This is a genomic window from Nocardia tenerifensis NBRC 101015, from assembly GCF_000308715.1.
GTDB classification, from domain to species: Bacteria; Actinomycetota; Actinomycetes; order Mycobacteriales; family Mycobacteriaceae; genus Nocardia; species Nocardia tenerifensis.
This window is the reverse complement of record NZ_BAGH01000036.1, coordinates 1-54,838: the sequence shown is the minus strand read 5'-3', so window position 1 is coordinate 54,838 and position 54,838 is coordinate 1. Positions and strand designations below refer to the sequence as shown.

Genomic DNA, 54,838 nt, shown 5'->3' with positions numbered 1-54,838 from the left:
GTTCCAGGTGAAGGCGAGTTCGCGCTAGGCGGCCGAGACCAGAGGAGCCGGTGGACTGCACAGGGCGGTGGGGCAACGCGACGGGCCAGCGAAAGGTGTTCGTCACGGCCTCGATGCATGGTGCCGACAACTAGCAGATCCCCTGTCGAGGTTGAACAGACGACCTTCGCTTACTAGGTCAAACCGTCCGAACACTGTGCTGATCACGAAATCGGCAGCAGCGTGCCGCCGAGCACAGACCGGAGACTTTTAGGGGTGCTCATCCTGCCTTGTCAGAGCCACGTGCCACACGTGCGCTCCGACGTCACTACCCGGACCAGTCCGGTGTCACCACTTTTAACGAGGGCAACGAATTTTCGCAGTTTCGCACCCGACTACACCTACCAGGCCGCACCTCCACCCGACCTCCACCCGGAAACTTCCTACAGCGATAAACACACCCGTTTCGCCCTACGGATAGCCAACAACGTTTCGCGCACGAGGTTTTCGTTGCGTTAAGTATGTTTCAGTCCGCTGCCGGACCTGCTTATAAATACCGTTGTCAGGGTCCAGGGCCTCAAGTTCGAAAGATACCTTATGATTATAATTATGATGCACAACAAGTGAATCCGGTTTCACCCGGTACAACGCGCGGATCTCCCCCTGTGCCGAAGCGACCAGATATCGCACAGTCTGCGCTCGATGTAGATCCAGCTTCCAGTACATCCGAGCGGAGTCGCTCAGACATTTCGGATCAATTTGCGGGTACCAGCCGTGACCGGTGCGCTCGCTTCCGATCTCAGGTATCCATTCGCCGAGGTACACCCACAGGATTTCACCATGCTCGACCCGTCGGCTACCGCCACGCGTGACACGTCGAACCATCTTTTTGGCAGGCGGTTTGGACGCCTTGGTAAGGATCTGTACAGCGGGCGCCTCCGGGAGAGGACGACCCGCGTCGACGGGTTGATAATCCGGGTTGTCGTCGCGAATGAAGCGCAAGAGACGATCAAAAGCGTTCAACGAAGCGGCGGTCTTGGCACACCCATCGATGCACATAAGTGTTCGCCCCTGTTCGAACAGCTCTGTAGCCGACACCGCAGTGGCCTTGTCCACGTCGAAGACATGAGTCAGCACCTGTGCGGGCACGAGGATCATCGACGTGTCCGGAGGGCTCCTGTGTACACGACATCGCGTATTCTGTCCGTCATGTGCTGATTGGGATTCGGCATAGAACAGGTAGTAGGGGGCGCCGCCGTAATGCCCGGCCGCCTCGAGCAAGTCGACTCGTTGACGTGCAGGAACTGCGCCGCTTTTGATTGGTTGACCGCAGCGTGCACGCTTAGCCTGTATAAGCATCCGAATCTCACACTCCGCAGCCTCGTCTTGCAAGCTATAGACGAAGTCAGCGCCGACACCCCGGCGCCCGAGAGCTTGATTACCACCCTCCTGAGGCCTGGTCAGAAGCCTGATGCCGCCTGTGGAATCCGACATCGTGGCGCTGTCCCAGATGCGGCACCGATGAGAGCCCTCGTGCTCGCACTCCGGGCAACGCGCATCTATCCGGTAGTTCACGCCCGTTAGATGGCCAAGCAGAATCTCGGTGAGAGTCTCTTCCTGCCATGGAAACTTGCGGGCACCAAGGTTCTGTAGCCGATACACGCTCTGGCAGGTCAGTCGATGCGCGGCGATCGGGTCGACGAAGATGGAGGTCGGGAATTCTGCCATACAATGACCGCCTAGGTGTAAGCATCGCAACGATGCGCTGCATATATCGCGAGATCGGAACGAGAAGTATTCGCTGCCAGTCGACTACGCCACTGCGATGTTCGCTAGGCCGCCGTCAGAACCACGTAGCAGCTGCGTCAAACATCCAATGAGATGTTGACCGCCGGAGTCAACGCCTCGAGTTGCGTTGCGTAGGCGCCGAGAATCTGCTCGTAAAGGTCGCTGACCTTCGTGTGAGTAACTGTAATCACCATGGAGTACCGGATGGGCAGTGCCGTCCCGGTTGCATGACCAGACTGCCTAGCGTTGTAGTGGATATCGAAAACCGGGTTTTGCAGGCTTGTTACACGTTTGCTGACTTTATTGTGCATGACTGTATCCCACTTGTGGGCGTCACGGCGCAGCACAGCCTCGGTCTCGTAGCCGCCACCTCGGAAAAATTGTGCAGGATCGGCGTGAATTTGGTTGGCGTTCTTATATCTTCCCGAGTGGGGGCGAAACGTCACGTCGAGGCCGCTCCGAGTGTAGTTACCAGGATCTGCAGGATCGACCGCAGTCGCATAGACCAAGGTGGCTTTGATCTGAACACTGCCAGCAGGCAGATTGGAGGGCAATGGAATCTGGGCACGAAGATACTTCGCGGGAGTGAGCACGCCTTGATAGAGCACTCGCGCTTCACCATTTCCGCAGATCACCATGTCTGCGAGTCGCGAAGCGATTCTGCCGTGGCCGATGTCCGTTGCAGGAGAACTGCCATGCCCTTCAGCCGTGTGGACGAGCAACGCTTTCAGATCCAATGGCCCCAATTTGTCTCCGAAGAGCGTCCGCGCGCCTAACGCAGCTCGAAGCGCGGCTGGTGCGGCAAAGCTTGTACCTTTAAGCGGTTCGGCGATCCCGGCGGAATCGACCACGATGAATGGCTCCGTTTCAGAACCGCCGAAAGCCAGTACGTCCGGCTTGACTACGCCTGGTGAGCGGCCTGGGCCGATCGCAGAATAGTTTGCTCGGTTCCATTTCGTCCCGGTGCGGTCGCAGGCACCGACTCCGACAGCATTAACGCTATCTGCGGGCACCTGGATACGAGCATTTCCTGACGGCCGATCAAGGTGTCCGTTGTTACCGGTGGCGATGGTGGCCAATGTGTTTCCGTCGCTCAAATGGTCGTCCCAGAACGCCGTCCACGCATGTATCTCATCGTCTTCTATCGGCAGATCGGGTCCAATGCTGACGTTCACGAACTCGTACTTGCGTTGCCCAAGGATGGATCGAATTCGTTCGATTACTGTATAGAGTTCAAGTGGATCGGATTCGCTGTCTTGGTCGAGAACCTGATAGTGGTCGACGTAGCTATAGGGCACTGGTGCCGCCTGAGCACTGTCGATAGAACCGAACAGCAGGGCGGACGTCACCTGATGGCCATGGTCGACATCCTCGGAATCCGGTGGCCCACTATCAGGGAATGTGTGGTTGACGACCCAGCGCGCGAGTGGCGAACCTATCGGAATACCACCGTCGAACACTGCTACGTGCAGGTCACTGTTTACCGGCTCGGTGTCAGGTAGGACTGGAGAGAAGGCTTGGGCGGACACCCCCCGGAGCGGCTCGCTGTCCAGCTGCGCCCGCATTCTCGGCATCCACCGGATCGCGCGGGTGAACGAGAACCCTCCCAAAGCCCCAATCGCTTCCTTTGTGCCTTTAACTGGCACAAACGCCATACCACCGCTTTGAATGCGCCGCTCCAGCTCAACGACGAGATCGAGGCTGCGAGCATAGGCGATCAACCCGTTGAAGATGAGGTCCGAGTCCTGGTGAAGAACAAGCTCTGCGACGGTCTCACCCTCCTCGGCAGCTGAGAGCCGACGCCGGTCGGCGGGCGTATTGAGGCGGAACTCTTCCAACTTGACGATATCGTATTCATTCGAAGTGAGTCGATCAGTCGAAGTCAGATGTTCGGCGAACTCACGCAGATTTCGCCGCGAAGTGGATAGAAACAACTGAGTGGTGGCACGAGGGTCTGTAGGAGTGAAACGCTCAATGTACTCGGCGCCCGCCTCATCTGTGCGCCGCCGGGCCTGCTGAGATGGAACAACCACCGACGGCCTACTTCCGACAGCTGTCATCTGCATTGTCGCGAGCAGCTGCGTCGGATGGCCGCTCTTAGAGAGATAGGCAGGGTGCAGCGTGGCGACAGCGACAGTCAGATCACCGGGGCATGCGAGGTCGGGTAGGTCGTCAGCGGCGTCACTCGTCCGGGCCATCATGCTGCCAATCCGCTGACGCGCCTGCTCGACGGTATATGGGGCGGGAGTGGAGCTCCCACTGGAGGCAGGAACGACGGGCTCTGTTAGACGCTCACCGAATCCGATCAGGAACCGCGGTCCAGGCATCCACTCCCCCTAACGACTTGTGGTTGATTTTTCCTGAGCAAAACCACGGATAGTGTCGCGCGACACTCCAGTCATCGAGCTTATTTGACGCTGCGACAAAGTACCGGCTTCTGCCAAGGTCGTCGCCACTTGTAACCGTTCGGCACGTGGCAGACCCTGTACAACTTGTCCCCAGTGCTTGAGCATCAAGTCTTCGAGCGGCACATTATCGAGCACCGAACGCCGTCGCAGTTGCATCGTTACTCGCTCGATATCATTGTAGGACTGCCCTTTTGACGCTGTCAGGGCTAGTTCGATGACCGAGACCGGTAAAGGCTCTGCAGCGAAGCGAAGTATAGCGTCGCGACGCTGGTCTGGGCCGGGCAGAGGGAAGCCGACACTGACATCGAACCGCCGCCACACCGCAGGATCGAGTAGTTCAGCATGATTTGTGGCACCGATCACTAGCCCTGCTCCGGCCGGCCAATCGTCGATCTGCTGAAGCAGTACAGTGACCAAGCGTTTCAGCTCACCAACATCTCGATCGTCGTCACGTCGCTTAGCGATTGCATCAAGTTCGTCGAGCAGTAGCACACAGGGTCGCTGTTTCGCATAGTCGATGGCGTGCCGCAAGTTCGTCCCAGTCTTACCGAGCAGGCTGCTCATCACGGTGGCGAGATCCAAAATAACCAGCGGCAACGACAATCTGGCCGCAATCCAAGTGGCTGCCATAGTTTTGCCGACACCAGGTGGACCGACAAACAGCACTGTGCGTGCTGGCGACAAATCTGCTGCGGCGAGGCGTTCCGAGGCACCGCGCTCGTCAACGATCTGCTGCAGTGATCTCATCACCTCCTCGGCAAGGATCGGCTGCTCAGCGTCGGCTCCTTGATGAACGATAGTAAGTAGCGGCAGACGACTGTCTCCATCGACCGGCACCGGCGAGCTGCTCTCGCCACGCAACGGCGACGCGCGTGTAGGACTCTGCCGAAGCACACCGATGAGCGCCTCGGACATGTCTGGCATAGCCTGACGGTTCCGCCTGGCGACCCGGCGGACGAACATTGCAACATCCTGCTCGCGACCAGCCATTGCCAGTCGTGTCAGGTGGACGAAATCATCGGAAAGCCGACCGCTCTCGTCCGCCGATGCGGTTTCTATAGGGTTTGACATGCACCTATTCCGATCGATGAACTGGACAACTTACCGTCTAGTACTATGCTACGTCGCCCACAACCCAGCCACTAGATCAGCGGCAGAATTGGCCCCACCTGGTCATGGACACAATCTGCACAGTCCTACCGACAGCCCAACCGCGCTGATCGTAGAGGGCTGAACCTTTCCGGCCCAGGAGTCTCACCAACGGCTTGAGCACACCGAGTGAACCTGAAAGCATTGGGGACTGTTAACTATTCGACTCGGGGCCGATTGCGGATGGGTGCGCACAGCAACGAGCGACCAGAACAAGGTTCCACACTGCGTCTAACGATCAGTCCAAACCCGCTATGAGATAAGCGACCCGACCGCTGGGGTGCCGACTCCGACGGTTGATGGCAGAACACCCATGGCCCATAACTTGAGCCGGAGCCGAACAGCAGCCATCGTGCCGCGCAACCCCTCGGTACCGGCGGGAATGTAACACCTGTATGTTGTCCATACCGGTTTGACGGACCAACCGGGGGTACGGTTCCTTCGGCGATCTGGTTGTCCTACTGATCGCCTCTACTGCGCGCGAGCGCAGCTCCTGGTGCACAACGAGCAACTCATGACCGGTACGCCGCTGAGCCGAACTCGGCACGGATCGCTTCTAGCTCGCCGACGACGTTGAGTCGAGCGTCTCGCGACCTCCTGGTCAAGCCTGTTGAGCAGTGTGCCACCTGATCCAAAATGTGTGAGCACGTCTGTCGGACGTGCTCACACGTTTGAGCCCCCTGTCAGGATTGAACTGACGACCTTTCGCTTACAAGGTCAATCGGCGCAAGCGCTGTGCTGATCAGGAAGCTAGCAGCGTGCCGCGGAGCGTCAAAACGAAAGTTTAGTGCTGTTCATCATGCCTGGTCAGAGCACTTCTAGGTCGATCGGAACGTTGATCGAGCCGTATACCGCAGGATCGTCGGTCAGCACCGGATATCCGGTTACCTGAGCTTCCCAGACGACGTGCGCGACATCCGGCGCGATCGGTGCGCCCGCAGTCAGAGCGACCGCCGCAACGCCGGGCACGATTGCCTGACTGAATGGAATGACCGTGTAGCCGGACGCGTCGAAGTCCGCCGCGTTAGCCCCAGCCAGTACCGCGACGTAAAGGCTGGTCGCCGGAATGACCAATGGGCGCTGCTCCCGCACGCTGAACTGGACCACGGTCTGGGCGAAGATGCTGCGGCGCAAGGCGGTCAGGGCGGACGCGTCGAGGATGGTTCCGGCCGAGGTGGGCCTCACGCGGCGCCGTGGGCGCGGTGCGCGCGATCGGCACGATCGAACAGCGCCCGGGTGCGTGCCTCAGCGTCGGCCAGTTCCGCTGCGGTTGGTTCACCGTGCTCGCCGCGCCACCGAGCGATAATCTCATCCACCGTCGCGCGCGCCTCACCAGAGCCTGCCACCGCAGCGATGTACGCGCTGACCGAGCGGGCTTGGCCTGCTTTCACCGCGTTTTCCGCCCGGACCACCAGCTCTTCCGGCAGGGTCAAACTGACCTTCCGCGTGCTCATACCGCGATCCTACCTTTATCCCACCGTCGATGCGCTGCTCTATTGCGTACTGCATCAATCCGCGTTGGCGGGTCGCGCGAGCGGGTACCCGCAAATCACTGTCCTATCGGGGGTGCGGACTAGACTCTGAGCCAGTCGGTCAGTGTTTGGTCGGAGTGATCCGATTGGCCGATCTCCTTGTGTCGTACCCACGATGTGAGCGCGATGGATGAGGCTCCTCCGCAGTGTGCGGGGTGGCCTCACCCCGTCGCACTCCCGCGGCGGGTTCCTACGAGGAGAGGAAGGCCGAGTGCCAGAGATGGCTCAGCCGGAATCGAACACACCACCACCACCGCCATGCCGCCGAAGACACCTGCGGCGGATATCGGACTCACTTCTGTGGGTTCGGACTGTGGTGAACGTCTGTGTGGTGCTGAGCGGAAACGATACCGCCAGCTCTGCGATCAGGACGATCACCGAGCTGGCGGCGCGCCTGCTAGCTGCGATCACGGGCCGGCAAACCTGACGGATCGCTGCTGCTAGTGGTGAACGGCCCCCGGACGGCTTATTGAGCCTCCGGGGGTTCCGTTCTCTTGACGAGTATCCTTTTCGGAATGAAACATTCCGGCCGGAATGTAGTATACAAACTACACTATAGTATACAAACTACACTACACGTCACTTGACATGGTACAGCGCGGGATTGAGATCACCTGGACCGACCGGGGAGACGACCCGAACAGCCGACAGTGCGCCGTGCACGGCACCCTTCACACACTGGCGACAGGTCCAACGTTTCAAGGCGGCCCTGCCTTCGCGAATGGGGGCCTATGTCCGTTCCTACCACTCCGAGACAGGCACACCGTCCCATGCTGTGGACTTCCTCAACCGCTGCTCCAACCACGATCACCACATGCTGAGACCGAGCACAAGCCACCTCACGGAGGAACAGGAGCGACGCTTACGCCAACCCTCGCGGAGGTAATGAGTCGATGTAACGACGAAGGCTGTCCCCGTCGATAATGAGCTTTTTCCCTTCCTGGCGGACGGCGAGCCGGTCATCGCGGATCAGCTCCATCAGTTTCCATTTCGCCAGACCTGTTGCGGCCATAGCGGTTTTGGTGTTGTAGCTGTACGGCCGGGTGTCGACGCTCATCTCGGCGAGTGTCTCACGGATCAGTTGCTTCAAAACCTGTGTGTCCGCCCCACCCGGCATGGCAACGTCCCGAATGAGTTGTTTCAAAGCAGCGATGTCGATCAATTGCTCGCTCACGATCGTCCTCTCTGCAATCGACGCCGGCTGAGTGGGGAGAGCCCCAAAGGGTCAGGCATCGGCGTGAAAGCAGGCACCACCATCGAGTCGATGGCGGCCTGGATGTCCTCCCGCGCTAGCCGCCACGATCGGCCGGCTTTACGGCCAGGTAGCTTCCTCCCCCGCAGCTGCTTCAGATACCAGTCCGCAGTCACTTGGAGCAGCTGCGCCGCCTCCGCGACTGTGTACAACCGGGGTTCGACTGCGTCCACTTCGAACGTCTTCTCGCAAGGCGCTTCGGTAGCGACGACAGCTTCCTGCTGAGGCACTGACGAATCCAGGTGCGCCCGCCGTTCTTCTTCTGTGTGAAGTGACGCAAACACCGACCGAATGAGTCTCTTCTGCCTCGGACCCAACGGCGGTGCCGTTTCAAGCCGACCGGCGATCCACTCCTTCTTATTTGCCGTGTAGCGCTCCTCCGCGTTCATTCCGCTCCCGTCCCGACGACGTCTTCCGAACCCAACAGTTCATCGAAGGCTGACATACCTCGACCGGATGCGTAGGCGGATTGCTGGTCTACCCTCCGCTGGTTCTACGGTGTGGACCCGTCTGTGGTCAAAGGTGCCTCCCGACATCACTCACCCGCCCGGCCTGCGATGTCGAAGTCCACTGCGCCTGCATCTGCAACGCCACCCGACCAAACGCATGCGTAAGCCAAACGCACGATGAGCCTGGAACCTTGATGTCGACAGTTTCGCGACCGCTGGCAGACTTCGCGTCGCACGTCGCGACCTCAACCCCGGACGATGCCACCGCTCCCGGCGGTTCCGTTGGCACGGCACTCAACTCCCGAGCCCGGTCCTGAACTGATGTAAACCGCTACCGCCGTCTGCGAACGGTTTTACGGTGAGCGCATGGCAACAGTCGGTGACTGGCTTGAGTTGATTGGCACACTCACTACGGTCTATGGGCTTTGGTTCGCGTGGAACAGGAACTCCAACAGGCGCTTACGCCGGTGGATCTCCCGCCGGGCGGACTGGCTCGCCAACAAGGTTCGCCATTACAGCGCGAGGCTGTTCCCATGTCTCCGACGCGATGCTGCGGTCACCGTACGGGCCGCAGAAGCTATCGCCACCGCCCATGCCGCGACAGTAGATGTACGGTCCGGAATCGATCCGAGTCGGCCACTGCAAATTCAGATCCAAATGATGTCGACCCAGCTCGTGGCCCTCAGTAGAGACCTCCAAGCGTTTCGCCAACGAGTCGACGACTCGCAGCGCAACGTCCGGGAACTGGCGCAGTCGGCCGACGCTGCCGCGCGTGAGGCCGCTCACTCGGCGGTCTCTTCCCTACGCGACCGCAGTCGTGTAGAGGCGTTCACTGATCTGAGCATCGCGCTCGTCGGCATTCTGGTTACCGCGGCTGGCATCACGGTCGGCATGATTGCCGACGGCCGATTCTCTTGGCTCCCCTTGTAGTTCGCTTCACGACCCGCTGTACTCACCGACAACGGCGCCTGCTACCGGTCCCGCCGCTGCGCTAATGCCTTGGAGGAGACCGGGACCACGCACAAGCGCCCCCGGCCCTACACGCTCCGGACCAACGGGAAGGCGGAGCGTTTCAATGGCACGCTGGCCCAGAAATGGGCCTACGTCCGCGAATACGACTCCGAGCAGGCACGACGAGCCGCATTGGTCGACTTCCTCAACACCTACAACCACGACCGGCCGCACGCCGGCATCGGCCATCGATCACCCAGCAGCCGCGTTCCGCAACGCAACTACCGGCTCACCGGCCCCTGCCCAGCGAGCCCAACCACTCGCGACCTTCCGGTCATCGGCCCCGAACAGCTGATCCTTGGATCGAAACCCGTGCAACCAATCTCCCGAGACAGCACACCTAGCCCTCGGGAGATATCAGGCCGCGGCGCCTAGCCTCGCCCTTATATTTCTCGGCAGAGTCGCGACACTGCGCGGCAGCGTCCTCCTCGCCCTGACCGTCGTAATCCGCAGCTTTGCTGTCGAAGTAGGAGATGTGGCGGAGGACGTCGTCGTCGTCCTTGCCCTCCAGGCTTCCCATGGAAGGTGTCCAATCCGTCATGGCCGAATTCTCCCCAGTGCTCGCTGGTCTGCGGCGATCTCTGGATGCTGCGGCGATTCATGTCAGTCGGACGATACGGTTCAACTACGGCCTTCGACCGTCGGCGCCGAGCATGCTTCTTGATGGCCTTGCTGCCTTTCTCGGTGCCTGGCCTTGGTCGCAGCTGCCCTCCCTGCGGCCGCGCCGCATGTGCGTAAATCGATCAGTTTCTCGGCAACTCGGTCCCGTCGGCTGTCGGCGTTGAGCAGAATCATGCGATGGCTGGGAGGGCGAGCGCGCCTCGCGCACGGTTGGGTAAGGACGCGCGTGCGGCGTTGAGCCGCCGTGCGGGACGCATACGGTTGTTCCCCGCGGTCACCGCGGCGCTGCTCGCCGGGCTGGGTGTGGCCGTCGCCGCCTACGCGTTCCTGCGCTGGCTCACCCCCGTCGACCCGAGCAAGCAAGCCGCCGAGATCGACGTCACCCGCGTCGCGTTGACCGTGGTCGCCGGCGTCGGCGGTGTCGTGGCCCTGGTGATCGCCTACCGGCGCCAACGCGATCTCGAGCAGAGCCGGTTCGTCGAACGCTTCGGCGCCGCGGCCGCCCAGCTCGGCGCGACCGATGTCGCGGTCCGCATCGCCGGGGTCTACGCCATGGCCGGAGTCGCCGACGAGAGCGACGGCCGCCGCCGCCAGCAGTGCATCGACGTGCTCTGCGGCTACCTGCGTCTGCCCTACGATCCGGAACTGGGTGCCAACCACCAATCCAAACTGATCGTCAAAAGACGCCGCACAGTCCGAGACCGATCCCAGGTCGGCGCCGAACAAGAACAGCACCTCGAATACCGGCAAAACGACCGCGAAGTCCGCGCGACCATCGTCCGGGTCATCGCCGACCACCTGCGGCCCGCGGCCGAATACAGCTGGTCGGCAAACGATTTCGACTTCCGCACCGCACACCTCGAAGACACCGAATTCAGCAACACAACCTTCGCTGGCACATGCCGGTTCGAGCGAGCGACGTTCTCCGGCACCACCAGGCTCGATGGCGCGACATTCACCAACGACGTCGGGTTCGGCCAGGTGACCTTCGCCGGCATCGCCACCTTCGATGGCGCGACGTTCTGCGGCCATGCCAGGTTCGGCCGCACAACATTCGGCAACTATGCCGGGTTCAGAGGCGTGACATTCTTCGACACCGCCGAGTTCGACGGTACGACGTTCTCCGACGCTGCCGGGTTCCACGGTACGACGTGGTATGGCCGTGCCGGATTCGACCGCACGACTTTCGCCGAGATGGTCGGGTTCGGTCAGGCGACGTTCATGAGGACCGCCGGATTCGGCCACACGACGTTCGCCGGCTATGCCGGGTTCAGAGATGCGACGTTCTCTCAAGAAGCCGGGTTCGGAGACGCGAAGTTCGCCAACTTAGCCGAGTTCCAGGGTGCAAGGTTCGTCCGCGGCGCCTGGTTCGGAGGCGCGACGTTTTCAGGCGATGCTGTGTTCGACCGCGCAACGTTTTCCCTTGGTCTCGGGTTCGTCGGCACCACCTTCGGCGGTGGCGCAGTGTTCGACGGCGCGACCTTCAGCGGCGACGCAGTGTTCGACGGCGCGACCTTCAGCGGCGACGCAGTGTTCGACGGCGCGGCCTTCTTCGGCGAAACCCGGTTCCTGGGGGTGGATTTCGGCGGCAGAGTCATCCGCTTCGTCAGTCCGAGACAGTGGGGACCGCCTGCCCCGGTATTCGACTGGGACCAGGACAGCAGTCAAAAGCCGGGCAACGTCTTACCGCAGGATTGGCCCCCTGTGCCAGAAGAAGCTTCATAGCCACCCAGATGGGATGTTGGAAATCGTTCGTTTCTTGGACACCGGCCCCGGCCGGAGCGAATCGCCACGTGGGCCACGCCCGAGCGGTGTTCAACAAACGTGTCGAAAACGGTTGGTGTGCAACAAGTCCTGTCGAACCTTTCTCGTACAGTCCCGGGCATGGCCACCCCGACATGCGCCCTCGACGGTGACGCGCTCGACCCAATCGGCGGCGGTGGTGCCTCGACTGACCGCACCGTGCACGGACTCTCATTCTCGTGCGCGAAACCGGAATCTTCCCGTGGCTGTGCCTCACAGTGTGGGGACATCAGCCGGACAATCGGCTCGCCGCGGGGAACCGCAGACCTCGGTGTCCCCGTCGGATAGGTATGGACGACGAGCAGCCGACCCAGGTCGGCGCATACCTGAGCACTCCGGCGACGCGATGGGCGTCGGCACGGATACGCATCGCGCTGGCCCTGACCTGCGGGCACCCGAGTGTGCGCCGCCGCGCTCGCCGACGGCTACGCCACCAACTCAGCTGAGTTGCCGATCTGGGTGTGGACATCCGCGAGCGGGCGCAGGACCGTCAGCTCTCGCCGAACAAGGGCAGCCGCTCGGTGGGTGCGCACCCCGCCGAGCTGGCGCAGGCAGCGCGCGCAGGAGACTTCGGCGCGTGCGGGCTCCGGGACGGTCGGTGACCAGCCAGCCACGCCGGTGCGGCACAGCAGCTCTGGGACGATTTCCTCGCCGATCCACTCCCCGAGACTGACCGTGTGCACGGTCTGCCCGGAGCGCACCACCGCGTGCACTCTGGGATCGCCGCAGGCCTTCCATGCGGAGGCAGCTAGCGGCCTCGACGGTGACGAGTCCCATATGCGCCCCTACATGCACCGGCCCGCAAACCCTCAAGGTAGCGCGGGCCGGTGGGTGGCGCGGTCAGGCGCCGAGGTCCTCGATCAGGATGAACGTGCGTTTCTTGGGCGGCTGCATGAACGCTTCGTGCAGGTCGGGATACTGCTTTCTTACCGCCATGCCATCGACGCTGGTCTTGAGGAACTGGCGTGCGATGTCGGGGTGTTCGGCCTCGAACTTCTCCGCGTCGAACCAGCGGTTGGAATCAGCCTTGTCGTAGGTGGCGACACCGGTGATGCCGCGGTCCTTGCCGATCGCGAGCAGGATCGCGCGCCGTAGCGGTTCGGCCTCGTCGGCCAGGGCCCGCTGCTCGGCCTCGATCTGCACCAGCCGGCGGTGCGCGGCGGTGATCTCGTCGGTGGGATCGACCATGGTTTCGGTGTTGTCGACGGTGTCGAGTTCGGCGACCTGGGCGGTCTCGGCGAGCAGCGTCGGCAGCTCATCGACGAGCCACCGCTCGAGCTCGCCGAGACCGGCGCGGACTTCGGCTTCGGTCAGCCGGTAGACCTCCTTGCGGTAGCGGTGCTTGCGCGCCACCCACCGGCGTTTGAGGAACCGCTCCCCCTCGAGCGCGTGCTCGGTCTCGACGTAGTCGTAGAGCCGCAGCTTCTCCTTGGCGCCGGTGCGCAGCGAGGACTGCCGCGTACTCAACGTCGTCGCCTTGCCGATCTTCCACAGATCCTCGGCCTCGTAGCGAGATATGTAGGTGTACCCCATGATTGATCCCCTGCTGTCTGAAAGACGTTCCCGCCCTTATCGAGAACGTGACACGGTCCTCATGGTCGCATCAGCCACCGACATGTCAGTGCCTGATGTCACAGTCATGCGCATGAGCTACCAATACTCGAATCTGACCGGCGCGATCGCCGACAAGAACTGTCCGCTGCGCGGCTACCTCGACCATCGGTTCCCGAATCTCAAACCCGTCCAAGCCGACTACCGGGCCTCGGCGGGCACACTGCTGGTCGAGGGCAACGGCGCCAGTCCGGGCACCGTCGGCGCCGCCTTCGACTACCTGCTGCGCTTCACCCTCGACCCCGCCTACCTCCCACAAACCGCCATCATCGCCGAACCGATCTTCAACCGCCCCAACTACCTCGATGCCGTCACCGAGCTGGCCGAACTGGCGGGCCACGCACACACGCGCCCACTGTCCGAACACACATTCACGACGGCCGCCCGCGCGAGCTGGGCGCTGGCGTTGTGCACCGAGCTGTATCGCAACCCATTCGTCTTGCCCACCTCCCCGCTGGCCGATCCCCTCCGCACCGGCACCTTCACCGTCGACACACTGCTCGGCCTCGCTTCTGCTGATGCCGTCGCACAGCTGCGATCGCTCTACACGCTCGCGGTCACCGAACTGGCCGAAATCTTGTCCGCCGCGCCAAAGCGGGTGACGCTGGGACCGACCTTCGCCGCCTCGCTGCACTGCGGCGCCGATGCCGACCTGATCGTCGACGGCGTCCTGGTCGAGCTCAAGACCCGGCTGGGCAGCCTCAACCGCAAAACCGGCCAGCGCTCGGACTCGCTGTCGCTGGCCGATATCTACCAGGTCATCGGCTACGTCCTGTTCGACACCACCGACACCTTCGCCATCCACACCGTGGCCCTCTACTCCGCCCGCTACGGCGCCCTGCACCGGTGGCCGCTACAGCAGCTGCTCGACACCCTCGCCGGCGCACCGGTCGATCTGGCCGCCGAACGGGCTACGGTCTCGGCTCTGCTCGGCGCGCCGAAGGTGCCGGTCGAACCACGCTAGGCAGGCTCGGTGGGGCGCGCCGCCTTCTCCGCGGCTTGCTTGGCCGCGGATAAGGTGCTGCGGCGCCCCATCTTCAGCACCCTCGCTGCGCTGTCGACCTGGAAGTGGTAGAAGGTCCCGTCCTGCCACACCGCCAGCTCCCGCCGGAACTTGCGTTTGGTCAGCGTCCCGTTCTCGTGGAAACTCCAGCCCCCGACGGCGTCGACCTCCGACAGCATCAGCCACGCCTCCTTCGCCGGAAAATAGATCGGACCAGCCAGTATGCCCCGTGGTCTCGTGAGATCAGCCCTCGGCTGGCACGAGATCGGCCACTCGCACGGTCCACTGATAGCGACCGGGTGCGTCCTGGACCGACTCGACTACCGCGCGTGGTCGGCCTCGATCTCGACGACGGTGAACAGCGAGACGCCGCTTGTTCCTATCCGGACCTGATCACCTACGTTCACCACGCCCCGCAGACTATCCCGAGCGGACGCACCAGTCCGTGCAAGGGTCGAAAGCGTGTTCGATGACTTCATTCCGGTGTACCGGCTCAGCACCGGACAGGTGGTTGAGCCCGGCCGGCTGTATCGGACGCGCGCGGGCTGGGAAGAGCCGACACCGATCGCCTGCCCCCGAGGGCACGACCTCGGCAAAGGACGCGTTCTGATCGGATCGATGGCATGCCCTGCCGCGGCGGGCGGTGGGCACCGAACGCACCACTGCATCCAGTGCGGATATGTCATCTACACGCCTCCGGTCACCAGGGGTTGCGTCCACCCGAGTACACGGTCCACTTGAGCGAGGCGGTCGGCGAATGAGACCCGGCATCTATCAGCGGACGGCCGACATCACCCGCCTCGCGCCCGTCGAGGATGAGACGCTTCCCGGAGTTCGTCGACGGCCACCAAGCCGACTCGGCCAAACCCGCCGATACATGGTCCCGCCGGGACCATAGCCGCCCCTGGCCGCTGCCGAGGGGGCAGCAGCACAGACCCCTCGGGCCGATGGTGCGCGTTGCCTCGGAGGTTCTGCGGGTTGCGTGATGTTTCGGAGCCACCCAAATAGATCTTCGAGGTGATCATCGAGCTGGACGGCATCCCAACATCCCAACTAGCGCTCCCCACCCGAACGCGCATTCGAGTGCCCCCGTACGGCCGCTGCAGACTGCACCTCAATCGCTGGACAGCTACTCCCGAGTATTCGAGCACTGTAACGATACTACAACGGTGTATGCACAAAATTGAAGTTCGACACCAACTGTGGTGGATTCACTTCCTGCCCGGTGGAAGGCTCATACTCGCGAGTAACCAAGCAAGATATGTAACGATTAGATAACGAACAATGTGAACGAAAGACCTGGATCTTACTGAACGGTAGCCACCGTCTACCTCAGCAAAAATTCGGCTCGGCTATTGACGCTGGCCAAGATTCTTGTACGGGCGAACTAAAATACTGGCCAGTAGGGCTTGCGCGTGGACACCGAACACGAGCATTCTGTCCCTGTTTAATGCCAGGCTTGTTCCGTCGAGCTTCCCCGGCCAGCACCCCGGCCACGGGGAGCAAGGGTAGGACCTCACCAGATGGCCTACACCTCCCGACGCCGCCAGCGCCCGCGACGCGGGTGACGGCACCGCTCCACCAATTGTCCCAGCGCGAAACCGAACACCGGAGTCCCCCTCATGAGCGTTGCGCCGCTGCGCGCCGCCACCGCCCCCTCGTCGCCGAACGAGCCGGCGGGAGTTCCGCGCGTCCGCCGACTATCCGATCGACTAGTAGCCACCCGCCGATCCCTAGGCGTGGCGGCTCGCGTCGCTGGCCGTTGGGCACCCTGGGTGGTCGCCGGCGGGCTCGGATCGCGTTGCGATGAATCCAGTTCGCCACCGACAACAGGCTCGGCGCGGTAGGCGAACTACCGGTACGAAAGTTGCGAATTCGCTGCGGGTCTCATCAACGGCTCGACAGGGCGAGCTAACCGGCGGGCACGTCGAACCTCGTCTCTACACTGTCGCCTTGTTCGGCGTGCGCGAATCCGATCCATCCGAATTTCCTTGCTGCGAACCCCCTTTCCCTGCGGGAGGGCACCCGGGCCGGCCGCCGAAACACGTCGGCGGCCACGGCTACCGACACCGTCGGCGGCCGGGCAGTAAGGAGGTCCATTGGATCCGTCCGACGTACCGGACACGGCTGGGGACGAGGAACAACCCACTCCCCCCAGCCGGCAGGAAACAGCTCGACGGTGCTGCAAGGCTCTCGCCATGGGACTCGACGCCATCTCGGCGTTCTGCTCCCTGACAGGCAGAGACAGCCTGGCAGCCATCACCAGGCTGTCTGCCCTGCCACTGCGAGCGATAGCGGATAGGATGCCCGGCTCGCCGCAGTGATTGGAGCGCTCGGGTCGTCAGCTGCGAACTGCCGGCCCGAGCACTTCGCCCCTTACAGGACGCTCATACGGTATCGGTCGTTAGCCTTGCATAGCTCCCGAGATGTAGCCATATGTAAGATGCCACAAGGCTTTGCGACACATGGCACCCAGCCGAGGCTGCCACTTCGTCGTATACACCACACGTCATAGCGTGAACTGCAAATAACGGGTTGCTCGGAAACTTTACAGTGCCCCGTTCGATCAAATGCACTTGCAGGGCGTTACAACATGGTGACAATCCCATGTCCGCCCCTGATGTCCCCCACCTCCTAGCTGTGGTGTCTCAGGACGTTGGTTCCACGGTAGTGATCTCGAACCCCAGCTGTTCAGGTCCGAACACTGGCAGCACTGGGTCGATGATGCCGGTGTCGGTGAGGCGGTAGTCGCGTAGCGGGACTCGGCTGGCCGGCGCCTGGTGGCCGATCCCGGCATGGGCCGATCGGGGTTGTAGTGGTTCAGGAAGTCGACCAGCGCGGCCCGGCGTGCGTGATCGGTCGTTGCGCGGGTGAGTTCGGCGGTGGCGGTGCGCAATGTCTTGCGGGTGGTCTCTAATTTGGAGCGTAGCTCGTCGCGCTCGGTCGGTGCCGCGGCGAGTTGACGCTTCTTCGCCGCGATCTCCTCGGTCTGGGCGGGGGGGTGTGCTGTTGCCAGTCGGTCACGGTGCCCCACCCTGTCGACCGTCCCCGGCTGCATGTGTTGCGCAGCGGACGGTTCAGTGAGTCCCGCCCCAATCCGCAGCCGAGGCGCGAGTTCCTGGGGACAAGCAAGGGGGCCCGAAACGCGCAGCTTACGGTCGTATTCCGGTCACCGGTCGGACCGCGCTGATACTGGATCGATGAGCGAACCGGAGATTCGGCGGTGCCTCCTGCAGCCTGAATGGGTGCTACAGAAACATGCGTGGGTCGCCGTGGACGATCAAGACAACGCCTTGTCGGTGTTTGTGGTGATCCAGATCAGCCCGAATGATCTGCTGCGGATGAAGGACTGCGCCCTGTACACCACGCCGGCGCGGCGACGACAGAATCTCGCCAATAACCTGCTTCTTCGAGCACGTGACGATCTCGCCGCCCAGGAACCACCGGTAGTTTTGGAGTGGAGCGGTATCGCAACCCCAGGTGGATACCGGTTAGCTAAGTCGTTGGGATTCAGCATCAGCGACGAGAAGTCCGCAGAACTGAGCGCGCGGCTCGACGAAGAACTCGCTGAACAGCCTGACGACGAACGTCTTCAATTCTGCGCGGCGTTACGCGCCGAGTACGGTGGCCGGCTGCCATACAACCCAGCCAGGCAAGAGAACGCGGACCGGGAAGGCCGGGAAGCACTCCGCGATGCCGCTCAGGTCCTGCACCTGCGGGTACTCGAGTAAGCGGCACTCAGGAACCGTTTGACGGTGGCACCGAGCGAAGTAAGCCTTTGAGTCGGCCGTAGGCCATGTAGACGCAGTGGTCGCACGCGACGCGATTGCGGCCGCCCGGATCGTAGATGAACCCGGCGTTGGCCGCGACGCCTTGGTTGCATTCGATGCACAAGCTGCCGAATTGATTGCGTTGCATGGGGTGTCCTCCTCGACGGATGGTTACGGGACCGCGTGTCCCGACGGGGATGGGGGTATTTCGCTGCTCAGAGCACGATCAGCAGCACCAGCAGGATGAGTGCGACGACTGCGAGAACCCAGGCGAGGCCGGCCGCAGTGTGCAGCGCACCGGTTGCCTCGCGCAGTTCGGCGGTGAGTCGCTGGTTTTTGTCCTCGAGCTGATCGACCACGCTCGTCGTCTCGATGAGGTCCTTGGCGGCCTTCTCGGCTGCCGTGGTCTCGGTATCGAGCGCGGCGTTCAACCGTCCGACCTCGGCGACTCGGTCTTGGAGATCGCGTTTGAGGTCGGTGATAGTGGCGGACTGCTGTCGGGTGCGGTGTTCCCAGTCGGTCACGGTGGCCCATCCTCGGCGGCTGAGGTCGATGTGCGCCCAGCCGAGTTCGTCGTTGATCCATTGCCGCAGAAAGGAACTGATCGCCTGCGGGGTCTCGCGCATTCCTCGCGAGTGGCCGGTGTAGAAGCCGGTGAACGCCTCGTACTCGTCGCCGGCCGGGTCGAAGTCGGCGATCCCGAGCGCGGGCAGTCGTGAGACCCAGTCGCAGTCCCGGGTCAGCCAGACGATGTGGTCGACGCCGGCGGTGGTCAGTTCTTCGGTCCGTTGGCGAGCAGTGGCTTCTGCCAGCGGTGACCATTGGACTTCGACCGCGAACAGCCGCCCACGGTAGTGCCCGGAAACGTCCGGTGTCCGGTTCGCGACCGGACGCTCGACTTCGGCATCGGCCACGCTCATCAACCGCAGTTGGTTGCGCACCCAGTACTTCGCGCGGTTGTGCAGATAGGTTTCCTCGCCACTGTGGTGCTCCCCCGCATTGGACCGAGTCCGGCCGGTGGATGCATGTCGAAGGAACCGCGTGCCGGTTCGCAGTGCGACGACGGTGAGCCGATCTTTGCAGCCCAGACAGGTCAATCCGGCGCGGCCGTGCCACGCTTCGAAAACGACATCGTGAGTGATGTCGACATACTCGCGACCGGGTGTCAGCGCCGCGGTCATCATCGCGGCACCTCTGAGCGATCCCCGACCGGAAATGCTGCTATCGCCGGCCATGATTCCCACCGCCAGGAGGATTAGTCTCGGCGTATCCGGCTCGGTCGCGTCCGCCTGCGGATCGTGGATGGGCATCCATCTCCAACGCATAGCGAGGGTTTTCCAGATCCGACCCGACCATCCTCACCCCCAGAGCAGCGTGAACGTCAACCACCTATCACGGTAGCGACCGGGTATGACACAAACACCCGGTTTCCTTGGCCGGGAACGGATTCGATGGGTCCGGGAGTAGTGGCCGCCCGCACCTACTGTTCCCTCTTACGAGGTAGTTTCGCGATTGGTGAAGGGCTGCTGGCAATACCCGCACAGGATGCGGCGGTGGCCCGATATCGACGCGGCCAGCATGGCGAGCTGGCTGGCGTAGGCGGTGGCGGTGGGCTCAGGAAGGTGTGTAGTCGCCCACCCCGATCCGTGGTCACGCTGCGCCGTGAGGCCGAGTTCTTCAGCGAGTTCTTTGAACCTGCTGTTGTGGTAGGCCCCGGCGCGGCTGGTGTCTTGTACCCCGCGCGTGTACGCCAGTGCATGCGCTGCTTCGTGCAGCATCGTGGCGAGCACATAGCGCGGTCCCGCGCTGAAACCTTCGGTGGCGATGAACAACTCGTCGAACTCGCGCTCGCCGGACTGCCACCGGCGCGCAGAGAACCGGCCCAGCCGCAGCGAGGCGGTACCCGTCGATCCTGGAGAAGCGATGATCACGACGTCGGGGATATCAGGGTGCCGTCGCCGGATCTCCTTCCACACCAGCGTCAGCGCCGCGACCGCACGGCTGCCCTCACCGAAGGTTTCCGACTTTGCCATTCCTTCACGCTATCCCTGCCCACCGACACCCTTCCACGGCGCGCGGAATACGCGAGGTATCGACAGTGAATCCGTTGCGTAACAACCTATCTCGTCACCTCGTAAGAGGGAATTTCAGGTAGAATGGAGACATCTTCTCCGACCGAAACACGGTCACCTCTTAGGGGGCAATTCGGAGGTTTCACTATGGCTGTTGGCGGACCATTAGCAACGGCAATCGATACCGTCTGGGAATCCATTCGCGCCCGGCATCCCGACGTGCCCGACGTCGTCGTCGCGGTCGCATCCGGATCACTCGGGCGCGGGCGCGCACCACGACTGGGCCATTTCGGCCCGGACCGGTGGGAACGCGCCGGAGCATGGATGCCTGAATTGTTCGTCGGCGGTGAAGGATTGGCCGCCGGCGCTCGCGCCGTGCTCGCCACGATGCTGCACGAAGCCGCGCATGGACTCGCGTTGACCAGGGATATCGCCGAAACCAGCGACAGCGGGCGCTATCACAACAAGAAGTTCAAAGAACTCGCTGATGAGCTGGGACTATCCACCGTGCGCCACCAACGCGCGGGCTGGTCAATCACCGCGCTCCCCGACATGACCGCAGCACGCTACGGCAGAGAGCTGCATATCTTGACCGGCGCGATCGTGGCCCACCGCCGTCCCGAACACGGTGCCGACGACACCAGCGAATCCGGTGGACCAGACGTCGACGACACCGATGCCGCAGGAACCAAACGAGGCCGGCGAGCCACGAAGGATCGCAACGCATCTCCATTCGTGTGCCGCTGCGCCACTCCGCGGCGCATCCGCGCACACAAGAAAATCATCGAGGCCGGACCGATCCTCTGCGGGCTATGCCGCGAACCGTTCACCGCCGCTCCCGCCGACGACGACTAAAACACGCCCCTCGCCCACGCGGGCAACCCACACACGCGACCGAAATTTCACCTCCTATGCGGTAGAGCCATCTTCACTGAATAAGAGGGAACCTCATTACTTGCCGCATAGGCGGTAAACGTGGCGTGGCAAACTTCACGACGTGCCCTCTGCCTTTCTTACCGCTTATGTGGCAACTCCGCGACGCGCCCCCTGCCTTTGTGGCTTCTTTTCCCGCCCCCCGCACAACCGACACCGCCGCACTGAAACCACGCATTCGCCGAATCCGCGTGCCCTACACCGCCGCCTGCGCACCTGACGCGCCCAGCCGCACTGAGCGCGCCTTGGCCGCGAACACGCCACCGGAGGTGGCGCAGCTCTAGACGTAACGTCCGCACCTGACCCGACCCCGCTCCCAACCCCTCCTTTGTGGTCTCTCTTTCTCTTGTGGTCCCTTGCCCTGTCCCCCTTGTCTTTTGATCTTTTGTTCTTTGTGTTTTGTGTTGTCCCCTGCCCCTGCCCGGCTGACACTCTCTATGAACAGCGAAGCCATAGAGAGTGTCAGCCGGGCAGGGGCAGGGGACGGCGCAAAACACCCAGCTCAGAGGCACTCTGAGCGTTGACCGTCCGGGACCTGTCCGGGACTAATTTTTCCCGGACGACTCCCGGATCATTCCCGGACGAGTCCCGGATGATTCCCGGACAGATGAAGTCATCCAGCGCGCGAAAAGGCCCGCCCGGCGGATGCCTGGCGGGCCTTTGAGATGTGGCTTGGGTTCGCGGGGATCAGGTGGTGGGCATCTGGTTCCAGATCTCGCCATCGAGGGTGCGGCCGTGCTGTTTCGGTGTCCGGCCGCCCCATTGTTTGAAGAAGAACGGCACACCGGCGTCGACGCATTGGTCGCGCAGGTAGCGCACCCAGTCCGGGTGCATCGCGCGGGCGGTAGGACCGGACTCGCCGCCGACGATCACCCAGTCCAGCGCGGGGCGCGGCCGCCAGTGCGAACACGCTCCCCCGCAGCCGCATTCGTGCCGGTCGGCGTCGTCGGGCCGTCGGCATCCGCAGCCGTCGGGGCAGTGCTCGGGGAACAGGTGGGTGTCGAGGTCGATCGGGCCCAGCAGCGGCTCGCACGACAGGAACCGCACCGCGGCAGGGGTCGCCCGCAGGTGGGTGATCCGCGCGGTGCTGGCTTGGTCCTCGACGGAGACACCGACCCACAGATTCGGCGGAAACACCAAGCCCCGCAGAGCCATTCGCCGCATCCGCAACGGTCTTTTCGTCAACACCTGGTAGGTGTGCCGGGGCGTCGAGGCGATCACCTCGAACACCTGACGTACGAACGACTCCGGAACGCGAGCGTGGAACAGATCCGACATGGAGTTGACGAACACCAGCCGCGGTGCACGCCACCGCGCCGGCATATCGAGTGCCGCGGGGTGGATCCTCACCCCGAACCCGGGCCCGGAGGTGCGTGGGTCGCCGTCGGCCTGGTACTTGGGGGCGCCCATCGCTTTGAGCCGTTTCGCCAAGGCCAGCGCGTAGCAGTTGTCGCAGCCGTCGCTGATCCGGTCGCAGCCGGTGACCGGATTCCAGGTCGTCTCGGTCCATTCGATACCGGTCATCGCACGCGCCTCCGCCCGTCCCGCTGTTCGATACTCGCGGGCTCGGTGTCCTCGACGAGTTCGGCATCGATCACCTCGACCGAGCCGTCCTGTGGCGCGTGGACGACCTGAAGCCCGGCATGCCGTGCCGCGGTGTGCACCGGCGCTGGTGCGGACGGTGCACCGCCTGACACACGGCTCGCCGGTGGTGCATCAGCCGGTGCGGCCTTGGCCCGGTCCAGTACCCGCGTGACGGTGGTGTGAGCAACGCCGACGAGCGGGGCGATCTGGCGGGACGACATGCCTCGGGCGGTGAGCTCGTGGATCAACGCGTCTCTATCGGCCGGTAGCGGCGGCTCCGCCTTCACCTCGACAGGCTCCGGCGCTGGCGCCGACCGGCCGTGATCAGCCGCGATGGCTGCATCAGCCTGCGTTGCGCGCGGACCGATGGACCGGGCCGGCGGACGGTGTCGTGGCGTGCGTGCAACACGTCGATGCGGGCGCACCACCCCCTGCCGACGCGGTGGTGCATCGGTGGTGCGCGGTGCACCACCCAGTGCGGGCGCGGTGGCGGCTGGTGCATTCGGTGGTGCACTGTCGGGGGTGCGCGTGGCCGCCGCCGCTGCCGGGTTCCGGTCGGGGTGAAGCTGTCGTGCAACACCTTCCGCGGGTGTTGGTGCGGTCTGCTCGGTGCTGGCCGTGTGGTGGTGTTCGCGCAGGATCATGTGGGCCAGCGCGGCGCCCATGCCCAGCACAGCGACGGGCAGGCAGGCCACCAGCACGGTCACCGGCCACGGCGCGTTGCGCACGCCCGCGGATTGCATGAGGTGGTAGGCGATCTGGCCGACCGCACCCAGGGCGAGGCTGCCGAACGCCGACCATTTCGCATACCGGCGAGTGCCTACGGTCCGGATGCGGTGGCCCAACCAGACATACAGTGCGTAGGAGGCGTAGGTCTCCATCCCGATCGGCAACGTGATCGCGGTATTGAGCGTGAAATTATCGGCGATCCCCGGCAGCGGACGGACCGGGCCGAACCCGGTCAGCTCACCCAGCCCTACCCAGCCCGACCAGATCGCAACGAACGCCGGCAGCGCCAGCAACAGCACCGGCCACGCCCGCATCGGCCGACGAGCCGATCCCCCATCGAGATGACGGTTGTTGTCGGGTGCGCTGACCAGGTCGAGGTCAGTGGAGGTCATATCGGTTGTGTCCCTTCGTTTGTGGTGTTCAGCGGCTGCGTGTCCGCGCCCGGTTTACGGTCGGATCGCGAAATGGGGGCGGCTGCTGAGGTCGGTCGAGGTAGCGGACGGGTTCGAGTTCGGACAGCTCGTATCCGGCGTCGAGGTGGTCGGAGAGGTCTTTGCCGCCGCGGGCCTGCATGACCCGCACCTCCCCCACGCGGCCGGTGAGGGTGTCGGCGACTTTGGCGGCGTGGCGGTAGCCGGGCCGGTCTCGGTCGGCGACGACGATCACCCGGCCCGCGCCGGCCAGCCAGCGCGCGTGCTCGGGCGTCCACGATCCGGCGCCGCCGACGTTGCAGGTCGCGATCTGCCCGGCCTGATTGGCGCGCAGTACGTCCTTCTCGCCCTCGCACACATAGATTTCGCGGCCGGTGTCGAGGGCTTCGCGGATATCGGGCAGCTGGAACGGTATCGGCGCGAAACCCGCGTCCTCCCAGCCGGTCCCGGTGAGATGGCGTTGATAGAACGACTTGCGCACACCGTGCTCGTGCGGGGTGTGCACGCGAATCACCGCGCCCTCGACGTGGCCGTCGGGCCAGCGGTAGAGGTAGGCGTCGACCTTCTCCGGGACACCGGTCTGCACCCCCAAATCCGGTTTGGACAAGATCGGCAAACGCGCGGCCAGAATCGCCTTCTCCACCGGCGAGACCACCTCGGCGGTGCCCTCGCGCCTCCCGCCGCGATGGGTGGTGGCGTCGTGACGGCGTTCGGGGAGGCGGTCGAACATGTCGCGCACACCGAGTTGGCGGTTCTCGGTCGGATGTGGAAGGCGCTCGAGGACTTTTTCGTCGTCGCAGGTGGCCCAGCAGCGCACGATCGTCCGAGCCTGCTCGGGGTCGTAGCGCACACCCAGGCTCGGGGTGTGCGGGCGGCCGTCGCCCTCATGTACTGGGCACAGGTAGTTCGTCCATCGGGTTGGATCGCTGGTGCCGTGGCCGGGGCCCATGGTGCGTTTCAGCGCGGTGGTGATCAGGTGATACGACGGGCCGACTGGCTGGTGCTGGGTCATGGCTACCGCCCCCGTTGTTGCGGCGGTCGTTCCGGCCTGCGGGCGCGTTCGGCGGCGGTGAGGTCGCGGGCCTGACACTGGCTGCGGTACTCGATATCGGTGACGCCGACGAAGTAGCCCGCGGCACGATCCTCGGCGATGCCATCGAGGAACCGGGTCATGGTCTGGGGTCGGGCAGTCCAGTCCTGGTGAGCGTCCTTGAGGTAGTCCCAGTGTTTGGCGTGCGGACCGGTCTGCCAGAGGTGATCGATGAAGTCGATGGCGTCGTGGGCCTCGTTGTAGTCGGCTTGGCTGACTTCCGGCGGGTCGGTAGCCCGCCACAATTCGACGTACTGGCTGAACTCGGCGCGCATCGCTTCTTCGTGCTCATGTTCCATCTCAACGGGTCCTTTCGATTCGGCGACGCCGTACCGGCACCGCGAGGTCTTCGGCGACGTAGCGGTCGTCGCGGTTATTCAGGGAAGGGGTGGGGGCGTGCACGGCCCAGCCGAGTTCGGTGCGGGGGGTGGTTTTGCGCTGGTAGTGCGACGGGATCGGCCGCGCTTTGGGGTCGTCGATGCTGTCTTCGTCCCACTGCCACGACCGCGCCCACCCCTGCGCCCGCCCGTACTCGCGGGCCTGCTGCGACGGCCCAGGGATGAGCTGCTTACGGGTGAACAGCTCGGCAACCGCGCGGTGGCGGCGAGCGGTGATCGGATGCTCGCCGTGCATCAACGGCCCCAAGTTGTTGCGTGCCATCCCCAGCTCGTCGGCCAGCACGGCTTGGGGCCACCCGTCGGCGACCAGCGCTCGCAAGCGCCGCTGCGCACCCAGCACCGCGACCACGGCGTTCGGGGCGGCGACTTCGACCGCGGACTGCGGGACCTGTACCGCCAAGATCCGATCAGCGACGGCACGCGAAATCCATTGCGGCGGATGCAATCCCGGACGGCCGTGCAGCAGAGCGGCCAACGTCGAGCGGTTCAGCTCGGCCAGTTCGACCAGTCGCCGGTGACTGAGACCGGCCTTCTCCAACTGAGTGACGTGCTCGCGCACCGGATCCGCGGCCGCACGGTCCGGATCCCAGCGGCCATAAGCGCGGTTGCGCTCGCGGGTCCGTTGGTAACAGGCCCCGCACAGCCCGCGCCGCAGCGGCGGTTTGACCCGATCACAGCGTCCACACGTCTTACCGGCCGGATTCGGTTGCGCGGGTTGAGCGTTCATCGTCTCACCGGCCTCGCTCGATTTCCGGGCGTGTGCCGGCGGTGAGGATGCGGGCCTGCTCGATACTGCGACGCTGCACACCATCCAAGCCGCCACCGCCGCAGTGCCGCAGCATCGACCGGACCTGCTCGGGTTCGCATTCCCACTGGGAGCGAACACCTTTCAGAAACGCCCACTGCTGGTGGTGCGGGCCGTAGGACCAGCCCTGATCGATCGCCGCGCCCTCGGTGTAGAGGCGATTGATATTGGCCTCGGTCGCAGTCGGTGCGTACGCGGCGCGGGTGAGGCGGTCGAGTTCGGTGAACGCCTCCCGCATCGCTTCCTCATGCTCGAGGTGCATCCTCATCGCCCCCGCTCGATGCGCCGCCGCACGGGGCCGAATGCCGGCACCGGCATTTCCGGGGTGAATCGGGCCGCGTCCGGGGCGTTGCGTTCGTAGTCGACGTGGAAGGTGTTGCCCGACAGCTCACGGGCCTGCTCGATGTTGCGCTGCTCGACCGCGGTGAGCCGCTCGTGGCCGATATCGCGGTAATGCTCGGTCCACGCCAGGAACTGGCGCACCCTCTCCGGGTTTCGCTCCCAATCGCGGTACGCCGAGCACAAGTGTTTCCACGCTTGGGCGTGCGGTCCGTTCGACCAGCGCTGTTCGAGGTTGTGGCGCTGGTCATCGAGAGCCTTCACCTCGCTGTTGGGGCGATCCAGCACCTCGGCGTGGAGGACCTCATCACGCAACCGGACCAGTTCGGCGAAGTCGGTGCGCATGGCGTCTTCGTGTTCGGGTTCCATGTCAACGGCTCCGTTCGATCCGGTTACGAGGCCGATCCTCGGTCGTCTCGGTTTCGGTTGCGCTGGTGGTGGTTTCGCGGGCCGGGATGATCGCGGTGCCGCTGTAGCGTTCGATGTAGGCGGTTGCTGACCGTTCCCAGCGCGCGGCGGCGTCCTCGGCGCTGATTCCGTAGGCGGCGCCGATCTGCTGCCAGCTGGCGCCGAACCCGCGGGCGTTGAGCACGTTGCCAACCGGATCGATGTCGGCGGCACGGTCGATGCGCAGCTTGGTCAGGTGCCAGTGCGCCAGCCTCCGATGGCCTTCGGGGGTGTCACGTTGGTCGCGGTCGCGCTTCCAGTCCTCGGTGCCGAACTCCGGGCGGGCAAGGAGCCGGTCGGCCAGTTCCCCGCTCTTGAGTGCGATCGTCTCCCGCAGTTCGCTTGCCGCGGCTCGGATCTCGGCGTCGGTCGGGACCGGCTGCTCGTCGTTGTGGTCCATCTCAACGCCCCCGCTCGATACCGTTGCGCCGCTGACCATTCCGCTCGCTGACGTCACGGGCAATACCGGGCGGTTCATGCTGCTCGCTCGCGTTGGTCAGCCATTCACGCGCGAACTGGCGCATCTTCGGCTCGTCATAGATGTCACCGTGGGCTTTGACGAAATCGGCCGACATCTGCTCGACGATCGCCTCGTCGAACGCCTCACGCGCGGCGCGAGCCGCTTCGGTGAGCCCATCGCGGTCGCCGGCGTCTGATGCCTCGCGCGACCAGCGCTGAGTGTTGCCGAGTTCGTCGAACTCGACCCGTTCCTTACTGCCGTAACGCTGCTCACGCGGCATGCGCGCGGCGAGCTTGGTGACGGCTTCGTCGCGTTCGCGCTTGTAGCGATCTCGTTCCGCGGCGACAGCATCCATGCTCGGGCGGTCCTGCAGTTCGCCGATCTCGGTGGCCAGGCGCTGATTGCGGTTCTTCAACGACTCGATCTGGGATTCGGCGTTGCCGAGTTTGCGGCGGATCTCATCCCGGTCGGCGGTAACCGCGTCCAGCCCGCGCTGGAGGATTTCGACGCGGGAGCCGAGCCGGTCACGGTCGGCGGCGATATCGGTGAGCTGGCGTTCGACCTGCGCGAGCCGGGAATCGTCGGCGCCGGCGTCGGGTGGCTCCGCTGAGTGTGCCTGCTGCGGGCGGGTCTGGGGTGGGTGCTGCTCGCGCAGGGCGTCGAGTTCGTCGGCGACCATGCCGATCGGGCCCTCGGTGCGCAATACCGGGTCGTGGTCGCTGCGGTCGCTGTCGTAGACGCCGATCTGCACGTGTGTGCCTGGCGCGGGACGGATCGCGTCGAGCTGGCGGCGGGTCCAGTCCACGCATTCGGCCTCGCTGACGTGGCCGCGGGTTTCGTGTACCGCCTGGTCCGCGCCTTCGGGCACGTAGCTGATCTGCGCGCCGTAGCGGTACCAGCGTTCACGGATGTCCTCGATCACCTCGCTCGGGCTGCCCGCGGCGACGTGGGTGGGCTGGACCGCGCCGGTGTCCCACAACGTCGCCGACACCCGGGTGCGCGGTGCGATGTTCAGCGACTTCACGGTGTCGTGCACCCACCGAGCCGAGTCTTCCCGGTCGTCGTGGTACCCGCGCAGCACCGAGATTCGGTCGGCGTCGAGATCACCGGGTGCGTGGTAGCGCACGACGCTGGTCCACCGCCGCCCGTGCGCGGCCTCCGCCGCCGCATCCCGCCGAAGCGTGCGCTGCTGGGCGCCGGTGTAAGCGGCCAGGTTTCCCGCGACCGCGCGGGGTTCGCCGTAGTCGCGGTATATCGGCGCCGTCTGGTCGTGGGTGTCGGTGATGTTCAGCTCGACGGTGGTGTCCGGCATCCAATTCGCGCGGGCGAGATTGTCGTGGACCCAGTCCGCCGCCGCAGCCTCGGTCCTGGCCGAGCCGAGTTCGCTCCACACCCAGCCCTGCGGATCCGACCACGTCAGCCGCGTGGCGAACCGCTCCGGCTCGTTCACCCTCGGCAGATCGGCGGTTTGACCCTGGTCTCGAGGGACCTCCCGAACCCTCTGGGCCCGGCCGGTCTTCTCCTGCGCCACCCGCGCCCGGTAGCGCAGGGCGTCGATTCCCTTGACCTTGTGGGCGCGATCGAACAACCGGCCCGTCTCGAGGTGCGGGAACACCGTGGCCGCGTCCAGCCCGTCCAAAGCGATACCGCGCTCGGTCAGCGTCAGCCGGGAATTATCGATGATCTTTTCCCGCAGATAGTCCGCGTGCTCAGCCAAGGCCCGCGAATCCTCATACCGGCGGGTGTGATAGACATTCGGGTTCTCCGCGCGCTCGGCGACGATCGCCGCGTGGGTGCGGTAGCGGTCGACCATCTGCTGTGTCCAGCTCAGCTGATGCTCCCGCGCGCCCTGCTCAGCGCGGCGCTGCTCACGCAGTTTCTGGCTGATCTGCTTGCGGATACGACGACGCTCCAGCCAGGTGGCGGCTTGGGCGTGAGCGTGGAGCATGTGCTTGAACGCCCGGCCGAACGCGACAGCTTCAGCGATCAATTCGTCTTCGGGACTACGGTCAGACATGACAGGAATTCCTCTCGGGGACAATGGATTTCGGGACTATCGGGTGCGTCCGCGCTGCTGCGCGCGCAGTCGTTGTTCGCGCTGCTGGCCAGCGGTGTCGGTGAGTTTGAGTCGGCTCGCATGCCGGGCACGGGTGGTGTTCAGCCATTCGGCACCGGCTTGCAGGTCGGCGTCAGCCAGCTCGAGACCGTTGAGGACACTGTCGTTGGCCTCGACGGCGGTGATCGGTTCACCGAGGTCATCGACGGCCAACGCCTCCGGAGAGGCGGCCAGCTGCCGGTAGCGCTTCGTCAGCCGCGCTACCTCGGTCCGCAGTTCCTCGATCCGGTCGACGACCTCGCCCACCTGCCGATAGAGCTTGGCCGGACTCGGCAGGACCGGTTCGTTTCGGTGCTCAGACATGCGCTGCTCACCACCCGGGTTTTGGGTCTGCGACATCCGAGCCGCCCAATTCCCGATAGACGGAATCGCCTTCGAACGACGGAAGCGCCACCGGCGCGGAGTCGCTCAGAAGTGGTTGGGCGCGCGCTGTTTTGACGCGGTCGCACGCGATGTCGAGGCGCAGGCGATCGACCCGGGAGGCGACTGCTCGGGCTCGCCAGTCGTCGCGGCGCCGGAATTCCTGATAGAGGGCTTCGCGATGCGGGTACACCAATCCGGCGTCGCCATGGCGGTAGGAGTGTTCGGCGTGCACGATCTCGGCCACGAGTTGCGCCAGATCCAGTTCACGTGGGCTGCCCACGGGCATCGCCACGCTCAACAGGTCCGGATTGAAACCCGCGGCGGCGCGTTCGGCGTGGGCGTGTTCGTCGTGTTCGATGAGTTCCCGGTAGCGGGCGGCTTGTTCCCGCGCGGCGGTGTCCAGTCGGTCGAGTTCGGCGCGCTCACCGGGGGTGAGCTGGCGGCGGGCGGCATGCTCTGCGAGGGTGTCCCACGGGTCGAATTCGATGAGTGCGTACAGCGTGGCGAACACGCCCATTCCGGCGGCGACACCGACCAGCACGGGGCGAATGAGGTTGGGATTCACGATGATTGGGTCCTTCCTGATCAGGCCGACGGAGATGTCGTTGCGGTACGGGTGGTTTCGTGACGTGAACGCGCCGTATCGACGCGCTCGACGAGTCCGCGGGCGAGGGTGGCGAGGGTGGTGAGCACGACCGCGCACGCCGTGCTGAGGCCGCCGAACACGGCGGCGAGGATCTGGCCCAGCGTCGGACGCAGGGCGGCGTTCCACCACAGGTAGCCCAGCCATCCGGTGCCGTAGATGGCCAGTGGGCCGGTCACGATGAGCGGTTCACCCCAGCCCGCGACCACGCCAGCGGTGACCACAACCGCAGTGCCGCCGGCCGCGCCGCGCACCACCTTCCGCCGCGCCGTACGGGCAGCGGTGATGGCGTCGTCGACGGTCAATGGTTCGTCCCAGTCCGCGGTACCGGACTTGTCGGGTGTGGTGGTGATCAGGCGCAGATTCGGGCGAGCCGGTGGTGTGGGGGTGGTGTCGTCGGGGTTGTCCGGTGGTGGGGTTTTGGCGACTACGTCGGCGAGGTAGTCGGCGAACTCGGCGGCGAGGATGTCGCGGATCGCGGTCGGCTCGCCCGGTTCGCGTGGTTCACCCGCTCGCCGTGGCGGTGGTGTGTGGTTGTCGTCGGGGTCGTCGTTGTGGTGGTGTTCGGGACGGTTGCGCATTTCTGGTTGCCTTTCAACAGGTTTCGGACAGGGATGGTTCAGGCGACGGCGGTGTCGCCGGAGATGAGCGGTTTGCCCGCGCTCTTGCGGGCTGCTGCGGCGGCGGGGGTGCCGGGCATGGGGGTCAGTGGGTGGTCTTCGACGCGGACGATGTGGCCCCAGGCGGCGTGGCGGGCGCGGGCGTAGACGAATTGCCCGGTGTCGAGCTGGCGCAGCACGTCGGGGTCGACGAGCCATTTCTCACCGACCGAGACCTGGCCTTCGTCGCCGTGGCGCTGGCCTTTGATCAGATGCCGCGACGGCAGCATCGACCGCACCGAACCCAGGTGCTTGCACAAGTCGCCGGCGTTCTCGCTGTAGCCGAGGATCACCCCGCCCGCGCAGGCTTTGAGCAGCCGGTTCAAACCCCACGCATCGGGTGCGAGACCTTCCTGGGATTGGGCGGTGACCAGCAGCGCGATGCCTTGGGAGCGGCCGCGCTCGCACACGTCGGTGAGCCCGATCGCGCCCTTGGCCGTGGTGAGCGCGGAGAGTTCGTCGATGATCAGCGACACCGAACGCCGCTGATCGCGGGCGGTGCGTCCGGCGCGCTGCATCACCATCCGCAGAATGGCGGCGACTTGGGCGCGGGCGGCGTCCTTGTCCAGGCCGGGGACGGTCACATAGAGCACGTCGAGTTCGTCGAGATCGCGGCCGCCGTCGAACACGGTCTGCCCGGACTGGTCCTGGAGCAGCTCGAACAAGTTGCTTGCCTTGATCAACGCGTCGTCGAGCTGGGGGACCTTCTCCTCCTGCATCGCGTCCAGCATCCGTTTGACGTTGGCGTCCTGTCCCCAGGCGTCGAGGAGCACGTCGGTGTTCAGGCGTTCCACGAACTCGGCGAACGAGCGCGGCGGCCCGATCGGGGCCATGCACACCAAAGACACGATGCGCCGGCGCATCTCGTCGAAATGCTGGCCCTCGCTGGTGGTGGCTTCCCCGGCATTGAGCAGATCCCCCACCGCGGCACGCAGATCCCGGGCCGGAGTGCCCTCCCACATCTCGAGCCGGTCCCCGCCCGGCACCACCACCGCGATACGGTGGGCCTCGATTCCCTTGCGGCGGGCGATATCCCGGATCTCGCGACCGAGTTCGATGTCGTCGCGGCCGCCCTTGCAGGAGATGATCACCGACAACGGGCGCAAGTGCCGCCCGCGCATGGCGGGCACGTCTTTCCAGCGCTGCCAGGCGGTCCACTCGTAGTCGAGCATTCCGGCGAAGTAGCGTTTGATCCCCTCGGTCTTTCCCGAACCGGTCGAGCCGACCCAGGCGATGTGACGGCGAGCCTGCTTGTGGGGGATGACCATCCACTGCTCGTGGCGTGCGGTCAGGCTGCGCCACAACCCTGGGGTGTTGGAGGTGGTGGTTTTCGCCAGGGGGCCGAGCACGATCCCATCCGCGGTGGTGTAGGGGGCGCCGTGTTGTGCGGTCTTGGCGGCGCGGGCGAACTCCCGGGCGAGCATCGCCTCGCTGACTCGTTCGGTGCGGCCGAGGTTCTTCAACCCGACCGTGCGGACCTTGTGCACGAACCTGGCGCGCAGATAGGTCGCGGTCAGCGCCGCGAATGGGACACCGAGTGCGAGCATCATCCGCACCCCGGCCCAATCCCCGTCGGCGACCCGCTCGGCGCCGGACCACAACAGCGACGCCGGCGTCGTCCACGAACCACCCGCCAGCGCGGAGGCCGCGGGCAGCAACAGCGCTGCGATCGCGAAGTTCCGCAACCGATGCACCGTCAACGGCCACCAGGTGGCGACCGCGACGATCATCACCAGCATGACCATGAGCACCAGACCGGCGACCGCGGCGGTTCCGGCGTGATGGACCGCGCCGCTGAAGTCGGGCAGGTCGATGCCGTCGAGTTGTTTGATCGGCGGTCTGACCGGATGCACATGGATCGGCGGCGCCTGCTCGGCGGGTGTCGAGGTGGGTGGTGGTGCCGCCGGCGGTGCGGCGGTCGCGGTGCCGAGGGGGTCGCAGTCGGTGGGGGTGAGGATGGGCTGGCAGTTTTGGTTGCTCATGAGGCTTCCCGGGAAGTGAGGTGAATGAGGGTGCGGCGGCGGCGATTCGAGCTCGCGGCTTTGGCGGCTTCGCGGCGCGCGGCGTAGTCGGTGAGGAACTTGCGCCACTTCTGGTCGAAGTCACGCACCAGCAGATCCAGCGCCAGCACCTCACCGAACTCGTGGTCGGGCAGGCGGTCGTAGGCGGCGTTGACGTTGTCGATCACCGCCGGCGTGCGGCACAGATACAGCACCCCGACCATGGCTTCCTCGGTCGCGTCACGGGCGGCGCGGATCGCGCCTTTGAGCGCGATGTCCATGTGCTCGGGGTCCTTCTTCGACAACTCGACTTCGAGGGCCCACCAGCCGTAGGTGCCTTCCACCACCCCCAGGAACCGGCCGTCGTGCACGTGCGGGTGACCGAGCAGCGGGGTGCGGCCCGACGAGAGGAGCGGCTCACCGGAGCGGGTTTTGCCGTTCGGGCCGGCGGTCTTGCCGATGCGGTGGCGCAACACCCGCTCGGGCACCCACAACGCCCGATCAGCGCCGACGAGCATCACCCGCGCCTGAGCCACCGCCCGGTAGTGCTCAGCCAACCCCAGCGGCGGATGCCAATCAGCCGGACGCCAACCCAGGTAGCGGGCCGCGGTCACCCGGGTCGGGACAACCCATTTCTCTCCGGCCTGCACCTCGGCGGGCTTATGGATCGAACCTTCTTTGTGCAGTTGTTTGACCAGGCTCAGCACGTGGTTGCGTTCCATACCCAGAAACCAGCCCAGTACATCGCGCTGCATCCCGTGCATGTCCGAAATAGCGGCCAGCACAGCGGTTTTCCGAGCCGTCGACTGCCGCTGCTGAGCCCCGGCGATGTCATGAACAGTGCTGCGCGGCAACCCCACCCGCACCGCGATCTCGGTCAGGCTGACCCCGCGCCCGTGCAGGACACCGATCTCCCCGAGCGTCGCCTCGACACGGCGGGCACGGATACCCAAGGTCCGGGCGATCTCCTGATAGCCCAACCCGTGCGCCCGCAGACCAGCAATGATCTGGTCGGCGTACTCCAACTCCAGGCCGGCGTAACGGCTCGCCCGCCCCGCCGCCCGGCTGTGGCTGGTGTTGTGGTTCATCGGTTTCGCTCCCTTCGACTTCGAGGGGCCTGACGGGCGGCGCGCTGGGCGGCGATATCTGCGCGGGCTTGCTCGATCACCGCGCGCATATCCGTGGCGTCGATCCCGCGCCGCTCACACGCGGTGACCGAGCGCTCCCACCGCGCCAGCTCCAACGCCTCCAACTGCGCCTCGGACGGAACCCGTTTCGGCACAGCCGAATCCGCGTCGTACAGGTACGCCTTCAACGGCCCCCGCGACCCACCCCGCGCCCGCAACACCTGCCCCTCGTACTCACCACCTGGCCGCTGCCCCTCCGCGGCGAGCTGACGACGCGTCCGCAGATGCGCTGGTGCCAGACCCCATGGCCACGTCGGCAACCCATGCCGTTCGCCGTCCGGATCGAGGAACCTGCTCATCGCGACCGCCGAATTCCGCGGGTCCGCAGCTGTGCTTGCACCTCGGCACGGAGCTCGTCGGCACCGTCCTTGCCGTAGAAGTGCTCGAGGTAGCGGTTGCGTGCCCGACTCGTCTCCTCATGCACTGCCCTGCGTGCGGATCGGATTTGGTTGAGCTTGGTGATCTCGCCCACCGAGTCCGCGAAGTCTCTGCGCTCCATTGACTCCCACGCGGCGCCGTCGATGTCGGACAGCACGCCCTCGACAGTCGACAACCGACGGAACTCCGCCAACAAGCTGTCGCGTTCGTTGTCCGGCGTGGTCATCTCCCCACCCCCGGCGCCTGCGACGCGGGCACACAAGAACCCGGCTTCTCCTGCGGCACACCAGCATTCACCGACCGGCAGATGTTCGGCGAGGGCGTGTACTGCTGGTAGTCCACCCACGCCGCGGTGCACGCGCCCATCGCGATCAACAGCAACAACCCGAGTGCGGCCAACCGGACCATCGGCGGCAGCAACCCCAACGGGGCGTACACCGCACCCGCCCCGGTGAACTCCGGGCCGGCCATCGAATGCAACGGCGTATGACCACGCCCGCGATCGACATAGGTCACGTGCTGCACATGCTGCACGGGCATGTCCCGCCAATCCGCGCTCACCGCGACCGCCCCCGATCAACCCGCGGCCGATCCGCCAACTCACGCGTGCGCGCCCGAGCGAACTCCGAGGACACCGGAACCGGCGCACCGCAACGGACCTGCGTGCAATCGCCGTTGCCGTGGAAACGAATCGATAGCGGGGAGTAGGCCGATTCAGGGTCGTCTACCTGGCGGGCAACCTGGTCGCGCTGCCGGCGCTCTCCGATACTGGAAGCGCTTTCCCGCGCCAAGCGCAAGAAGACGAGCGGGGCGTCCATGTAGGACTCGTGCACGTAGGACAGACGATTCGCTGTCGCCTTGATGTCGACCCTGTCGAAGCTGTTCGGGGACGGCTCCAACGCCTGGTAGCTGGTTTGCAACACGGCAGTCCGCTGACGCAGCAGCTCCTGCTCACGAATGATCGCGTCCAGCTCGTCCAGCAGAACCGCCGGATCGTGAACAGGCTCGTTCGCGCTCATCGCCGAACCCCCCACCGACGCGACGAACGCCACAACGCGATCGCACCCAGCAGCATCACCGTGAACCCGACCACCGCCGCGTGCGTCAACACCAGGTAGCCGATCGCCACCGCAGCCAGAGCCAAGCCAAATGTTCGGGCGCGCATCACAACTCACCGCCCTTGCGCCGGCCTTCACAACGCCGACGACGGCTCTGTGCTGACTTCAGTGCCATGCGCGTGTAGTGCGCCTTCCTGGCTTGCTCGACGCGGTAGGCGCGCTCGTCTGGGTTCAGGAGCCCATCCGGATCGACGAGCCGTTCGAACTTGCTCAGCATCACGTTGCGCGCCTTGGCGGTCCGCGCCGCACGATCAGAAGTGCGAGCCCACGACTCGTGAGCCGCAATCTTGGCCTGCAGCATCCGCTCGACAGGGGTGCTCATGCCGCACCGCCTGACTCGACTACATCAGTCGGCTGAATGAGGGCAAGAACTTCGCCTCGCTCCACCCGCAAAAGGTGACCGTTCACTCGGAACCCAGCGAGGTCGCCCGCGGCGATCCAGTTACGAATCGTTCTGGTGTCCACGTCGACCATTGCGGCGGCCGCTTTGAGACTGATCAGCTTGCGCGCCTCAGTAGAAGTCCGGTCCATCGCGACATTGCTCCCTTCGGAAGTGGAAATTTGTTGCTATTCGCCACTTTTCGCTGAATCAGCGCGCCGAAGCACCACATAGCTGGACGTGTGAAGACGTCTCGGGTACCGTGAAGAAGTCCCTAGAAGTCCCTAACTTGGAGACGGCATGGCGAATGAACGCCTTCGCAACGCGCTGCAGCAAGCCGGCCTCGATATCGCTGCCGTCGCAGTAGAAACCGGCGTCGAGCCCAAGACGGTGGAGCGCTGGATCACCAAGGCGCGAACGCCCTATCCCCGCCACCGCCATAAGGTCGCAGCGTTGGTCCAAGAGACGGAGAATTACCTATGGCCGGATGCGCTAGCGCCTGAGAAAAAGGCCGAGGTAGCCGAGTCTGAAGTTCTGAAGGTTTACCCTCACCGCAGTTCGATCCCCAGCGAATTGTGGAAGCGTTTGCTGTCGGCTACGTGCGAACGTCTGGATATCTTGGTGCTTGCTGGCCTATTCCTCGCCGAAGAACCTGATTTCACTCGCGTGGTGCGAAAGAAGACACGGGACGGCTTGAAAGTGCGGCTGCTCTTCGGGCGACCAGAGGCTCCCGAAGCAGGAAAACGGAGTGCCGAGGAAAGGCTCGCCGAGGGAACAGTGGCATCAAGGATCAGCAACGCGCTCGCTCTCATTGAGCCGCTCGGCGGCATTGACGGTGTCGAACTCCGGTATCACGACACGACGCTGTACAACTCAGTGTTCAGATTCGACAACGAGATGATCGTCAACATGCATGCCTACGGACTTCCAGGGGCGTACGCACCGGCTATGCACCTGCGCCAGCTTCCCGCTGGAGACCTTTTTGAGACGTACATGACGAGTTTCGAGCACGTCTGGCAAAACGCATCTATGGAAAGGTAAGGGAATGAGTCGAATCGACTATTTCGATGACCCGAATGCGCCGATTGCCAACAGCATTAAAGTCGCGGTCAGCGCGTTTGTGCGAGATTACACTGGCAATATCCTAATGATTCGCCGGACCGATAACAACAAGTACTCAATCCCTGGCGGTGGCCTCGATGTTGGCGAGACGGTTACCGATGCCGTCATCCGTGAAGTACTCGAAGAGACGGGCATTGCGGTTCAAATCACGAGTCTCGTCGGAATCTTCTCGAATCCGAAACATGTAATTGCATACGATGATGGTGAAGTTAGGCAAGAGTTTTCAATTTGCTTCCGCGCCGAACCGATTGGCGGGACGTTGGAGACCAGTTCAGAATCCAAAGAAGTGCTTTGGGTTTCCCCTCGCGACCTATCCGCACTCGATATTCATCCCTCAATAGCACTGCGGATCAAACGCGCGCTAGATCCGCAGGACGGTCCGTACTTCACGTGACGGCGTGACGCAAGGACTCCGTCCGGTCGACGGCCTCAAGTATTTCGGACGCGGCCTCTGCAATCGACTGAGTCACAACATGGTCAGGGCCGTACCGTTCGCGAACCTCTGCGAGACGATCCCTCGCGTCCACAGTCTTGCCTGTCGGCGCCGTTGTCATGTCGGCCCACCAGAGTGCATCTCGTAGCGCAGTGCGCTCGTCAGGCCACGGCAGCGACACCTCTCGGCGTCGCGCTTCAACATGCGCACACGAGTGATTCGCAACGAGAGCGCACAGCCGGTCCGGTGCGCCTTGTGTTCTAAGGAACTCAGCACCGTCGAGCGGATGGAAACCGGTTTCAACGACGTGTGGTGCATAGCCAATGTCATGGAGCCAGGCAGCCGCAACTAATAGAGTTGGGTCGTCGACTAGGCCGGCTATTCGCCTCGATTGCCGCGCTACGCCTTCGACATGCTTTAGCCGAGAAGGAAGCTCACGCAGATGCTTCCGCGCAAGCCGTTCGGCCCATGCGCTCAGGTCCTCATGCATGGTGGTCACCGTATCGCTTCGCTAGGTTGCTTCATCTACCCCACTCTGGGGATGCCGCGAAGCCACCGAATCAAACAACGACCTATTTGTTGCCAGACATGATGCGGTCGTAGGTGCGCCTCGCCCGTGCGTTCCGGGCGCTGGCACCGTACCGGGCGAGCATCTGCGGTGAGGTCCAGCCGTTGAGCTCCATCAGGTCACCTTCACCGCCACCGTTGTCGAGCCAGGTGTGCGAGAAGTGATGCCGGAACTTGTGCGGGTTGACGGCGACACCGCAGTCCTCCCCGCGGCGAACGATCATCTGATAGATGCCGTGGGCTGTCATCGGCGGCCGGTTGTTGACGCCCAGCCACAGCTTCGGGCTCTCCGCATGTGTGTGCTTGGACCGGAGGCGCACGTAGCGGTCGACGGCTCGTGCGGCCTCGAAACCGAACTTGCAGCGACGCTCCTTGCCGCCCTTGCCCCGTACGATCAGCTCGCGGCGGTCGAGGTCGATGTCGCTGCGGTCGGGTGCGTTCGGTACGTAGTTGATGTCAGCCATCTCGAACAGTCGGATGCCGGTCGCTTTGAACATTTCGACGATGGCTTGGTCCCGCCGGTCTACGAAGGTCTTGCCGCCACATGTGCGCGACAGAGCCGAAAGCTCGTCCTCAGTGAAGACCGGGACGACCGTTTCCTTGATCCTCGGCGGCTTCATCTTCGCCATCGGATTCGGCAAATCTTCCTCGTCCGCGTACCACTTGAAGAACTGCTGCAACGCCCGATACTGATTGTTCGCATAGCTGTCCGAGTAGCGATCGAGCAGCCAGACCATCCACGCCTTGAGATCGTCGGCGACGACTTCAGCCCAATCCACGCGGTCGGTCTCACTGCGCAGATGTTGGCCGGCGAACCACTGAACCGCCTCGACGTAGGTGTTGACGGTCTTCGGAGACTTACCTTCGGCGTTGAGGTGGAGTTTGAACGACCGAATCACGGGCTCGAACGGGCCCGCATCGAGGTTGCGCGGTTGCCGGTTCCGAGCGACGGTCATACCCACCAAACTAACAGTTTAGTGCTGTTCGAGCACTGTGCTCCGCCTAAATGAAATCCCTGACCTGATGTTTCAGCAGGTCAGGGACGGTTTGAGCCCCCTGTCAGGATTGAACTGACGACCTTTCGCTTACAAGGCGAGTGCTCTACCACTGAGCTAAGGAGGCGTGGGGTGACAAGCGGTTGTCATCATAGCCGGGCACGCCGACTGCGTGACACCGGCTTACGGCATCACGCAGTCGGGTTGTCCCAGCGCAGTATTCGGCTACCGCGGGATCAGGACTGGGCGCCCTGACGGGCCGCGTCGTCGGCGGCCATCGCGTCGCGCAGGCTCTTGGGACGCATGTCGGTCCAGTTCTTCTCGACGTACTCGACGCAGGCGGCCCGGCTGTCCTCGCCGAACACGACCCGCCATCCGGCCGGGACCTCCGCAAAGGCAGGCCACAGGGAATGCTGTTCTTCGTCGTTGACCAGGACGAAGAAGCGGCCGTCTTCATCATCGAAGGGGTTGGTGCTCAATTTCACCTCACTGGATACTGGCGCTGTGTACGGGAATCGCTCGTGGATCGCCCGGCGCTCGGCCCGACGAACCTAGGGTTCCACGGACTTGCGCGCCGTTGCGGTACCGAGCGTTGTTTCGACCCTAGCAAGGGAGACGTTACGCCTGGGCGGTTACCTCTGGCCGGGGAATCTCAGCTATCGAAGAAGTCGAGCAGAATCTTGTTCACCGCCTCGGGCCGCTCGAGGTAGCCGAAGTGGCCCGCGTCCGGCACCTCTTGGTAGCGCGCACCGGGGATGACCTCGGCAATCTCCCTGGACAGGTAGGGCGGGATCATCCGGTCGTCGGCGAAACCGACCGACAGGCACGGCACCGTGATCGCGCGGTAGGCCTGCACCCGGTCGAAGTCGTGGTCCATCCGGCGTTGCGCGCGAATACCGGGCGACACCGGGCCGCCGGTGAACTCGAACAGGTCGAGCCAGTCGCGGGCGGCGTTCGGGTCGGCCAGCGTGGCGGGCGACAAGTTCATCACCGCGGTCACCGCCGCCTCGTACTTCTCCGGCAGTCTCACCCCGCTGGCGTCGAGGTCGTGCTCGCCGAGCGAGAGCGTCTTCTGGAACTGGTCGAGGCGTCCGTGGCCGGCCATGAATACGGCCTTGCGCACCAGTTCGGGCCGGGCGAGCGCGAGTTCCTGCGCGACCCGGGCGCCCATCGAGGTGCCGACCACGAGCGCGGGCCCCTCATCTAGGAACTCGATCAGCGCGGCGGTATCGGCGACCAGCTGGTCGATGGTCATGCCGTCGGCGGCCTCGAAAGAGGGTGCGATGCCGCGATTGTCGAAGGTGCACACCCGGTACCCGGCCGCGACCAGCGCGGGCACCTGATGCAGCTCCCAGACGCGGCCGGGACTGCCGGTGCCCATGATCATGACCACAAGCGGCCCCGACCCCTTGACATCGGTACCCCGCGCACGGTCACCTTTGACCTGGTAGTTGAGGGAAATTCCGTTCACCGTGGCCAGCGGCATATCGACCCTTTCGTGGTTTGATGCTCCGCCCCAGGGTATAGAGCGGTATGAAGTCGGCGCACCGGCCGGGGGCTGGTCTGACGCGGGTGCCACCCGCGCCTGGCGACGCCAGATACCATTGACTATTCGCACGTACGAGCGTATTTAACCGGGAGGACTTGAAGATGGCCGCGAAGGGCAGCGCGAACGACATCGCGGACGACGATCTGGAACCACTCGCCGACGAGACCGCACGTCAGGCGCAGCGTGTCGTCGCGGCCTACGCCGAGGATGCCGACGAGTGCCGGATGCTGTTGTCGATGCTCGGCATCGGACCCGGTGCCCGAGGCGAATAAGAGCCACCCTTTCGACGCCAACGGCGACGTCGACTTACCGGATTTGCCCGGGGGACCCAGCGACGTGCAAAAGGATGCGTGAGTGGACCAGATGACTTCGTCCGACGACTCCGACCCCGCCCTAGACACCGCACACGACGACACCGCACCCGACGAGACGACCACGGCGAGCACCGGCCCGTCCGAATCCGGGTCGGGTTTCGTCGTCGTGGCCAACCGTCTCCCGGTCGACCTGGAACGGTTGCCCGACGGCACCACCCGGTGGAAACGCAGTCCAGGCGGCCTGGTCACCGCGCTGGAGCCGGTGCTGCGCAACAACAAGGGTGCGTGGGTCGGCTGGGCGGGGGTGCCCGACGCGGACGTCGATCCGATCATCGAGGACGGCCTCGAACTGCATCCGGTGCCGCTGTCGGCGCAGGAGGTGGCCGACTACTACGAGGGCTTCTCCAACGGCACGCTGTGGCCGCTGTATCACGACGTGATCGTGCGCCCGGTCTACGACCGCAAGTGGTGGGCCGCCTACGTCACGGTGAACCGGCGCTTCGCCGAGGCGACCGCGAAGGTGGCCGCCGAGGGCGCCACCGTGTGGGTGCAGGACTACCAGCTGCAACTGGTGCCGAAGATGCTGCGGATGCTGCGACCCGATCTGACCATCGGCTTCTTCCTGCACATCCCGTTCCCGCCGGTCGAGCTGTTCATGCAGATGCCGTGGCGCACGGAGATCGTGGAGGGTCTGCTTGGCGCGGACCTGATCGGTTTCCACCTGCCCGGCGGCGCGCAGAACTTCCTGTACCTGGCCCGCAGGCTGGCCGGGCAGCCGACCTCGCGCGGCACCGTCGGCGTCCGGTCCAAGCTGGGCGTCGTGCAGGTCGGTTTCCGCACGGTCCGGGTCGGCGCGTTCCCGATCTCGATCTCCTCGGCCGAGCTCGACGAGCACTCGCGGCGTCGCTCGATCCGCGAGCGGGCCGCGAAAATCCGTGCGGAACTGGGCAATCCGAAGAACATCCTGCTCGGCGTCGACCGCCTCGACTACACCAAGGGCATCGACATCCGGCTCAACGCGCTCGAAGAGCTGCTGCTGGAGAAGCGGATCGACCCGGCCGAGACCGTGATGGTCCAGCTGGCCACGCCGAGCCGCGAGCGGGTGGAGAGCTACATCCAGATGCGCGGCGACATCGAGCGCCAGGTCGGCCGGATCAACGGCGAGTTCGCCAGGGTCGGCTACCCGGTAGTGCACTATCTGCACCGGCCCATCCCGCGCGACGAACTGGTCGCGTTCTTCGTCGCCGCCGACGTGATGCTGGTGACTCCGCTGCGTGACGGCATGAACCTGGTAGCCAAGGAGTACGTCGCCTGCCACAGCGGCCTCAACGGCGCCCTGGTGCTCAGCGAATTCACCGGCGCCGCAGCCGAATTGCGCCAGTCCTACCTGTGCAACCCGCACGACCTGGACAGCGTCAAGGACGCCATCGTCTCGGCCGTCGAGGACGACCGCGACACCAAGCGCCGCCGCATGCGTTCGCTGCGCCGCCAGGTCCTCGCGCACGACGTGGACCGGTGGGCCCGCGCGTTCCTCGAGGCGCTGGCGCAGGGACAGGTCGCGGGCAGCGCGCTGCTGACCGATGACGACACGTACCCGGAGGAGAGCGACCCGTCCAGGTAAGCCCTCACAGGAATCACCCAGGGTTGGTCCAGGAAGTTCGCAGCTGGATAACGGACCATGAACCCATGAGTGGTGCGCCTGCGGAGCAGGCACCCGAGGCGCGGGTGCTGGTGGTCGACGACGAGCCGATGATCGTCGAGTTGCTCGCGGTGAGCCTGCGCTATCAGGGCTTCGCGGTCGATACGGCCGCCGACGGGGCGCAGGCGCTGGACAAGGCGCGCACCTTCCGGCCGCAGGCGCTGATCGTCGATGTGATGATGCCGGGCATGGACGGCTTCGGTCTGCTGCGGCGGTTACGCGCCGACGGCATCGACGCCCCGGTCCTGTTCCTGACCGCGCGTGACGAAGTCCAGGACAAGATCACCGGACTCACCCTCGGCGCCGACGACTACGTCACCAAGCCGTTCAGCCTGGAGGAGGTGGTGGCCCGCCTGCGAGTGATCCTGCGCCGCGCCGGACACGCCGCGCCGCAGCGGGAGAGTTCGCGCCTGCGCTTCGAGGACATCGAACTCGACGACGACACCCACGAGGTGTGGAAGGCGGGCGAGCCGGTCGCGCTCTCCCCCACCGAGTTCACCCTGCTGCGCTACTTCATGGTCAACGCGGGCACGGTGCTGAGCAAGCCGCGCATCCTGGATCACGTGTGGCGCTACGACTTCGGCGGCGAGGTCGGCGTGGTGGAGACCTACGTGTCGTATCTGCGCAAGAAGGTCGACACCGGTGACGAGCGGCTCATCCACACCCTGCGCGGGGTGGGATACGTGATGCGCGCGCCGAGTCGCAGCCGCTCGGGCGGGAAATGACGCAAGGGGTGCCGGAGCGTCGAGAAGACCCGAAGCCGCACGAAGCGAGCCGTCGCGAAAACACGCGGCCCCACAAGGCAACTCGCGAAGGCACGAGATCGCAGAGTCGGCTCGCGGCGCTGCGCTCCAAAACTTCCGCCCTGCTCTCCGCGATCCCCCTCCGGGTGACGCTCATGCTGATCCTGGTCGCCACCGCCGGCCTCGGCCTGCTGATCTCCGGCATGGTGGTCACCTCGGCCCTGGAACGCTCACTGCTCGACCGCACCGATCAGCAGCTGCGCAACGGCGCGATCGAGTGGTCGCGCCGCCGGGTGCCTCCGCCGCCGAGCCTGCCCGGCGATCCCCGCCACACCAGCCAGTTCTACGTCCGGTCGGTGGAGGACGACGGTCGGGTCTACTTCATCAAGGCCTTCGGCCTCGACGCGGAACCGGCCCTGCCGGACTCTCCTCAGGTGGGGCCGATGACCGTGGGCTCCCTCGGCGGCGGGCCGACCGAGTGGCGGACGCTGACCGTCCGACTTCCGGACGGCACCACCACGGTGGCGCTGCCGCTGAACCAGAACCACGACATCGTGCAGCGCCTCGTCATGCTGGAACTGGTCGTCGGACTGATCGTGCTGACCGCGCTGGCGATCGCCGCGTACTTCGTGATCCGGCGCAGCCTGCGCCCGCTGCGGCGGGTGGAGAACATCGCCGCCGCCATCGCGCGCGGGGACCTGTATCGGCGAGTTCCCGTGCGCGGCAACAACACCGAGGTCGACCGGCTGTCCCGCTCGCTCAACGGCATGCTCGCCCAGATCCAGCAGGCGTTCGCCAAGACCGAGGCGTCCGAGGCCGCCGCCAAGCGCTCGGAGGCGAAGATGCGCCAGTTCGTCGCCGACGCCAGCCACGAGCTGCGCACCCCGCTCACCACCATCCGCGGCTTCGCCGAACTCTATCGTCAGGGCGCGACCGCCGATCCCGACCTGTTCATGGACCGCATCGAACGCGAGTCGCAGCGCATGGGCATTCTGGTCGAGGACCTGCTCATGCTGGCGCGGCTGGACGCGCAGCGCCCGCTGGAGCGGCGCCAGGTCGACCTGCTCGCCGTGGCCAGCGACGCCGTGCACAACGCGCGGGCGATGGCCGCCGCCGCGGATCCGGACGGGGCGCGGCGCCGCATCGAGCTCGAGATCGAGCCCGGCGAGGGCACTTTGGAGATTCTCGGCGACGAAACCCGGCTCCGTCAGGTGCTGGCCAACCTGCTCAACAACGCGCTCACGCACACCCCGCCGGACGCCGCGGTGGCGGTGCGCCTCACCCCGACCGAGGACGAGGTCCTGCTGGAGGTCGCCGACACCGGGCCCGGCCTACCCGCCGACGAGGCCGAGCGCGTCTTCGAGCGCTTCTACCGCACCGACAGTTCCCGCGCCCGCACCAGCGGCGGCACCGGCCTCGGCCTGTCCATCGTGCAGGCGCTGGTCACCGCGCACGGCGGCACGGTGAGCGTGCGCAGTACCGAGGGCGTCGGCACCACCTTCACCGTCCGGCTACCCCGATAACCTTTGCCGCACAACGACTTCGGTCAGACCGGCGTGACCTGGTCGACCAGCCAGCGATCGCCGTCCTTCTCCACCGAGGCGCGAACCCGGCTGCCGGTGGTCGTGCCCTGCGGCGAATCCTTGCTGGTGGTCACCTGATTCAGGAACAGCAGCACCTCGACGTGGGACTTGTCGGCGGAGACCACGCCGGCCGCCTGAGTGGTCGCCTTGACCGACAGCTGCTTGTCCTTCGCGCCCGGGGCAATGGCCTGGGTGATCAACTTCAGGTAGTCGTCGCGGAACTTCGGCGAGAGATTGTCGGCCGCCTTGGGCAGTTCCCGGTCGACCGTCTGATAGTCGTAGGTGAACATGGCCGTAACCGTGCGGTCGGCGGCGGTCAGCGCGTCTTTGCGCGCCTGCTCGGCCTGCTGGTCATTCCAGATCCGTAAGCCGTTCACGCCCAGCGTGATCAGCGCCGCGAGGGCGACGACACTCAGCGCCGCCAGGAAGATCTTGCCGCGCGTCGTCATGCCACGAACTCCACTTTGGATACGGTCAGGCCGGAGTCGCCCTCGCTCACGGTCACCCGGAAGCGGTAGAACCGCGTCTGCGGCCCCTCCTGCCCGGCGTTGGTCAGCGTCTGCTTGGCCGCCACCAGCACCTTCGCGGAGTTGTCGTCGTCGCTCTCCACCGCGGCCTCCACGATCTCGCCGTTGGAGACGACCTTGGCCTGCTGCACGATGTTCATGAAGGGGTCGACCCGGCCGTCGAACTCGTTCTTGAACTGGCCGGAGGCCAGCTCGAGGATCCGGTCGATGTCTTCCTTGGCGGAGTCGGCGCGGATGGTGGTCAGGTTCAGGATGGCCTGACGGGCGGTCTGCACGTACTCGGCGCGGCGCGCGTCGCGGGTGTCGATCGAGTGGGCCTGCACCACGGTGGCCAGCGCGCCGGCGACCAGCAGGGCGACCACCAGGACCGCGGCTGCGGCCAGGGTGGTCATGCGCCTGGAACCGCTGCGCGTCTTCGGCTTGTCATCGCCCGACACGTCGGTGGAGGACTTGCCGAGCTCGACGGGTTCGCCGTCCACGCGATCGGCTACCTCGGCACCGGCGGTGTCCACTACGTCGACACCTGCGGTGTCACGGGCATCCTGCTCGGCCTGAGCGGTATCCGACTCGATGACAGCAGCGTCCGTCGGCGCGTCCGCGGCGGCCGGATGGCTGTGCACATCGGCCGCGGGGCCTGCGCTTCCACTCGATGCGGCCGCCGGCTTGCCTGGCTCGGCGGCGGGCGCCTTCCCCGCGTCCGCGGCCGGAACCGAAGTCACCGCCGAGCTCGCCGTCTCCTCGACCGGCGGACCGACCGAGCGCACCGCACGCCGCCGCGTGCGTCGCTGATCTGCGTTGTCATCACTCATCGTTGCTGCTCCTCGAGCATCGCCTGCCAGCTCGACGGTACCGTGCCCGAACCGCCCGGTCCGATATCGCCCTGTCGGTAGGTGCGGCCGTCCGGGCCGATGTACTGGCCGGTGGACGGATCATAGGATCTCGCGGCAGCGGGCGTGCCGGTGCCGTACGCGGCGGGTGCCACCTGTGTCGCCGCAGGCGCGGCGGGCGCGGACGCGGGCGCCACCGGTCGCGGCGGGCCGAACGCGGGGTTGTCGCCCTCCGGGACGTACCCGGTCCGGCAGAGCTCGGGGGTCGGCGCACGCACGCCGGGGAACTCGGCGCACGGCGTGTTGCGGATGCCGCGCACCTCGACGGGCGAGTCCTGCGGCACCTTGCAGTACAGGCCGGGCGGCGAGGTCACCGAGTCCAGTTCGCTCGGCGAGCGCCGCTCGTTGGGCGGCAGGAACCCGGTCGTACAGGCGGGCGGGTCGTTCAACACCACCATGAAGTCGACCATGGCGCCGTACTCGGCGGGGCCGCGGATGATCGTCTTCAGCGCCGCGATTAGCGGCGGGAAAACCACCAGAAGTTGTTCCAGCCCAGCGTGGTACGTAACGCCGACCTGTCCGACGCTGACCAGATTCGCCAGCAGCAGCGGCAGCGTCGGCCGCAGGGATTCGAACTGCGCGCTGACCCGCTGCATCGCGGAAGGCCCGTCGCGCAGCACGTTACGCAGCGACGGATTGTGCCCGCGCAGCTGATCGGTCACCGTGGCCAGGTCCTTGGTCCACGAACGAATAGCCGCGTCGGACTGCGTCTGGGTGTCCAGCAGCGGCCCGATCTGGTCGAGCAGCTTCTTGGTCGGTTCCGCGCTGTTCTGCGCCTCCTGCACCAGCAGGGACGCGGAGTCGATGAACCGCTGCAGATCCGGGCCTGCGCCGTTGAACGCCTGGAACGCCTCGTCGATCACCTGCCGCAGCCGGGTGTCGGCGACGCTGGACAACAGCCGATCGGATTGATCGAGCAGCGCGCCGACATCCTGCGGAAGCTTGGTGCGCCCCACAGGAATCACCGCGCCGTCGGACAGATTTCCGCCAGCCGGATGATCAGCGGGGATCAAATCGACGTACTGCTCACCCACCGCCGAGACGCTGCGCACCCACGCGTGCACATCCGAGGGCACCTTGTAGTCGCTGTCGATGGACAGCTCGGCCTCGACCCCACTGGCGGTGAGCCGAACATCGCGCACCACACCGATATTCGTACCCCGGTAGGCGACGTTGGCGGTCGGGTACAGCCCGCCGGTCGCCTCGAGCTGCACCGTGACGTCGTAGCGGCCGATGCCGAGCATCGCGGGCACCTTCACATACACCCCGCCCATCACCACCAGGCCGATCACCGTCAGCACGGCGAAGATCGACAGCTGGATGCGGACGAATCGAGTGAGCATCATCGGCCCGGACCCCCTTGTGGCGCAGTGTTTCCGGGCAACGGCACGGTCAGCCCGGGAATGGCGGGCAGGCCGGGAATCGGCGGCAGGCCGGGGATGGCCGGCGCGGGCTGCGTACCTGCGGCAGGCCCCGGTTGCAGCGGTCCGGTCGCCGGGTTGCCGCTCTGGGTCGCGGTGTCGGGCGCGAAACTGCCGACCACGCCCTCGACGCCGCCGAACCGGCCGCCGAGCGGAGTGCCGGTGAGCCAGTTGCTGTCCAGGCGCTTCCCGGTCAGGTCGACCGTGATGAAGAGATTCAGGTAGTCGCCCATGATCGCTTTGTCGAGGTTCTTCATCGGGAACGGGAAGGTCGGCACGATCTTCATCGCCTCGATGAGGTTGCTCCCCGTGTCGGCCAGCGTCTGCAGCACCGGCGCGAGGCTGCGCAGGTTCGCCTTCAAATTGTCGCCGCTGCTGGCGATGAGCCGATCCGTGACGTCGCTGAGGTCACCGAGCGCGTTGATCGTCGCGGTGATGTTCTTCGTGCGGTCGGCGAGCACGGTGAGCGCGGGGTGGATCCGCTCGATGGCCGCCGCGACCACGTCGCGCTGGTTCGCGAACTGGCCGCCGAGCCGGTCGAGCCCGCTCATCGCCGCGATGATGTCGTCGCGCTGACGGTCCAGGTTGGTGGTCAGCTCGTTGAGCTGCGGCAGCAGGTCGCGGATGTCGTTCTCCCGCCCGGTGAGCGCCGAGTTCAATTCCCGCGTAATGGTTTCCAGCTGGGAGATGCCGCCGCCGTTGAGCACCACCGACAGCGAGGACAGCACCTGCTCCGTCGTCGGATAGGCCCCGGCCCGTTCGAGCGGGATCAGATCCCCGCCCTTCAACTGCCCCTGCGGCGCGATGTCGCTCGGCGCGGCCAGCTCGATGTGATTGCTGCCGAGCAGACTGGTCTGCCCGATCTTGGCGACGGCGTTGGCGGGCAGCCGCACACTCGGATTGAGCGTCACGGTGACCAGCGCGTGCCAGCCCTCCACCTCGATGTCCGACACCGAGCCGACGGTGACGTCGTCGACGCGGACCGGCGAATTCCTGGTCAGCGTGGTCACATTCGGCATCTGGATGCGCACCTGGTAGGCACCGTCCATGGTGCCCTCGGTGCCCGGCATGGGCAGCGAGTTCAGCCCGTCCCACTCACAGCCCGAAATCCCTAGTGCCACCGCGAGTCCCAGCACCAGCACGGCCATCCTGCGAGGGCGCTTCATCGTCCTCCTCCTGGGATAGCCAGCCCGGCAACGCCGTTCGGCACGGTGATCGGCGGCGGGCCCGGCGCGGGCGCCCGGTCGGCCAGGCTCGGCGGGCTGTACTCGATCTGGTTCGGGAACGCGTGCACGCCGGTGGCGGGGTTCAGCATGATCGGCGCGTAATTCATGGCGAGCGAACTGATCACGGGCGCGAGGTACTGCGCGCACAGGTCGGCGGAGCGATCCGAGTCGTTGGTCTCGAGCGCCCGCACCGAGCCGCACAGGAAGCTGAGCGGGTCGGCGGTGTTGTTGAGCGAGACCGCGCCGGAGAGCGTGCCCTGGGCGGGCTTGTAGATCTGGTAGAAGTTCACCAGCGCCGTCGGGCCGGAGTGCAACACGCGCTCCAGTTCGGGGCGCTTGTCCACGAGCTGCTGGGTGACCGCGGCCAGCCGCTGCACGCCCTCGGTGAGTTCGGCGCCGCTGCCGTCGAGGAAGCGCTTCACGTCGCCGAGCGCGGTATCCAGATTGTCCAGTCCCGCACCGAGTTCCGCAGACGTGCCGGCCAGCACCGAGGACACCGACGCGAGCCGGCCGCCGAACTGCACGATCTGCTCGTTGCTCGCCGAGAGCACCTTGACGAACTTCTGCAGATTGCGCACCGTGCCGAAGAGGTCGGTTCGGCCGTCGGACAGCGTGTTCAGCGTGGCGGACAGCTCGCGCAACGTGTCGCGCAGCTTCTGCCCGTTGCCGTCCATATTGTCGGCGGCGGTGTTCACGAAACGACCGAACGAGCCCTGGGTGTCGTCCCCCACCGGCCCCAAAGTCGTTGCCAGCTTGGACAGTTCGGCCTTGATGTCGTCCCACTCCACCGGCACGGCCGTGCGCTCCAGCGGAATCTCCGCCCCGTCGCGCATTTTCGGGCCGCTGACGTAGGCGGGCGCGAGCTGGATGAACCGCGCCGAGACCAGCGACGGCGAGATGATCACCGCGCGCGCGTCGGCCGGGAGGTCGATGCCGCGGTCGATGGTCATCTCGACCTTCACCCGCTCCTTGCCCGGCTCGATCGAGTCGATGCGCCCGACGTGCACGCCGAGCACCCGGACCTCGTCGCCCTGGTACAGACCGGAGGTCGACGGGAAATAGGCCGTGATCGTGGTCTTCCCGATCTTGGTCACGCCGCTGTACACCCCGGCCAGTACGAACGCGGCGACCAGCACTCCGGCTACCGCCAGCGCCCAGCGCGGCAGTTTGCGGGCTCTGTCCAGCATGTTCATCGCGGTGGCTCCTGGAGTGCGGGCCCGATCGACGGCGGTGCCGGGTTGGTGAAGATATTGCGCAGGTCCTCGGGCAGGTGCTCCGGCCACACCAGCGCGTCGACCAGCGGCTGGAGCTCGGTGCTCGTCGCGTTGACGACATAGGCGTTGAACCACGGCCCGTTGCCGACCTGCTCACCGAGCGCTGCGGCGTAGGGCCCGAGGCCGTCGAGCGCGTCGTCGAGGTTCTTCTTGTTGCGCTGCAACAGGCCGAGCACCGAATTCAGCTTGTCCAGCGCGGGTTTCAGCAGCGGCTCGTTGTCGGCGACCAGCCCGGAGAGCTGCTTGGCCACCTCGTTCACGTACACGACCAGCTGCCCGATGGCGGCGCGGCGCCGGTCCAGCTCGCCGAGCAGGTCGTTGCCGTCCAGCAGCAGCGCGTTGATCTGGTTGCTGCGGTCGGCCAGGATCTTGGTGACGTTCTGCGCCCGGCCGAGCAGGTCGGACAGGGCCTGGTCGCGCGCGTTGATGCTGCGCGACAACGCCGTCACGCCGTCCAGCGCCGCGCGCAGCGGAGCCGGGGTGTCGGCGAAGGTGGCCGAGAGCGTGTCGAGGGTCTTGTCGACCTGCTCCATGTCGAGGCCCTGCACCGTGCGCCCGAGGTCGCCGAGCGCGTCGTTGAGCGAGTACGGAGAGGTGGTGCGGTCCAACGGAATCGTGTCGGTCCGCCGCAGCGCGCCGGGGCCGGTCGGGGTCAGCTCCAGCGACTTGCGGCCCAGCACGGTATTGGTCTTGATCGCCGCGGAGGTCTTCTGGCCCAGCACGATCGACTCGTCGAGGGTGAACCGGACGAGCACCCTGGCGCCGTCCAGATGGACGTCGTCCACCCGCCCGGACCGCACGCCGGCCACCTGGACCGGATCGCCGGGCACCAGCCCGCCCGCGTCGGCGAAGTACGCGGTGTAGCTCGCGCCGCCCCGGATGAAGGGCAACCGGTCGAACTGCAAGGCCGACATGGCGACACACACCGCGACAACCAGGCCGACGATGCCTATGGTGACGGCCCGTGATCGCTGCTCGTTCATCAGGGCGTACACCTTCCGGTCGTCTGCTTACCCGGCAGGTTCACTTGCAGCGGTTGCCCGTTCGGGCCGTCGACGACCAGATTGGTCCCGCAGATGTAGAGCTGCAGGAACGAGCCGTACGCGCCGATGCGGATCAGCTTCTTGTAGGTCTCGGGCAGCTTGTCGAACACCCACTGCAGGGTGTCCGAGCCGTCGTCGAGGTTGGTGGCGAGCCGGCCCGTCTGCTCGATGGTGGAGCGCAGGTCCGGCCGAGCCTGCTGCAACAGCCCGGTGAGGTCGCGGGTGGCGCCCGCGATGCGCGGCAACGCGTCGCCGATCGGATCGCGGTCGGCGGCCAAACCGCTGATGAGCCGCTGCAATTCGTCGAGCGTGGTGGCGAACTGGTCGCCGCGCTGATCGATGGTCTGCAACACCGTGTTCAGGTTGTTGATCACGCTGCCGATCAGCTCGTCGCGGTCGGCCAGCGTCTTCGCGAACGAGCCGCCGCTGTTCAGCAGGGAGACCAGGGTGCCGCCCTGGCCCTGGAAGATCTGCAGCAGCGCGTTGGTCAGGTCGTTCACCTGCGCCGGGTCCAGGCCGCGCAGCAGCGGGCGGAACCCGCCGAGCAGCATGTCCAGGTCGAGCGCGGGCGCCGTCTTGTCCTTGCCGATGGTGCCGCCGTCGCGCAGCACCTCGTTCGTTCCCGGACCCTCCAGCAGCTCCAAATACCGGTCACCGACCAGGTTTTCGTAGCGGATGGTGGCGCGGGTGCTGGTGAGCAGCCGGTACTTGCGATCGACGTCGAACTCGACGTGCGCGAGATGATCCTTGCCGACCTTCACCGAGGTGACCGAGCCGACCGGCACGCCGGCGATGCGCACCTTGGAGCCGGGCAGCATGCCCGACGAGCTGGTGAACACGGCGTGGTAGCCGTACTCCCTGGCGAAGCGCATCTGGCTGAACACGATCACCAGCCCGGCGAACACCAGCGACATCACCAGCGTGAAGACGAGCAGCTTGACGGTCGTGGCGGTGTTCCTCACAGCGCGCCCACCCCCGGCAGCCCGGCGAACAGCAGCTGGAACACCTTCGGTGCCTCATTGGGCCTGGTGAAACCCGTGTTCGGCACGTAAGGAGCTCCCTCGTTCGTGTCGGTGACGACGTAGTTCGCGTGGCTGCCGGGCACCCGATCCAGCACGCCCTCGCAGCGCGGCCCGCCGGTCGCGTTCACCTTCGGCAGGTCGTCCGGGTACTTGTACGGCTGCGCGCCGAACATGAAGTTGGTGTTCATGCCGATGCCGGGCAGCTTGCCGCCGAACACGTCCTCGGCCAGCGGGAGCATCGGGCCGAGGCCGTTGATGATGCAGCTGAGCGCCGGGGCGTACTCGAACAGCAGGCTCGTGGTCGGCCGCAGCAGATCCAGCGCGGTGCTGAAGTTGCCCTCGTTCTCGCGCAGCACCGACCCCGTGGTGTCGGCCAGGCCGGTCAGGTTGGCGAGCATGTCGTCGAGGCTCTGCCGCTCCTCGGACAGCGTCTGGCTGGTGACGGTGGCGTTGCCGACGGTGCGCAACAGGTCGGGAGCGGTGTCGGCGTACAGGTCGGTGACCTCGCCGGTGCGGGCCAGATCCTGTTGCAGGGTGGGCAGATACGGGTTGATGTCGCGCAGGTAGGCGTCGCTGCGGGCGAGCAGGTCGCCCAGCTTCTCGCCGCGGCCCTGCAGCGCCGTGCCGAGCGCGGACAGCGTCGCGTTCAGCTTCTCCGGCTCCACCTTGGCCAGCACGTCGGACAGGTGCTGGAACAGCGTGTTGAACTCGACGGTCACGTGCTGGGCGGTCACCCGCGCGCCGGGCCGCAGCGAGTCCGACGAAGGTTGTTGCGGCACGGTGAAGTTCACGTACTTCGCGCCGAACACGGTGGTGGAGCGGATGTCCACGCCCGCGTTGGCCGGGACCAGCTTCAGCTGGTCGGGATTCAGCGCCAGCTTCAGGCTCGCGCCCTCTGCGGTCTGGTCGATCGCGACCACCCGGCCGATCTCCACCCCGCGCACCTTCACCTTGGCGTCGGGATCGAGCACGAGCCCGCTGCGCGGCGCGTCGACCGTCACGGTGGCCGTCGAGGTGAACCCGCCGACGAACATCACCATCGCGACGGCGACGATCGCGACCAGCGCGAGCACCATCGCGGCACCGGCCAGCTTGTATCCCACTGCAGCGCGCACTTGCTTCGAATCCGCCATCTCGCTCTACCCGGAAAGATGAAAATTGCCGGAGGTGCCGTAGATGGCCAGCGAGATCAGCAGGGTCACCGTGACCACCGCGACCAGCGAGGCCCGCACCGCGTTGCCGACCGCGACGCCGACCCCGACTGGTCCGCCCGCGGCATGAAAGCCGTAATAGGTGTGGATCAGCATGACCGCCAGGGCCATGAAGATCGCCTGGGCGAACGACCACAGGATGTCGCTCGGGATCAGGAAGGTGGAGAAGTAGTGGTCGTACACGCCCGCCGACTGCCCGTAGATGACGACCGTGGCGAACCGGCTGGCCAGGAAGGACGCGATCACCGCGAGGGCGTACAGCGGCACGATCGCGATCATGCCGGCCAGCACCCTGGTGCCGACCAGATACGGCACCGGCCGGATCGCCATCGACTCCAGCGCGTCGATCTCCTCGGCCACCCGCATGGCGCCGAGCTGCGCGGTCGAGCCGGCCCCGATGGTGGCGGCCAGCCCGATGCCGGAGATCACCGGCGCCGCGATGCGGACATTGATGAACGCCGCGAAGAATCCGGTGAGCGCCTCGACGCCGATATTGCCCAGCGAGCTGTAACCCTGCACCGCGATGGTGCCGCCCGCGAACAAGGTGAGGAAGCCGACGATCACCACGGTGCCGCCGATCACCGCCAAAGCGCCGCTGCCCATGCTGATTTCGGCGATCAGCCGAATGGTCTCGGTGCGATAGTGCGTCAGCGCACGCGGAACGGCCCCCAGGGCCTGTGCATAGAACACAGCGTGTTTACCGACAGAATCGAGC

59 protein-coding genes and 1 tRNA gene are annotated in these 54,838 nt (G+C 65.4%); 12 read left to right on the top strand and 48 right to left on the bottom strand.

Annotated elements, in window-relative coordinates; all coding sequences use genetic code 11:
- Positions 1-450: 450 nt before the first annotated feature.
- The 7 genes from ON39_RS48390 to ON39_RS51360 all read right to left on the bottom strand — a co-directional run bounded on the left by ON39_RS48390 (position 451) and on the right by ON39_RS51360 (position 8,497).
- Positions 451-1,707, bottom strand: a complete 1,257-nt coding sequence (locus ON39_RS48390) for a DUF6615 family protein (RefSeq protein ID WP_146251082.1) — start codon at positions 1,705-1,707, stop codon at positions 451-453.
- 137 nt (positions 1,708-1,844) lie between these two features.
- Positions 1,845-3,968 carry a S8 family peptidase gene (locus tag ON39_RS46700; protein ID WP_157195398.1) on the bottom strand — a complete coding sequence of 708 codons (2,124 nt, stop codon included), beginning with the start codon at positions 3,966-3,968 and terminating at the stop codon, positions 1,845-1,847.
- A 135-nt stretch (positions 3,969-4,103) separates the two neighbouring features.
- Complete coding sequence (locus ON39_RS46915) at positions 4,104-5,246, bottom strand: AAA family ATPase (RefSeq protein ID WP_083894213.1); 1,143 nt, start codon at positions 5,244-5,246, stop codon at positions 4,104-4,106.
- An 885-nt stretch (positions 5,247-6,131) separates the two neighbouring features.
- The gene (locus ON39_RS03285) at positions 6,132-6,509 is read right to left on the bottom strand and encodes a hypothetical protein (RefSeq protein ID WP_040730687.1); all 378 of its coding nucleotides are present in this window, start codon (positions 6,507-6,509) and stop codon (positions 6,132-6,134) included.
- Positions 6,506-6,778, bottom strand: a complete 273-nt coding sequence (locus ON39_RS03280; RefSeq protein WP_040730684.1) for a hypothetical protein — start codon at positions 6,776-6,778, stop codon at positions 6,506-6,508. The genes ON39_RS03285 and ON39_RS03280 overlap by 4 nt, the downstream gene beginning before the upstream one ends.
- Positions 6,779-7,718: 940 nt before the next feature.
- On the bottom strand, positions 7,719-8,030 hold the full coding sequence (locus ON39_RS03275; RefSeq protein WP_040730681.1) for a hypothetical protein: 312 nt from the start codon (positions 8,028-8,030) through the stop codon (positions 7,719-7,721).
- Entirely contained in the window at positions 8,027-8,497 is a 471-nt protein-coding gene (locus ON39_RS51360) for a helix-turn-helix domain-containing protein (RefSeq protein WP_051186250.1), read from the bottom strand. The genes ON39_RS03275 and ON39_RS51360 overlap by 4 nt, the downstream gene beginning before the upstream one ends.
- Positions 8,498-8,923: 426 nt before the next feature.
- Here ON39_RS51360 and ON39_RS48385 point away from each other — a divergent pair, with 426 nt between their 5' ends.
- Together ON39_RS48385 and ON39_RS51355 are read left to right on the top strand one after the other, a co-directional pair.
- On the top strand, positions 8,924-9,487 hold the full coding sequence (locus tag ON39_RS48385; protein ID WP_146251083.1) for a hypothetical protein: 564 nt from the start codon (positions 8,924-8,926) through the stop codon (positions 9,485-9,487).
- Between the two features lie 69 nt (positions 9,488-9,556).
- Positions 9,557-9,943, top strand: coding sequence for an integrase core domain-containing protein (locus ON39_RS51355; protein ID WP_083894212.1), 387 nt, complete (start codon positions 9,557-9,559; stop codon positions 9,941-9,943).
- Here ON39_RS51355 and ON39_RS03260 read toward each other — a convergent pair.
- Complete coding sequence (locus tag ON39_RS03260; protein WP_146251084.1) at positions 9,909-10,109, bottom strand: hypothetical protein; 201 nt, start codon at positions 10,107-10,109, stop codon at positions 9,909-9,911. The two genes, ON39_RS51355 and ON39_RS03260, sit on opposite strands and share 35 nt — an antisense overlap.
- Positions 10,110-10,450: 341 nt before the next feature.
- Between ON39_RS03260 and ON39_RS03255 the strand changes: the two genes are divergently transcribed.
- On the top strand, positions 10,451-11,914 hold the full coding sequence (locus ON39_RS03255) for a pentapeptide repeat-containing protein (protein WP_110293515.1): 1,464 nt from the start codon (positions 10,451-10,453) through the stop codon (positions 11,912-11,914).
- A gap of 503 nt (positions 11,915-12,417) precedes the next feature.
- Here the strand turns inward: ON39_RS03255 and ON39_RS03250 are convergent.
- Entirely contained in the window at positions 12,418-12,696 is a 279-nt protein-coding gene (locus tag ON39_RS03250; RefSeq protein ID WP_146251085.1) for a hypothetical protein, read from the bottom strand.
- A 136-nt stretch (positions 12,697-12,832) separates the two neighbouring features.
- Positions 12,833-13,525, bottom strand: a complete 693-nt coding sequence (locus ON39_RS03245; protein ID WP_040730668.1) for a GIY-YIG nuclease family protein — start codon at positions 13,523-13,525, stop codon at positions 12,833-12,835.
- A gap of 112 nt (positions 13,526-13,637) precedes the next feature.
- On the opposite strand from ON39_RS03245, the gene ON39_RS45565 reads away from it, so the two are divergent.
- A complete protein-coding gene (locus ON39_RS45565; RefSeq protein WP_146251086.1) occupies positions 13,638-14,567 on the top strand; it encodes a hypothetical protein in 930 nt (309 codons plus the stop codon).
- On the opposite strand, the gene ON39_RS03235 is transcribed toward ON39_RS45565, so the two are convergent.
- Positions 14,564-14,785, bottom strand: a complete 222-nt coding sequence (locus tag ON39_RS03235) for a hypothetical protein (RefSeq protein WP_040730666.1) — start codon at positions 14,783-14,785, stop codon at positions 14,564-14,566. The genes ON39_RS45565 and ON39_RS03235 overlap by 4 nt on opposite strands.
- Positions 14,786-17,806: 3,021 nt before the next feature.
- Here ON39_RS03235 and ON39_RS03230 point away from each other — a divergent pair.
- Entirely contained in the window at positions 17,807-18,337 is a 531-nt protein-coding gene (locus tag ON39_RS03230) for a hypothetical protein (RefSeq protein ID WP_040730664.1), read from the top strand.
- A 7-nt stretch (positions 18,338-18,344) separates the two neighbouring features.
- On the opposite strand, the gene ON39_RS03225 is transcribed toward ON39_RS03230, so the two are convergent.
- The 3 genes from ON39_RS03225 to ON39_RS03215 all read right to left on the bottom strand — a co-directional run bounded on the left by ON39_RS03225 (position 18,345) and on the right by ON39_RS03215 (position 20,409).
- Positions 18,345-18,524, bottom strand: a complete 180-nt coding sequence (locus ON39_RS03225; protein ID WP_040730662.1) for a hypothetical protein — start codon at positions 18,522-18,524, stop codon at positions 18,345-18,347.
- A 67-nt stretch (positions 18,525-18,591) separates the two neighbouring features.
- On the bottom strand, positions 18,592-19,560 hold the full coding sequence (locus ON39_RS03220) for a competence protein CoiA family protein (RefSeq protein WP_146251087.1): 969 nt from the start codon (positions 19,558-19,560) through the stop codon (positions 18,592-18,594).
- A 309-nt stretch (positions 19,561-19,869) separates the two neighbouring features.
- Positions 19,870-20,409 carry a hypothetical protein gene (locus tag ON39_RS03215; RefSeq protein ID WP_051186247.1) on the bottom strand — a complete coding sequence of 180 codons (540 nt, stop codon included), beginning with the start codon at positions 20,407-20,409 and terminating at the stop codon, positions 19,870-19,872.
- Positions 20,410-20,595: 186 nt separating this feature from the next.
- Here ON39_RS03215 and ON39_RS03210 point away from each other — a divergent pair, with 186 nt between their 5' ends.
- Positions 20,596-21,303, top strand: a complete 708-nt coding sequence (locus ON39_RS03210; protein WP_040730659.1) for a hypothetical protein — start codon at positions 20,596-20,598, stop codon at positions 21,301-21,303.
- 765 nt (positions 21,304-22,068) lie between these two features.
- Here the strand turns inward: ON39_RS03210 and ON39_RS03205 are convergent.
- The 20 genes from ON39_RS03205 to ON39_RS51350 all read right to left on the bottom strand — a co-directional run bounded on the left by ON39_RS03205 (position 22,069) and on the right by ON39_RS51350 (position 36,659).
- Positions 22,069-22,905 (bottom strand): DUF5131 family protein, encoded by an 837-nt coding sequence (locus ON39_RS03205; protein ID WP_040730656.1) that lies wholly within the window; start codon positions 22,903-22,905, stop codon positions 22,069-22,071.
- Complete coding sequence (locus ON39_RS49960; protein ID WP_218006149.1) at positions 22,902-23,993, bottom strand: helix-turn-helix domain-containing protein; 1,092 nt, start codon at positions 23,991-23,993, stop codon at positions 22,902-22,904. The genes ON39_RS03205 and ON39_RS49960 overlap by 4 nt, the downstream gene beginning before the upstream one ends.
- Before the next feature lie 121 nt (positions 23,994-24,114).
- Positions 24,115-25,137, bottom strand: coding sequence for a toprim domain-containing protein (locus ON39_RS45560; RefSeq protein WP_051186245.1), 1,023 nt, complete (start codon positions 25,135-25,137; stop codon positions 24,115-24,117).
- 2 nt (positions 25,138-25,139) lie between these two features.
- Positions 25,140-25,514 (bottom strand): hypothetical protein, encoded by a 375-nt coding sequence (locus ON39_RS03190; RefSeq protein ID WP_040730653.1) that lies wholly within the window; start codon positions 25,512-25,514, stop codon positions 25,140-25,142.
- Position 25,515: 1 nt separating this feature from the next.
- A complete protein-coding gene (locus ON39_RS03185) occupies positions 25,516-26,340 on the bottom strand; it encodes a hypothetical protein (protein ID WP_040730649.1) in 825 nt (274 codons plus the stop codon).
- 4 nt (positions 26,341-26,344) lie between these two features.
- Positions 26,345-26,686, bottom strand: coding sequence for a hypothetical protein (locus ON39_RS03180; protein ID WP_146251088.1), 342 nt, complete (start codon positions 26,684-26,686; stop codon positions 26,345-26,347).
- Entirely contained in the window at positions 26,683-27,126 is a 444-nt protein-coding gene (locus ON39_RS03175) for a hypothetical protein (protein ID WP_051186244.1), read from the bottom strand. Before ON39_RS03175 ends, ON39_RS03180 begins: the two co-directional genes overlap by 4 nt.
- A 1-nt stretch (position 27,127) precedes the next feature.
- Positions 27,128-27,643, bottom strand: a complete 516-nt coding sequence (locus ON39_RS45555) for a hypothetical protein (RefSeq protein WP_146251089.1) — start codon at positions 27,641-27,643, stop codon at positions 27,128-27,130.
- A complete protein-coding gene (locus ON39_RS03165) occupies positions 27,606-29,681 on the bottom strand; it encodes a coiled-coil domain-containing protein (RefSeq protein ID WP_146251090.1) in 2,076 nt (691 codons plus the stop codon). The genes ON39_RS45555 and ON39_RS03165 overlap by 38 nt, the downstream gene beginning before the upstream one ends.
- Before the next feature lie 36 nt (positions 29,682-29,717).
- A complete protein-coding gene (locus tag ON39_RS03160) occupies positions 29,718-30,083 on the bottom strand; it encodes a hypothetical protein (protein WP_040730637.1) in 366 nt (121 codons plus the stop codon).
- A 7-nt stretch (positions 30,084-30,090) separates the two neighbouring features.
- Positions 30,091-30,708: a hypothetical protein gene (locus tag ON39_RS03155; RefSeq protein ID WP_040730634.1), complete on the bottom strand. Its 618-nt coding sequence runs from the start codon at positions 30,706-30,708 to the stop codon at positions 30,091-30,093.
- 20 nt (positions 30,709-30,728) lie between these two features.
- On the bottom strand, positions 30,729-31,367 hold the full coding sequence (locus ON39_RS03150; protein ID WP_040730631.1) for a hypothetical protein: 639 nt from the start codon (positions 31,365-31,367) through the stop codon (positions 30,729-30,731).
- Between the two features lie 38 nt (positions 31,368-31,405).
- Complete coding sequence (locus ON39_RS03145; protein WP_040730628.1) at positions 31,406-33,427, bottom strand: type IV secretory system conjugative DNA transfer family protein; 2,022 nt, start codon at positions 33,425-33,427, stop codon at positions 31,406-31,408.
- Positions 33,424-34,533: a helix-turn-helix domain-containing protein gene (locus ON39_RS03140; protein ID WP_040730624.1), complete on the bottom strand. Its 1,110-nt coding sequence runs from the start codon at positions 34,531-34,533 to the stop codon at positions 33,424-33,426. Before ON39_RS03140 ends, ON39_RS03145 begins: the two co-directional genes overlap by 4 nt.
- Entirely contained in the window at positions 34,530-34,931 is a 402-nt protein-coding gene (locus tag ON39_RS45550; protein WP_051186242.1) for an RRQRL motif-containing zinc-binding protein, read from the bottom strand. Before ON39_RS45550 ends, ON39_RS03140 begins: the two co-directional genes overlap by 4 nt.
- Positions 34,928-35,236: a hypothetical protein gene (locus ON39_RS03130; protein ID WP_040730620.1), complete on the bottom strand. Its 309-nt coding sequence runs from the start codon at positions 35,234-35,236 to the stop codon at positions 34,928-34,930. The genes ON39_RS45550 and ON39_RS03130 overlap by 4 nt, the downstream gene beginning before the upstream one ends.
- Positions 35,233-35,550, bottom strand: coding sequence for a hypothetical protein (locus tag ON39_RS03125; protein WP_146251091.1), 318 nt, complete (start codon positions 35,548-35,550; stop codon positions 35,233-35,235). The genes ON39_RS03130 and ON39_RS03125 overlap by 4 nt, the downstream gene beginning before the upstream one ends.
- Positions 35,551-35,567: 17 nt before the next feature.
- Positions 35,568-36,062, bottom strand: coding sequence for a hypothetical protein (locus ON39_RS03120; RefSeq protein ID WP_146251092.1), 495 nt, complete (start codon positions 36,060-36,062; stop codon positions 35,568-35,570).
- Positions 36,063-36,174: 112 nt separating this feature from the next.
- Positions 36,175-36,450, bottom strand: coding sequence for a hypothetical protein (locus tag ON39_RS03115; RefSeq protein ID WP_246002860.1), 276 nt, complete (start codon positions 36,448-36,450; stop codon positions 36,175-36,177).
- Entirely contained in the window at positions 36,447-36,659 is a 213-nt protein-coding gene (locus ON39_RS51350; protein ID WP_040730613.1) for a helix-turn-helix domain-containing protein, read from the bottom strand. Before ON39_RS51350 ends, ON39_RS03115 begins: the two co-directional genes overlap by 4 nt.
- Before the next feature lie 148 nt (positions 36,660-36,807).
- Between ON39_RS51350 and ON39_RS03105 the strand changes: the two genes are divergently transcribed.
- The gene (locus tag ON39_RS03105) at positions 36,808-37,548 is read left to right on the top strand and encodes a helix-turn-helix domain-containing protein (protein WP_040730610.1); all 741 of its coding nucleotides are present in this window, start codon (positions 36,808-36,810) and stop codon (positions 37,546-37,548) included.
- 4 nt (positions 37,549-37,552) lie between these two features.
- A complete protein-coding gene (locus tag ON39_RS46900) occupies positions 37,553-38,023 on the top strand; it encodes an NUDIX hydrolase (RefSeq protein WP_040730607.1) in 471 nt (156 codons plus the stop codon).
- On the opposite strand, the gene ON39_RS46895 is transcribed toward ON39_RS46900, so the two are convergent.
- The 5 genes from ON39_RS46895 to ON39_RS03080 form a co-directional block, all read right to left on the bottom strand.
- A complete protein-coding gene (locus ON39_RS46895; RefSeq protein WP_083894217.1) occupies positions 38,016-38,552 on the bottom strand; it encodes an HD domain-containing protein in 537 nt (178 codons plus the stop codon). The two genes, ON39_RS46900 and ON39_RS46895, sit on opposite strands and share 8 nt — an antisense overlap.
- 82 nt (positions 38,553-38,634) lie before the next feature.
- Positions 38,635-39,585 carry a tyrosine-type recombinase/integrase gene (locus tag ON39_RS03095; protein ID WP_040730605.1) on the bottom strand — a complete coding sequence of 317 codons (951 nt, stop codon included), beginning with the start codon at positions 39,583-39,585 and terminating at the stop codon, positions 38,635-38,637.
- Between the two features lie 94 nt (positions 39,586-39,679).
- A tRNA-Thr gene (locus ON39_RS03090) sits at positions 39,680-39,751 on the bottom strand.
- Between the two features lie 109 nt (positions 39,752-39,860).
- Positions 39,861-40,103 (bottom strand): MbtH family protein, encoded by a 243-nt coding sequence (locus tag ON39_RS03085; protein WP_011207082.1) that lies wholly within the window; start codon positions 40,101-40,103, stop codon positions 39,861-39,863.
- A 173-nt stretch (positions 40,104-40,276) separates the two neighbouring features.
- A complete protein-coding gene (locus ON39_RS03080) occupies positions 40,277-41,110 on the bottom strand; it encodes an alpha/beta fold hydrolase (protein WP_040730602.1) in 834 nt (277 codons plus the stop codon).
- 164 nt (positions 41,111-41,274) lie between these two features.
- Between ON39_RS03080 and ON39_RS49590 the strand changes: the two genes are divergently transcribed.
- The 4 genes from ON39_RS49590 (at position 41,275) to ON39_RS03065 (ending at position 45,452) form a co-directional block, all read left to right on the top strand.
- Positions 41,275-41,445, top strand: coding sequence for a hypothetical protein (locus tag ON39_RS49590; protein ID WP_169335855.1), 171 nt, complete (start codon positions 41,275-41,277; stop codon positions 41,443-41,445).
- Positions 41,446-41,536: 91 nt separating this feature from the next.
- Positions 41,537-43,108, top strand: a complete 1,572-nt coding sequence (locus ON39_RS03075) for an alpha,alpha-trehalose-phosphate synthase (UDP-forming) (protein ID WP_246002870.1) — start codon at positions 41,537-41,539, stop codon at positions 43,106-43,108.
- A gap of 65 nt (positions 43,109-43,173) precedes the next feature.
- Positions 43,174-43,911, top strand: coding sequence for a response regulator transcription factor (locus ON39_RS03070; RefSeq protein WP_040730598.1), 738 nt, complete (start codon positions 43,174-43,176; stop codon positions 43,909-43,911).
- Positions 43,912-44,084: 173 nt separating this feature from the next.
- Positions 44,085-45,452 (top strand): sensor histidine kinase, encoded by a 1,368-nt coding sequence (locus ON39_RS03065; protein ID WP_051186261.1) that lies wholly within the window; start codon positions 44,085-44,087, stop codon positions 45,450-45,452.
- A 23-nt stretch (positions 45,453-45,475) separates the two neighbouring features.
- Here ON39_RS03065 and ON39_RS03060 read toward each other — a convergent pair whose 3' ends face one another.
- From ON39_RS03060 to ON39_RS03020, 9 genes are all read right to left on the bottom strand, one after another.
- Positions 45,476-45,961, bottom strand: a complete 486-nt coding sequence (locus ON39_RS03060; protein WP_040730596.1) for a h domain protein — start codon at positions 45,959-45,961, stop codon at positions 45,476-45,478.
- Positions 45,958-46,848 (bottom strand): Rv1363c family protein, encoded by an 891-nt coding sequence (locus ON39_RS46890; protein ID WP_051186241.1) that lies wholly within the window; start codon positions 46,846-46,848, stop codon positions 45,958-45,960. Before ON39_RS46890 ends, ON39_RS03060 begins: the two co-directional genes overlap by 4 nt.
- Positions 46,845-48,272: an MCE family protein gene (locus ON39_RS03050; protein ID WP_040730594.1), complete on the bottom strand. Its 1,428-nt coding sequence runs from the start codon at positions 48,270-48,272 to the stop codon at positions 46,845-46,847. Before ON39_RS03050 ends, ON39_RS46890 begins: the two co-directional genes overlap by 4 nt.
- Positions 48,269-49,513, bottom strand: coding sequence for an MCE family protein (locus ON39_RS03045; protein WP_040730591.1), 1,245 nt, complete (start codon positions 49,511-49,513; stop codon positions 48,269-48,271). The genes ON39_RS03050 and ON39_RS03045 overlap by 4 nt, the downstream gene beginning before the upstream one ends.
- Positions 49,510-50,766 carry an MCE family protein gene (locus ON39_RS03040; RefSeq protein ID WP_040730588.1) on the bottom strand — a complete coding sequence of 419 codons (1,257 nt, stop codon included), beginning with the start codon at positions 50,764-50,766 and terminating at the stop codon, positions 49,510-49,512. Before ON39_RS03040 ends, ON39_RS03045 begins: the two co-directional genes overlap by 4 nt.
- Positions 50,763-51,830, bottom strand: a complete 1,068-nt coding sequence (locus ON39_RS03035) for an MCE family protein (protein WP_040730787.1) — start codon at positions 51,828-51,830, stop codon at positions 50,763-50,765. Before ON39_RS03035 ends, ON39_RS03040 begins: the two co-directional genes overlap by 4 nt.
- Complete coding sequence (locus ON39_RS03030) at positions 51,830-52,852, bottom strand: MCE family protein (protein ID WP_040730585.1); 1,023 nt, start codon at positions 52,850-52,852, stop codon at positions 51,830-51,832. Before ON39_RS03030 ends, ON39_RS03035 begins: the two co-directional genes overlap by 1 nt.
- Positions 52,849-54,045 carry an MCE family protein gene (locus ON39_RS03025; RefSeq protein WP_040730582.1) on the bottom strand — a complete coding sequence of 399 codons (1,197 nt, stop codon included), beginning with the start codon at positions 54,043-54,045 and terminating at the stop codon, positions 52,849-52,851. Before ON39_RS03025 ends, ON39_RS03030 begins: the two co-directional genes overlap by 4 nt.
- Positions 54,046-54,051: 6 nt before the next feature.
- The coding region (locus tag ON39_RS03020) for an MlaE family ABC transporter permease (RefSeq protein WP_040730786.1) at positions 54,052-54,838 on the bottom strand (787 nt) is incomplete at its 5' end.

What these genes read in the sequence shown, in the direction of transcription:
- ON39_RS48390 (WP_146251082.1), bottom strand. Translation starts at nt 1,707, where the DNA reads ATGGCAGAATTCCCGACCTCCATCTTCGTCGACCCGATCGCCGCGCAT.
- ON39_RS46700 (WP_157195398.1), bottom strand. Translation starts at nt 3,968, where the DNA reads ATGATGGCCCGGACGAGTGACGCCGCTGACGACCTACCCGACCTCGCA.
- ON39_RS46915 (WP_083894213.1), bottom strand. Translation starts at nt 5,246, where the DNA reads ATGTCAAACCCTATAGAAACCGCATCGGCGGACGAGAGCGGTCGGCTT.
- ON39_RS03280 (WP_040730684.1), bottom strand. Translation starts at nt 6,778, where the DNA reads ATGAGCACGCGGAAGGTCAGTTTGACCCTGCCGGAAGAGCTGGTGGTC.
- ON39_RS51360 (WP_051186250.1), bottom strand. Translation starts at nt 8,497, where the DNA reads ATGAACGCGGAGGAGCGCTACACGGCAAATAAGAAGGAGTGGATCGCC.
- ON39_RS48385 (WP_146251083.1), top strand. Translation starts at nt 8,924, where the DNA reads ATGGCAACAGTCGGTGACTGGCTTGAGTTGATTGGCACACTCACTACG.
- ON39_RS03260 (WP_146251084.1), bottom strand. Translation starts at nt 10,109, where the DNA reads ATGACGGATTGGACACCTTCCATGGGAAGCCTGGAGGGCAAGGACGAC.
- ON39_RS03245 (WP_040730668.1), bottom strand. Translation starts at nt 13,525, where the DNA reads ATGGGGTACACCTACATATCTCGCTACGAGGCCGAGGATCTGTGGAAG.
- ON39_RS45565 (WP_146251086.1), top strand. Translation starts at nt 13,638, where the DNA reads ATGAGCTACCAATACTCGAATCTGACCGGCGCGATCGCCGACAAGAAC.
- ON39_RS03235 (WP_040730666.1), bottom strand. Translation starts at nt 14,785, where the DNA reads ATGCTGTCGGAGGTCGACGCCGTCGGGGGCTGGAGTTTCCACGAGAAC.
- ON39_RS03230 (WP_040730664.1), top strand. Translation starts at nt 17,807, where the DNA reads ATGAGCGAACCGGAGATTCGGCGGTGCCTCCTGCAGCCTGAATGGGTG.
- ON39_RS03225 (WP_040730662.1), bottom strand. Translation starts at nt 18,524, where the DNA reads ATGCAACGCAATCAATTCGGCAGCTTGTGCATCGAATGCAACCAAGGC.
- ON39_RS03220 (WP_146251087.1), bottom strand. Translation starts at nt 19,560, where the DNA reads ATGATGACCGCGGCGCTGACACCCGGTCGCGAGTATGTCGACATCACT.
- ON39_RS03215 (WP_051186247.1), bottom strand. Translation starts at nt 20,409, where the DNA reads ATGGCAAAGTCGGAAACCTTCGGTGAGGGCAGCCGTGCGGTCGCGGCG.
- ON39_RS03210 (WP_040730659.1), top strand. Translation starts at nt 20,596, where the DNA reads ATGGCTGTTGGCGGACCATTAGCAACGGCAATCGATACCGTCTGGGAA.
- ON39_RS03205 (WP_040730656.1), bottom strand. Translation starts at nt 22,905, where the DNA reads ATGACCGGTATCGAATGGACCGAGACGACCTGGAATCCGGTCACCGGC.
- ON39_RS45560 (WP_051186245.1), bottom strand. Translation starts at nt 25,137, where the DNA reads ATGACCCAGCACCAGCCAGTCGGCCCGTCGTATCACCTGATCACCACC.
- ON39_RS03190 (WP_040730653.1), bottom strand. Translation starts at nt 25,514, where the DNA reads ATGGAACATGAGCACGAAGAAGCGATGCGCGCCGAGTTCAGCCAGTAC.
- ON39_RS03185 (WP_040730649.1), bottom strand. Translation starts at nt 26,340, where the DNA reads ATGAACGCTCAACCCGCGCAACCGAATCCGGCCGGTAAGACGTGTGGA.
- ON39_RS03180 (WP_146251088.1), bottom strand. Translation starts at nt 26,686, where the DNA reads ATGAGGATGCACCTCGAGCATGAGGAAGCGATGCGGGAGGCGTTCACC.
- ON39_RS03175 (WP_051186244.1), bottom strand. Translation starts at nt 27,126, where the DNA reads ATGGAACCCGAACACGAAGACGCCATGCGCACCGACTTCGCCGAACTG.
- ON39_RS45555 (WP_146251089.1), bottom strand. Translation starts at nt 27,643, where the DNA reads ATGGTCAGCGGCGCAACGGTATCGAGCGGGGGCGTTGAGATGGACCAC.
- ON39_RS03165 (WP_146251090.1), bottom strand. Translation starts at nt 29,681, where the DNA reads ATGTCTGACCGTAGTCCCGAAGACGAATTGATCGCTGAAGCTGTCGCG.
- ON39_RS03160 (WP_040730637.1), bottom strand. Translation starts at nt 30,083, where the DNA reads ATGTCTGAGCACCGAAACGAACCGGTCCTGCCGAGTCCGGCCAAGCTC.
- ON39_RS03150 (WP_040730631.1), bottom strand. Translation starts at nt 31,367, where the DNA reads ATGCGCAACCGTCCCGAACACCACCACAACGACGACCCCGACGACAAC.
- ON39_RS03145 (WP_040730628.1), bottom strand. Translation starts at nt 33,427, where the DNA reads ATGAGCAACCAAAACTGCCAGCCCATCCTCACCCCCACCGACTGCGAC.
- ON39_RS03140 (WP_040730624.1), bottom strand. Translation starts at nt 34,533, where the DNA reads ATGAACCACAACACCAGCCACAGCCGGGCGGCGGGGCGGGCGAGCCGT.
- ON39_RS45550 (WP_051186242.1), bottom strand. Translation starts at nt 34,931, where the DNA reads ATGAGCAGGTTCCTCGATCCGGACGGCGAACGGCATGGGTTGCCGACG.
- ON39_RS03130 (WP_040730620.1), bottom strand. Translation starts at nt 35,236, where the DNA reads ATGACCACGCCGGACAACGAACGCGACAGCTTGTTGGCGGAGTTCCGT.
- ON39_RS03125 (WP_146251091.1), bottom strand. Translation starts at nt 35,550, where the DNA reads ATGCCCGTGCAGCATGTGCAGCACGTGACCTATGTCGATCGCGGGCGT.
- ON39_RS03115 (WP_246002860.1), bottom strand. Translation starts at nt 36,450, where the DNA reads ATGAGCACCCCTGTCGAGCGGATGCTGCAGGCCAAGATTGCGGCTCAC.
- ON39_RS51350 (WP_040730613.1), bottom strand. Translation starts at nt 36,659, where the DNA reads ATGGACCGGACTTCTACTGAGGCGCGCAAGCTGATCAGTCTCAAAGCG.
- ON39_RS03105 (WP_040730610.1), top strand. Translation starts at nt 36,808, where the DNA reads ATGGCGAATGAACGCCTTCGCAACGCGCTGCAGCAAGCCGGCCTCGAT.
- ON39_RS46900 (WP_040730607.1), top strand. Translation starts at nt 37,553, where the DNA reads ATGAGTCGAATCGACTATTTCGATGACCCGAATGCGCCGATTGCCAAC.
- ON39_RS46895 (WP_083894217.1), bottom strand. Translation starts at nt 38,552, where the DNA reads ATGCATGAGGACCTGAGCGCATGGGCCGAACGGCTTGCGCGGAAGCAT.
- ON39_RS03095 (WP_040730605.1), bottom strand. Translation starts at nt 39,585, where the DNA reads ATGACCGTCGCTCGGAACCGGCAACCGCGCAACCTCGATGCGGGCCCG.
- ON39_RS03080 (WP_040730602.1), bottom strand. Translation starts at nt 41,110, where the DNA reads ATGCCGCTGGCCACGGTGAACGGAATTTCCCTCAACTACCAGGTCAAA.
- ON39_RS49590 (WP_169335855.1), top strand. Translation starts at nt 41,275, where the DNA reads ATGGCCGCGAAGGGCAGCGCGAACGACATCGCGGACGACGATCTGGAA.
- ON39_RS03075 (WP_246002870.1), top strand. Translation starts at nt 41,537, where the DNA reads ATGACTTCGTCCGACGACTCCGACCCCGCCCTAGACACCGCACACGAC.
- ON39_RS03070 (WP_040730598.1), top strand. Translation starts at nt 43,174, where the DNA reads ATGAGTGGTGCGCCTGCGGAGCAGGCACCCGAGGCGCGGGTGCTGGTG.
- ON39_RS03065 (WP_051186261.1), top strand. Translation starts at nt 44,085, where the DNA reads ATGCTGATCCTGGTCGCCACCGCCGGCCTCGGCCTGCTGATCTCCGGC.
- ON39_RS03060 (WP_040730596.1), bottom strand. Translation starts at nt 45,961, where the DNA reads ATGACGACGCGCGGCAAGATCTTCCTGGCGGCGCTGAGTGTCGTCGCC.
- ON39_RS46890 (WP_051186241.1), bottom strand. Translation starts at nt 46,848, where the DNA reads ATGAGTGATGACAACGCAGATCAGCGACGCACGCGGCGGCGTGCGGTG.
- ON39_RS03050 (WP_040730594.1), bottom strand. Translation starts at nt 48,272, where the DNA reads ATGATGCTCACTCGATTCGTCCGCATCCAGCTGTCGATCTTCGCCGTG.
- ON39_RS03045 (WP_040730591.1), bottom strand. Translation starts at nt 49,513, where the DNA reads ATGAAGCGCCCTCGCAGGATGGCCGTGCTGGTGCTGGGACTCGCGGTG.
- ON39_RS03040 (WP_040730588.1), bottom strand. Translation starts at nt 50,766, where the DNA reads ATGAACATGCTGGACAGAGCCCGCAAACTGCCGCGCTGGGCGCTGGCG.
- ON39_RS03035 (WP_040730787.1), bottom strand. Translation starts at nt 51,830, where the DNA reads ATGAACGAGCAGCGATCACGGGCCGTCACCATAGGCATCGTCGGCCTG.
- ON39_RS03025 (WP_040730582.1), bottom strand. Translation starts at nt 54,045, where the DNA reads ATGGCGGATTCGAAGCAAGTGCGCGCTGCAGTGGGATACAAGCTGGCC.